This is a genomic window from Herbaspirillum sp. SJZ099 (genome assembly GCF_007828355.1).
Taxonomy (GTDB): Bacteria; Pseudomonadota; Gammaproteobacteria; order Burkholderiales; family Burkholderiaceae_D; genus Herbaspirillum.
The window spans coordinates 346,030-403,428 of sequence record NZ_VIUO01000004.1 but is presented as its reverse complement, the minus strand read 5'-3'; the positions used below and the strand labels follow the sequence as shown (position 1 = coordinate 403,428).

Sequence of the window (57,399 nt, the reverse complement as noted above, 5' to 3'; positions counted from 1 at the left end):
AGTCTCCTGCCTCGCTATGAAACGCCGCCGTTCGTTGCGAATCTTGTCATCGGCGCTTCGGGAACAAATGAAACCGGGTACGGCGCGCCTCAGGGAGGCGCGGCCTGCTTGAAACGCATCGTTGCTGAAAGCCCGGAAAGGACGGGAAGAACGGGAAGAAAAGGCATGCCTGCCGCAAATGCCGGCAAAAGCCGCGCCATCGAGCCACTGCCGATGGCCTCGCGGATGGATACAGCCGGTCTCCGTTTATGCATGTTCTCCCTGCCTTTGCGGGTTGGTACAGAACACTGGGGATGTGGCGTTCGCATGCGCCTGGTAGGCACACGCCACTCCTGATTTTTCGATAGTCTCGCTGACACAACCCGCCTGCGGATCGCTGCCCCTTGCGGGTTGTGTCAGCGGCTTTCGCCGCTGCCGGCGTCGTTGCTGGCGCCGGGTACTTCTTGTTGCGTCAAGTCCCGGTCAACGGAACAGCACGGCCGACTTCTGCAGCGTCAACGTCACGCCCCAGATCAGCGGGATCCCCACTGCCAGCCATGCCAGCGCGATCACCACCGGATTGCCGCCGGTGCCGATCTTGGACATGTCGCCCGACGCAACGGTCGCGACCGCTTCGGCTGCCGACTTTTCGTGCGCCAGCTGCTTCTCGCGCGCCAGCTCTTCCGGCGTCATGAAGTGCTTGGCGGCGACCGGGCGGATCAGCAGGTTGCAGATCAGGCCCAGCACCAGCATGCCGGCCAGGATGTACATCGTGGTGTTGTAGACCGACTCGCGCGGCATGCCCAGCGACAGCTGGTATTCGCGCATGTAGTTCACCACCACCGGGCCCAGGATGCCGGCAGTCGCCCACGCGGTCAGCAGGCGGCCGTGGATCGCACCCACCATCTGGGTGCCGAACAGGTCGGCCAGGTAGGCCGGCACGGTCGAGAAGCCGCCGCCATACATCGACAGGATGATGCAGACCGCAGCCACGAACAGGGCGATGCTGCCCGCCCTGGCCGACCATGGCAGGCTCACGTACAGCACGAAGCCCAGCACGAAGAAGATCGCATAGGTCATCTTGCGGCCGAAGAAGTCGGAGCACGAGGCCCAGGCGAAACGGCCGCCGATGTTGAACAGGCTGATCAGGCCGGTAAAGCCCGCTGCCAGCGCGGCGATGGCGGTCTTCTGTTCGGGCGAGAGGTCGTTGAAGCCGACATTGACACCCAGCAGGTGGCCGCCGAAGACTTCCTGCAGCATCGGCGAAGCGATGCCGATCACGCCGATGCCGGCCGACACGTTCAGGCACAGCACCAGCCACACCAGCCAGAACTGCGGGATACCCCAGACCTTGGAAACGTGCACGTGGTTCTGGGTGATCATGGTGTTGTTGTTGGCAACCGGCGGCGTCCAGCCGGCCGGCTTCCAGCCCGAAGGCGGAACGCGGTAGCCGAAGGCGCCTGCCATCATGAACACGAAATAGATCGCGGCCATGGCGACGAAGGTTTCCCATACGCCGACCGAGGTCGGGGTGGCGAATTTCTTCATCAGCATGTCGGCCAGCGGGCTGCCGACCAGCGCGCCGCCGCCGAAGCCCATGATGGCCATGCCGGTGGCCATGCCGCGGCGATCCGGGAACCACTTGATCAGGGTCGACACCGGCGAGATGTAGCCCAGGCCAAGTCCGATGCCGCCGATCACCCCGGAGCCCAGCCACATCAGCCACAGCTGGTGGGTCTTGACGCCGACGGCCGAGATCAGCAGGCCGCCGCACCAGCACAGCGCTGCCACGACGCCGGCCTTGCGCGGGCCGGCGTGTTCCAGCCAGCCGCCCCAGATCGCCGCGGAAATGCCGAGCAGGACGAAGAACATGGTGTACATCCAGCCCAGCATGGAGATTTTCCAGTCGCAGGAGGATGAGAAGATTTGCGCGAAGAAGCCGACATCGGCGCCGCAAGCGATCGGCGCGGTCACGCCCAAGGCCTTGGACAGCGGCAGCCAGAACACGGAAAAGCCGTAGGCCATGCCGATACAAAGGTGGATTGCAAGTGCAGCCGGGGGCACCAACCAGCGGTTGAAGCCAGGCTTGGCAACCGTATGTTCCTTGTTCAGGAAATCGAAAGCCATTATTCCTCCGAATAATTATTGATGATGTGGATCGAGAGGGAGGCCATTGCAAAGCCGGTAGGAACGGCAAGCCGATCCATCTTTGCAATCAGGTTCCTCCCTGTTTATATATGTACAACACTACATATATTTTTTATGATTTATGTAGGCTGCAGCGAAATTATCACCTAAAAACAAGCGACTCAATATGCTATATTTTTCATAAATGTACAAAGTCCACATCAAGCCGCACTGGGAAATCGCCTACGACAACGAGGCCCCGCTCGATACGGCCAACCTGCTCACGCTGCTGACTGCCATCCAGCAAAGCGGCTCGATCGCGCAAGCCGCCCAGCAGATCCGCTATTCGTACCGGCATGCATGGGGCCTGCTGCGCGACGCCGAGCGCATCTTCGGCAACCGCCTGATCGACAGCGGCCGCGGCCGCGGCACCACCCTCACCCCCTTCGCCAACAAGTTGCTGTGGGCCGACCGCCTGGTGGCGGCGCGCCTGTCGCCCACGCTCGACAGCCTGGCGTCGGAACTGGAGATCGAACTGGGCAAGACGGTGGAAGGCAAGTCGGAAACGGTGCGCCTGAACGCCAGCCACGGTTTCGCGGTGGCCGCGTTGCTGGGCAAGATCAATGAGGCGCGGCTGCCGGTGGAAGTGCGCTACCGCCACAGCACCGATGCCGTGGCCGCGCTGTCGCGCCAGGAATGCGACCTGGCCGGCTTTCATGTGCCGCTGGGCGAATTCGAGCGGCCGGCGATCGCCACCTACGCCAAATGGCTCAACAAGCGCAGCGACTGCCTGATCCACCTGGCGGTGCGCAACCAGGGCCTGTTCGTGGCGCCGGGCAATCCCAAGAACGTGCAATCGCTGGCCGACCTCACGCGCGGCGACCTGCGCTTCGTCAATCGCGAAGCCGGCTCGGGCACGCGCATGCTGCTGGAACTGATGCTGTCCGGCGCCGGCATCGCCCGCAAGAAGATCAACGGCTTCGAGAACACCGAATTCACGCATTCGGCGGTGGCGGCTTTCATCGCCAGCGGCATGGCCGACGTCGGCTTCGGCGTGCAGACCGCGTCCCAGCGCTTCGGGCTGGAATTCATCCCGCTGGTGCGCGAGCGCTATTTCTTCGCGCTGCCGGCGGCGTCGCTGCACGACCCGCTGATCCGCGCGGTGATCGACATCCTGCAATCGGACGCCTTCCGCGCCGCGGTCAACAACCTGGCCGGTTACGACGCCACCGACACCGGCAAGATCCAGACGCTGAAAGAAGCCTTCGGCTGAACCGCCGACCCGGCTTACACGGTGATGGCCGGCGCGTTCACATCCAGCTTTTTCTGCAGGAAGCGCACGCATTCGCGCACCTTGGCCGAATTCTTCAACTGCAGCGGATAGACCGCGCACAGGTCGGCTTCCTGGTAATACTGCGGCAAGATGCGCACCAGGCGGCCGCGCTTCAGGCTCTCGGCCACGTCCCAGATCGAACGCAGGATGATGCCGTGGCCGTCCACCGCCCACTGGTGGATGATTTCGCCGTGGTTGGAGGCCAGGCCGCCCGACACCTTGACCGTCTCCGCCCCCTTGGGGCCCATCATGCGCCAGATGCCGAAGGACTGGTTGCGCTCGCGGATCACCAGGCACTGGTGCTGGCGCAATGCGGCCAGGTCGGCCGGCAAGCCGTGGCGCTTGAGGTAAGCCGGGCTGGCGCACAGCACGCGCTGGCTGGGCATGATGCGCTTGGAAAACAGATGCGGCTCATGCCCCGGCCCGACGCGGATGTCGAGGTCGAAGCCTTCGTTGACCAGGTCGATCTGGCGATCCACCAGCTCCAGCTGGATCTTCAGTTCCGGATGCAGCGCCGCGAATTCGGACAGCAGCGGCGAGACGTACTTGCGGCCCAGGCCGAAGCTGGTGCTGATCTTCAGCAGTCCGCGCGGCACGCGCTTGGCGCTGCTGACCGTCTCCATCATCTGCTCGACATCGTCGAGGATCTTGCGCGCCCAGTCGTGGACGTTGCCGCCCTCCTCCGTCATCACTACGCTGCGCGTGGTGCGATGGAACAGGCGTACGCCCAGCGCCTGTTCCAGCAGCGCGATGCGCTTGCTGATGTAGGCCGGCGAAGCGCCGACCTCCTTGGCCGATTCGGCAAAGCTGCTGCGGCGGGCCACCACGCAAAACAGGCGCAGGTCTTCAAGCAAGGGAGAATTGTTCACGGTTCGTAGCGGATCGGGTCAACGATACGTGGATTATAGCCACCCATGACCAGCCCGACGCAACGGCTCACCCGCCGTCTTGCAGGCGGCGCCGTATCACCTCGAACTCGGGCGTGGCACGGCGCTTGACCGGATCGGGCAAGCCCTTTTCCTGGGCATCCCAATAACTCCAGTGGACTTTGCCCTTGCCCAGTTCATAGTCCATGGCATCCCAATTGTCTTCGCGGAACGCATAAAAGGCCCAATGCACGCCGGAACGCTGCAGCACGCTCAACACGTCATCGAGATAACGTTCGCAACTGTCGAGCGTGCGGATGCAGCCGAACTCGCCGGCCACCATGCGCGACATCGGAATGCCGTGCGCGCGCGCCCAGGCCAGCGGCTGCTCAAGATAAGCGGCGACGCGCCTGGCATCCCAGTATTGCGCCACGCCGCCGAAACGAGTATCGCCGGGATAACGCAACGGCGGCTGCCGGCGCAGGTTCGGCCCGCTGGTCGTCTCATAAGGTTCGTACATATGAAAGCTGTACAGCGTGCGCGTATCGGCCAGCGGTTCGGGCCAATAGGCAAAAGCGTCGGCCGCCGCGTACCAGCCGGCATCGACCATGATCGGCGTGTCCGGATCGACTTCGCGGATGGCGCGGATCAGTTCGGCATAAAAAGCCGGCAGGTCGCGCCCGCTCCCCTTCTGCTCGGCATACCATTGCCGCATGCGTTCGGGCGCCGCATGTTCCGGCAAGCCGCCCATCTTCTCCGGCGCCGGCTCATTGATCAGGTTATACGCGGCGATGCCCGGCTGCCCGCGCAATGCCTGCGCCAGGTCGCGCCAGAAGCGCACGGCATCGCGCCAGCGCTGCCGATCCTGCCAAAGGCGGTCATCGAACTTGTCGCCATTGTTTTGCGACCAGCGCGCATAGGGCAGCGACAGCGGCGCGATCACCGCCTTCAACCCGGCCTTGTCTATTCTTGCCAACGTTTCCCTGAGCGTGGCCAGGTCGCGCTCGGCCAGGCCTTGATAACGGTCGGCATCCCCCAGCAGGAAATCCCTGCCTTGCGCACGCCACTTGTCATAGGAAAGGCGCACCCAATCGGCGCCATGCGCGCGCAACGCATCGAAATAGGCCTGGTCGGGCGGCAACCGGTTGAAACTGTTGCCCCCGTGCCGGGGGCTGTCCCAGAACTGCATGGAGTCGGCGGCAAGCGCAGGCGCCGCCGTCGTCACACCCGTGGCGACCAGGAGCCCCAGGATGGCAATCAGTTTCTTCATCGGCTTGCATAGGTTCGTCATGTCGGCAATTCCCGTTGTGCGAATGCCGTTGGACAACCCCGCACCGACATTGGTGCATGGCCGGAGGCGTATGACTTGAGAAATCGATCTTTAACGATGCGCCGCATGGCATGCCAGAACATGCACAAATGACAAGCCTGCAGCCACAAGAAAATGCCCCGGCCATTCCTCGCCGGGGCGAAATGTGGCAGGCTTGCACTATCGCAATTTTTTCGGAGTTTCCAGCATGATCACCACAGATGACGGGACTGTTCCGCAGGAAGTCCCGCATATCCAGCGCATCGAAGTCAACCAGCTCCAATGCCTGCGCATCCAGACCGCCCGGGCCGAGCTGCTGGTGGCCGAGCAAGGCGCGCAAGTGCTGCGCTACCAGGCGCATGGCCAGGAGCCGGTGGTCTGGATGAGCGAAGAGGCCGCCTTCGAAGCCGGCAATTCGGTGCGCGGCGGCATCCCCGTTTGCTGGCCGTGGTTTGGCGACCTGATGCGCAACCCGCCGCAGGTGCAGGCGCTGCATTCCGGCGGGCGGCTGCCGGCGCACGGCCTGGTGCGCGGCATCGACTGGCTGCTGCAGGAAAGCGCCATCGAGGGCGACAGCGTGCGATTGACGCTGGCCATCCCGCCCACCACCGATTCGCCCAGCCTGCGCCACCTGCCGGCCGGCCTGGAACTGCGCCTGGACATCCTGCTGGACGACCGCCTGCACCTGAACCTGACCACCCGCAACAACAGCGAACAGCACATCGCCCTGACCCAGGCGCTGCACACCTACTTCGCCGTGAGCAGCATCCATGACGTAGCGGTGGAAGGCCTGGAGGGACGGCGCTACATCGAAACGCTGGAAGGCTGGGCCGAACGCGAACAGAAGCGCGAACTGGCGGTCAGCGGCGAAACCGACCGCATCTACCTCGACCTGCCGCCCCAATTGGCGATCCGCGATGAAGGCTGGAAGCGCCGCATCCGCATCGAAGCCAGCGGCTCGACCTCGGCCGTGGTGTGGAACCCGTGGGCCAGCAAGGCGCGCCGCCTGTCCCAGTTCGCCGACGACGCCTGGCAGCGCATGCTGTGCATCGAAACCGCCAACGTGATGGAAGACCTGGTCGAACTGGCGCCCGGCGAAGCGCACAGCATGGGGGTAACGATGTGGGCCGAGCAACTCGGCGGCTGAACCGAATTTATCTCCTGTCCCTGTACAAGCCCGGCCGTACGCCGGGCTTTTTCTTGGGTGGACTGGATCCAGCAATTATTCACGGATCGTGTTTCATGGAATCACCGATCCGTGCATGATCGCCGCCCGAATGCGTTTATGATTTCCTCCCTGAGAGCTTGCCCACGGGCGCCACATCATCGAGGAGAACAGTATGGCAAGGAAACATAAGATAGCGGTCATCGCCGGCGACGGCATCGGGCAGGAAGTCATCCCGGAAGGCCTGCGCGCGGTCGAGGCCGCCAGCAAGAAGTTCGGCATCGAGATCGAATACACCCATTTCGACTGGGCCCACTGCGGCTACTATGAAAAGCACGGCAAGATGATGCCGGACGACTGGTTCGAGCAGTTGAAGGGCTTCGAAGCCATCTTCTTCGGCGCGGTCGGCTGGCCGGCCACGGTGCCCGACCACGTCTCGCTGTGGGGTTCGCTGCTGAAATTCCGCCGCGAGTTCGACCTGTACGTCAACCTGCGCCCGGTGCGCCTGATGCCGGGCGTGCCCTGCCCGCTGGCCAACCGCAAGCCCGGCGACATCGACTTTTATGTGGTGCGCGAAAACACCGAGGGCGAATACTCCTCCATCGGAGGCCGCATGTATGAAGGCACCGACCGCGAGACCGTGATCCAGGAATCGGTGTTCACCCGCAAGGGCACCGACCGCATCCTCAAGTTTGCCTTCGACCTGGCGCAAAGCCGTCCGAAAAAGCACCTGACCTCGGCCACCAAATCCAACGGCATCGCCATCACCATGCCCTACTGGGACGAGCGCGTGGAAGCCATGGGCAAGCAATACCCCGATGTGAGGCGCGACAAATACCACATCGACATCCTGACCGCCCACTTCGTGCTCAATCCGGACCGCTTCGACGTGGTGGTGGCCTCCAACCTGTTCGGCGACATCCTCTCCGACCTCGGCCCGGCCTGCGCCGGCACCATCGGCATCGCGCCCTCGGCCAACATCAACCCGTCGCGCGAACTGCCTTCGCTGTTCGAACCGGTGCACGGTTCGGCGCCGGACATCTTCGGCAAGAACATCGCCAATCCGATCGCCACCATCTGGTCGGGCGCGATGATGCTGGACTTCCTCGGCAACGGCGAGGCCAAGTACCGGCAGGCGCACGACGCCATCCTGGCCGCGGTCGAACATGTGCTCAAGGATGGCCCGAAGACTCCCGACCTGGGCGGCCAGGGCGACACCACCTCAGTCGGCAAAGCCATCGCGGCAGCGATCTAAATTCGATAATGCAGCATCCCGGCGGCTTCCCGGCCGCCGACCGGGCGGCAGGCAATCGGCCTGCCGGCCCCTCCCCCATGACCGTCCGCGCACGACATGTTAGGATGAGCGCAATTCAAATCATCCCGATCACCGAACCGGACATGTCATTGCGGCTGCAGCACAATTGGAACCGGCTCCTGGCCGAAACGCTCTTCTGGAGCGCGACCCTGGCGCTGCTGCTGGAAGATGATGTGGCAATGCTGGCAATCATGTTCAGTTGATCGCGACGCACTCCGCCCTATGGACGTACCGTTTTTTTCATCCTCCGTCTTGCGCGCGCCGGCAAGCCTGGCTATCGCAATGGCACTGGCCTGCACGGCACTGCCGGCCCATGCCGAATGGTCGCCGCTGGGCGATAACAACATCGGCAGCTTCTTCGTCGACAAGAACAGCATCGTCGCCACCCGCAGCATCCGCCAGGCGCAAATCCTGTTGAACTGGAACCGTCCCCAGCTGCTGATGGGCCAAGGCAGCAAGACTTACTACACGTCGGAAATCTCGACCGCCTACTTCGACTGCAACAACCGCCAGCTCGGCTTCGGCAGCCGCAAGATGTATGCGCAACCGGACGGCCAGGGGACCTTGCTGCTGGCGCCGCAACTGTCCTATGCGGACGTCAGGCTGCAAGACCCGATTCCGGGCTCCACCGGCGAACGCGCCATCGACGCGGTCTGCGGCAAATAAGTCCTCCCAGATAAGCCCGTTTCTTCCCGGCCCAGATCCCGGGGTACTCACACCTTCATGGGCAGGATCACCATCTGCAAGCCATCGAAATGCAGCCGCCGCTGCACTGCCAGCGCCGCCTGGTTGTGCAGCAGGCGGATGAACCAGTTGTCCTGCTCGAAGATCAGCTTGCTGGTGAAAAAGATGGCGTTGGGATACTCCTTGCTGATCTCATAGCAAAGCCGGGTCACTTCCTGCACGGCATCTGTGCCGAAACCGAGGCGGGATGCCGAAGCCAGGCCGTGGCTACGGCAGAAATCGACGAAGAACTGCAGCGTCGCATCGGCCTCGGCGCGCATTTGCTCGACCGCGCCTTCCCCGCCATAGGCATGCGAATCCACCGTGCGGGCGTTGACGAAGATGAAGTTCTTGAAATGCTCCGGGAACATGCGCTGCACCCACAGCAGCGCATGCAAGCCGCCGCCGCGCGAGGTGCCGACGATGAATACCGCGGTCTGCCGGGACGGATCCGGCAGGATCTCCCCCTGGTGCGGGCCGAAGGGCTGGTTGGCGAAGATCTGGTCGACGGTGCGGATGGCCTGCTTGGTGGCGCGGTAATGGTTGCGGATATAGATGCATAGCGCCGACATGGCGGCGATGATCACCGCCGTGGCCCAACCGCCGTCGAACAATTTTTCCACCACCAGCACGCACAGGATGGCGGCGCAGATCACAAAGCCGGCCAGGGACAGCAGGAAGCGCCGCTTCCAGTGGTCGAGCTGCCGGCGGCGGCGCCACCAGTAGCGGCACAGGCCGAACAGCGAAATGGCAAAGGTCAGGAACACCGAGATCGAATACAGCACGATCAGGAGCGTCACGCTGCCCTGCGTCCAGAACAGGATCACCAGCGCCGCCACGCCCATCACCAGGATGCCGTTCTGCGTCACCAGCCGCGTGGAGAGATAGCGGAATTTGTGCGGCACCCAGGAATCGGCCGCCATATTGGACAGCACCGCCGGCCCGCCCAGGAAACCGGTATTGGCCGCCACGAACAGCAACCCGGCCTCAAACGCCAGCACCACCATCAGCATGAGGTCGTTGACCCATTTGGCCTCGATGCCGAGGCTGCCGATGATGATGCGGAAGGTCGAGGCATTGAGGGTCTGGCCGTCCACATGGCGGGCATCCCACAGCAGGTAGAGCAGGAAGATGCCGCCGGCGGTGAAGGCCAGCGACAAGGCCATGTAGATCATGGTCACCTTGCCGGTGCGCACGCGCGGCTCGGCCAGCATATTGACGTTGTTGGAGACCGCCTCCAGCCCGGTATAGGTGCCGCCGCCCTGCGAATAGGCCAGCAGCAACATGGCCGCCACGCCCGACCAGCCGATGTGCTGGGCCAGCTCGCCGGTATCGGCCAGCGTGTCGGGAACCAGCGAAGGGAAATGCCCGGCATGCGCGAAGATGCCGTACAGGATCAGCAGCAGGTGCGTCGCCACGAAACCGAGGAAGATCGGCAGCAGCACCCGGATCGCCTCCTTCAGGCCGCGCAGGTTGAGCACGATCAGGATACCGATGCAGACGGCCTCCACCCACAGCTTGTAAGGCTGGAAACCCAGCGGCAGCATGGATGCCAGCGCATCGACGCCGGAAGCGATCGAAATGGCGATGGTCAACACATAATCTAGGATCAGCGCCACCCCCGACACAAGGCCGAGATAAGGCCCCACCAGCTTGGTGGCGACGCGATAGCCGCCGCCCCCGGTCGGGAACAGTTCGATCACCTGGTTATAGGCCAGCGCGATAATGAACACGGTCAGCGCGGTAGCGAGCGCCAGATAGAGGCCGAGATGGGTATGCTCGCCCAATGCCCGGAAACTCTCCTCGGGCCCGTAGGCGGAAGACGACAACCCGTCCGCCCCCAGCCCGACCCACGCCAGGAAAGCCACCAGCGCCAGCGAATGGCGGGTTTCGCTCTTGAGAGGGTCGAGCGCTTTCCCGATCACTATTTCACGAATCTTCAACGGCTTCATTACTTGAGGCTGGCGATGCGAAACCGCACCGCCTTGTATTTCTCCAACCCGCCATGATACCCGCTTCCGGTTTTGGGGACTTGCCGGCCAATTCAAAATCCGTCATAATCTCGCGCTTGCGTTGCCGGGATGGCGGAATAGGTAGACGCACGGGACTCAAAATCCCGCGCCGCAAGGCGTGCCGGTTCGATTCCGGCTCCCGGCACCAACTAATTATTCAACGAAGTCCAAAGATGTTTCAAAGCCCGCGTGTCTCCTGACACAGCGGGCTTTTTGTTGTCCGCGTTCGTCCAAGGACGTAGCATTACATCCACGATGAATACCGTCATTTTTGACGGTATCTCCCTACCCTCCAATTCCAGATACCGTCAAACACGCTATGTCCCTGACTGATACCTTTGTGAAGCAAGTAAAGCCCATCAAACCAAATGGCGACAAATACGCCGATGGCGGCGGCATGTATCTTCTCGTGAAGGCTACGGGGAAATACTGGCGCATGGACTATCGATACTTAAATAAACGCAAGACCTTGGCTTTGGGTGTCTATCCTGAAGTTCCTCTTGCCAAAGCCAGAAAGCGCCGAGATGAAGCCCGTGAACTACTGGCGGACGGCATCGATCCCGCTCAAAGCAAGCGAGACATGAAGCAGGCGCAAATCATCGCAGCAGGCAATAAGGCAATACCTTTGAGATTGTCGCTCGCCAATGGCTTTCCAAGACGGCGGCAAATCGCGCGGCCACTACCCAAGAGAAAATCACGAACTGGCTGGAAAGCAACGTATTTCCGGTCATCGGCAAACAAGCCATTTCGACCATTGGGCCACGTGACGTGCTCGCCGCCGTCCGCCGAATGGAGGCCCGAGGCGCTATCGACTCCGCTCACCGGGTGAAGCAGATATGCGGCCAGGTTTTCAGATTCGCAGTGGCGGAAGGCGCAGCCGAACGCGACGTAACCACAGACCTGCGCGGCGCATTGGCCGCTGTCCCCAAGGGCCACTTTGCAGCCATCACGGAACCCAAGCAAGTAGCAGAACTGTTGCGGGCAATCTATGGATATACCGGACATCCGTATACCGTGGGGGCGCTCAAGCTCTCCCCAATGGTTTTCGTCCGACCGGGTGAGCTACGCGCCGCTGAGTGGGTAGAGTTCGACCTTGATGCTGCCGAATGGCGCATTCCTGCATCCAAGATGAAAATGGGGACGGAGCATCTAGTCCCATTGTCTACTCAAGCGGTTGAAGTGTTACGTGCCCTCCATGTCATCAGCGGGCATGGGCACTATGTTTTCCCAAGCATCCGAACTGGTGAGCGCTGCATGAGCGAAAATACTGTCAATGCCGCTTTGCGCAGCATGGGATATAGCAAAGAGGTGATGACGGCTCATGGCTTCCGAGCGATGGCCCGCACCATTCTTGATGAGGTTCTCGGCGAGCGCCCTGATCTCATTGAGCACCAATTGGCCCACGCAGTACGGGATCCAAACGGGCGCGCCTATAACCGCACATCTCATTTACCAGAGCGAAAGCGCATGATGCAGGCATGGGCGGATTATCTGGATCGGCTGCGAGAAGGTGCCGATGTAATCCAATTAAAAAAGGCTTAAGCAGAATATCTCTGACTCTCAAAGGGCGAACAGAAGGAAATCGCCCTCAATGAACACCAACAATAAGACTAAGACAACCAAGACCAAACGCTACGATACTCAGAATACAAAATATCGTGGCGAGCAGGAAGTAAGGAACATGCGCGTTGGATTTCGCTTGTCCAATGCTCTCATTAAAAATTGCATTCTGCGTGAAGTAGGAACCAAAAAAAGCTACGCAATTGAGTATCAATCCTAGTGCAAAACACGCAATCGCGACTTTCAAAGCGCACATGCTTACGGATTGCTTGAGGGCATTTAACCCCGACATTAGTCCAGCCGCTGCACCACCGTTCAAAAGCGCCAAGTATTTGAATCCCTCGACCGAGATGCTAATCATCGACTTGTACGTCTCTAGCCGATGGTCAAGCCAGAACTTTTTCTCTTGTTCGGTCATCGTCCCCCCCTATTTTTTGCAAGGATCCTAGCACGAAAAGCGCCGGGGTTCGTTGTACAACTAGTGGGCCTAGCTCACGAAGATAGGCTGTCGTGCTCGGACAAGAATATTTCGTTGAGTTACCATCGGGTAGTAATTCTCAGTATGTGCGACGGGATGCATTCCCTGCCGGTAATGACATCCTCCTGATAAAAACTAGCTGAATTAAAAAGCCAAATGTCCTGGAGAATTTTTCCGGCTGAAAAGCCCCGTCAATTCAGTGACGATGTCAAAGCGTATGCAAAAGAACTTGCACTAGCTGAAGCCTTGAAACAGGCTACAGATCTACAGGAGGTAGCTCCCAGTTTTATTGAAGCTCTAGGACCTAAATGGGGGCGTTATTGCATAGGAATACAACGCCGACTTTTAGGCAGACACGGTACGGCCGAATATCTCGATGACATGCTGAGTCTAGCGTGGCGTGCAAATCGCTTTGTTCATCACTACGAAGCGGCACTTCTCGCGAAGACATTGGAGCTATGCAACATAGAAACCACTGCATCGGAACGAGAGTTAGCTACGCCTCAGGGATGCGAAAAACACTATGACTGCGGAATATTAGTTGCTCAACACTATTCGATACTGATCGACAGTCACGAGATTCTAAACGGAACAAAGCTCTCACGATTTCCTGGCACAGGTGAGGTACTAGAGGCATTAGCTCTCGATTGCGTCATGCATGCCGCATTGGAGCTGCCACGCAGCGTAGAAAGGGCTTTGGAGTTACTAGCAGACTCAGTAGCTGCGAACGATCTGGCACTCCAAGGGACACTTCATCAAGATAATTTCTTTAAACAAAAAACCGAACGGACAGAAAACGGTCGGGCAGGCGCTCAAAAAAGGCATGCAAAAACGGCAGAACTGAAAGCCTGGACTTTAGAAAAATATAAAGAAGGATCTTGGAAATCTGCAAACCAGGCTGCGTCAGAATTAGTATCTGACGTATTGGTACAAAGCCAGAAGATCGGTGCCCATTTAACAAAATCAAATGCACAACGCACTATAGCCGAGTGGATAAGAAAATCTTCCTAGCTGCTAGACCGACACGTCAGGTAGCCAGAAAGCTACGGTTAGCCACTTGGCAGCCTAGATTCGCTATCACATCTTTGCGAAGATACTTGGCATGGCGTAGCTCAACGGAAAGAGCACTCTGTTATCGACGATCAGTAATTGATTCATGATTCGGGCAGAGAGGTTGTGAGTTCAAATCTCACCGCCATAACCGATTAAATGTTTTAAACAAGCTATGTGAAAATAGTATAAAGCTACTGACCCCAGATAGGACGGCACTTTGACAAACAATCTAGTGGAAAGCGATTCTCGTGTAATCGTCGAAGAAATGGCTGCTCTCCTAGCTGTGCATAAGCTCGTGCCTTTTTTCGGAGCAGGCATCTCGCGCCAGCATCTCGGACTCGCAGCCGCCGAGCTCGCCCGTGAAATGGCGAAAGAAATCAACGCCGCCCCAGAAACACTTCTAGCAGATCTAGCGGATATTTACAGCGAAAAACAAGGTGAAGCTGCATTTGTCGAATTCTTGTCACGCAAACTCGTTGTGACGAATTTGGATGAACGTAAGACTCCGTCTCATCGGTTACTCGTAAGCCTGATGCAAAACGTTCTCTACACCACAAATCAGGACAATCTTTTCGAACTTGTCGCGGGTAAGTATGGCCGCCACTATCGCCCCATCATTACAGTAGACGATCTAAGCGAATCCACTCCAGGCGAACCTCTTCTCATCAAGTTCCATGGCGATATATCCGTTCCCGAATCATTGGTCTTTGGCAGAAAATCCTATCAAAGACGTATAGACGAACAAGATCATCCGCTAGACATCCGGCTCAAATCAGATCTTCTTGGAAAGCGCCTTATGTTCTTGGGCTACAGCCTGAATGATGAAAACGTAGCCAAAATTTTCGCAACGGTAGCAAGGATTTATAAAGGCACCCTACCACCATCGTATCTGGTTGCTTTCGATGATGACCCAAGACTTATGGAAGCGGCACAAAAATATCAAGTCAAGGTCGTTGTTCCATCGCTGCTTTTCCCAGATGCCGAAAATAACGCCGCTGCATTTGAGCGATTTATGCAGCTACTATGCGATGAGACACGCCGCCGGCAAATCCAAAACGGATCGAAAGATATTTTTTCGCTAGGAACATTCAATCCTCACATTGTCACCGACTACGAAGTTCGCTCAATCGAGAGCATCATTCATAACGAGCCATTTAGCGTGGCAATCGATGCGTTTAGGAGCACGTTTGACTTGGCCCGTGCGCCAGAATATCTCGAGCAGGAGATTACCGAGCTTTTTGTAAAACTAGTGAGCCTTGCAGATCCCCAAATGCCTGATCAAATGGCATCAATCACCGCGGCATTATTCAACTTCCGCATTTCGTCCATAGCCGCCGTTAGTGCCACCGCCGCTGTCATGGCAGCCTGCAATAGGCGGCCTCTGGTACGAGGATTCGATAACCTTATGCTGATTTCTCCTGAGCTACCGAAAGGGTTTATGCCAGTAGCTGCTGCAGCGGCGGTTGCGCTACTAAACAAGCGAGACGAAACTATTACAGACAGTTTTAGGCGATCGGCGGACTTATGGTTCCGCCAATATGAACAGGTACCTGAGGAATTTAAGATACAAGTCCTCGCTGCAATTCAAGCTACATGGCATGGAGTTCATGCCAGCCGCTCGCCAATACATCGCTCATTCCCAACTCTCAGCGCAAACGTGGATTTCCACGATATTTTGGGCGATATACAAGCGAAACTCCCAAGACGGTTATTACCTCCAACTGACTAGTCAGTTGTATTAACGCGAACAAGATCCTCTAGGACTGACCGGCCTCCATCCTGGTGCTGCCGCCGCTGAACAGCTCGCCTGAGGTGGCTGCCAGCTACGGCATGATGTCCCAGGTCACCTACCCATTGGCTGAGTCCGGCTACTATGTGATCCCGGTGTCGCTGGCGGCAGAAACATTCAAGCAAAACGGTTTGAGCAATCCCGCCGACATACATGACCTGCCCCCGCCCAAGCTGCGCCAGATCTTTGGCGCGGACTCCGCCCTGTACATCAATGTCAAGGACTATGGCACCTCTTACAAAGTAGTCAGCAGCGCAACCGTGGTGTCGGCCGATGCCAAGTTGCTCGACCTGCGTTCCGGCAAGGTGTTGTGGGAAGGGTCGGCCTCCGCATCCTCTGCCGAAAGCCAGCAAAATCAAAATGGCCTGATCGGCATACTGGTCTCGGCGGTGGTCAACCAGATCATCGGAACAATGAGCGATGCCAGCTTCAACATGGCAGGCATCGCCAGCCAGCGCCTGCTGATGGCCGGCCATAAAAACGGCATGCTTTACGGCCCTCGTTCACCTCAATATGAAAAAGACTGAGGCAAACGATTTGCGGGCATGCAGTGCCATATGACGCAATTTCTCCCCAAAAAAAACGCCGCGAAATCATCCGCGGCGTTTTTTTCGTCAACCTACTCCTGTTTTTGACGGCACGATTACTGCACTCACGCCTCTCCCAGGTTGTACTTCTTGATCTTGTCGTAAAGCGTCTTCTTCGGAATACCCAGGTGCTGCGCCGCCAGCGCCACGCTGCCGCCGGTTTCCCTGAGCGCGAAGGCGATCATCCCGGCTTCGAAATTCTCGACCTGCTGCGGCAATGAAATGCCTTCCGGCGGCGCTTCCCGCACCGGCCCCGCTTCGCTCACCCCCAACACCCAGCGATCGGAGAAATTGCGCAGCTCGCGCACATTGCCCGGCCACTCGCGCTGCTGCCATTGCTGCATCTGCGCCGCGCTCCAGGGCGGCACGTCGCGCCGGTAGCGCACGGCTGCGGCCTGGCAGAAGTGCGCCAGCAGCAAGGGGATGTCGCTGCCGCGCTGGTTCAGCGTGGGCAGGTCGATGGCGACCACGCCGATGCGGTAGTACAGGTCTTCGCGGAACTCGCCGCGCGCGCTCATTTGCAGCAGGTCGGCCTTGCTGGCGGCCACCACGCGGCAGTCGATCGTCACCGATTCGTTCCCGCCCAGGCGTTCCAGCCGGCGCTCCTGCAGCACGCGCAGCAGCTTGACCTGCATGGCCAGCGGCATGCTTTCGATTTCGTCCAGGAACAGCGTGCCGCCGTTGGCGTATTCGAGCTTGCCGATGCGGCGTTTCTGCGCGCCGGTGAAGGCGCCGGCCTCGTGGCCGAAGATCTCGCTTTCGAAGACGCTCTCCGGCAGCGCGCCGCAGTTGAGCGCCACAAACGGCCCCTTGCGGCCGCTGGCCGCGTGCAGTTGGCGCGCCACCACTTCCTTGCCGGTGCCGGTCTGGCCGTTGATCAGCACATCGACATCGGCCGGCCCGAGGCTGCCGATCAGCGTGCGCACGCGTTCGATGGCCGGCGATTGCCCCACCAGCGGCGGCAGTTCGGGATGGCGGGCCCAGGCTTCGCGCAGCTTGCGGTTTTCCAATACCAAGCGGCGCTTTTCCTGCGCGCGCGCCGCCACTTCCAGCAGGCGGTCGGAGGCAAACGGTTTTTCGATGAAGTCGTAGGCGCCGGCGCGCATCGCATCCACCGCCGTGCCGATGTCTCCATGGCCGGTGACGACGATCACCGGAATGTCGGCATCGACGCCCACCGCATGCTCCAGCAGCGCCAGCCCGGATATCCCCGGCAAGCGCACATCGGTCACCAGGATGCCGTTGAAGTCGCGCGTGAGCAGCGGCAGGGCTTCTTCCGCACTGGCCCAGGCGCTGACCGAAAAGCCGCCCAATTCCAGCGTCTGCGCGGTGGCGCGGCGCACCGCCTGTTCATCCTCGACCAGGATGGCGGCGCCGTTGCTGATGTCGTCGGTGTTGTCGGCGTTGTTGGTATCGTCGGTGTTTGGATGCATGGTGTCAGCCGTTGTTTTGCAGCGGCAGGCGCACGATGAATTCGGCCCCGCCCTGCTCATGATTATGCGCGGCGAGCTGGCCGTTCATCGCCTGCACGATGGAGGAGGAAATCGCCAGTCCCAGGCCCAGCCCCTTGCTGGACGATTTGGTGGTAAAGAAAGGCTCGAACAGGTGCGGCGCCACCTCATCGGGAATGCCCGCGCCCGAGTCGCGGATGCGCACCACGGCCTGCCCGTCCTCCACATCCAGGCTCACGCAAACCTGCTTGCGCGGCGCGTCTTCGACCGCATCCAGCGCATTGCGCAGCAGGTTGATCAGGACCTGCTCGGTGCGCACCCCGTCGCCGGTGATGCTGGCCGGCTGGCGGATGTCGATGGCAATGTCCGCGCCGTGGTGCTGGAACTCGCTGCCCAGCAACAGCACCGCTGCCTCGATCGCGCGGCGCAAGTCCACCGTTGCCACCAGATCGCCGCTCTTGCGGGCGAAGCCCTTCAGTTGGGCGATGATCTTGCCCATGTGGGCGCTGGCGCTGCTGATGTGTTCCAGGTTTTCCGCCGCCTGCGCGGTCTGGCCGCGCGCCAGGAACTTCACCGAATTGTCGGCGAAGGCGCGGATGGCCGCCAGCGGCTGGTTCAGCTCATGCGTCACGCCGGCGGCCATCTGGCCCAGCATGGCCAGCTTGCCGGCCTGCACCAGCTCATTCTGGGTGGTGCGCAAAAGCGTTTCGGTCTGTTGCAGTTTGTCGTACTTGGCGGCGATGGCCTGGTTGGCGGCGGTCAATTCACGGGTGCGCTGGGCGATGCGCAAATCCAGTTCCGCCGCCGCGCGCCGCAGGGCATCGCGCGACTCCAGCCGTTCCTGCACACGGCGCCGGTGCTGGTACCAGGCCAGCAGCGAAATCGCCAGCGCCGCCATGAACAAGGCCGCGGCCAGCGTCGCCAGCGTGGCCGAGCGCACCACGCGCGCCCGCGACGGGTACAGCATCAGTTCCCATCCGAGCTTGGAAACGGGCCGCGCCACATGTTCGCCGAAACCGCGCTGCAAGGCCTTGGGCAAGGCGGTCACCGGCGCGATGGGCAGGTCGGCGTACTGGTGCGTGCCTTCCAGCTCACGCTGCATGGGCGCGCTCAGCGGCCTGAGGCTGTGGTATTTCCACTCCGCACGGTTGCTGAGGAAGACCACGCCGCTGGCGTCGGTCAGGGCGATCGGGTCGTCGCTGCTGCTCCAGGTGTGTTCGAATTCGGCCAGGTCGACCTTGACCACCATCACGCCGATCGGCGCATCGCCCGAGACCTGGTCCTGGCTGCGGTAGATCGGTTGCGCAATGAAGTAGCCCGGTTCGCTGGAGATGTTGCCGATGCCGTAGAAACGCCCCGCCCTGCCTTGCACGGCCTCGCGGAAATAGGGACGGAAGCCGAAGTCGCGGTCGACGAAACTGAATTCCTCGTCCCAGTTGCTGGAGGCCAGCGTCATGCCGGCGGCATTGAGCATGAAGATATGCACGGCGCGAGACTGGCGCTGGATGATCTTGAAGGCGCGGTTGAGCCGGTCGACTGCGGCGGCGTCCTCGGGGTGCTGCAGCACCCGGCGCACGTCGGCCTGGAAACCGAGCGCGAATGGCAGGGTTTCGTATTTCTGCAGGATGGATTCCAGGTCCATGGCCACGATCTGCAACTGCGCCGAGCCCAGGCTGTTTTGGTCGGCAGTGGCCTTGCGCAGGCTGAGCTGGTAGGTGACGCCGCATACGGCCAGTGTTGCCGCGATGAAAGCGAGGAACAGCAGCAGGTTTCTTCTGGCTCTCATGCGCTCGTGTGGTGGGAAGATGATACGGCCGGATGTCCGCCGGTGTATGGGCTCCGGATACGACGCGGCGCCTGAAAAGGCGCCGCGTCCAGCCATGGTTTTCCGTAATGATAACGCGGATGAAGCCGGCCTTGCCGCATCCGCGCTGCCCCGGGGATCAGGCCGGCGTATGCGCCTTGGCGCCGCCGGCAACCGCGCCGGTATCGCCGGCGCCGTCATCGACGTGTACGTCATCATGCAAATGGCCGTCGCGTTGCGGATCAGGCATGCGCAGGGACACGATCAGCGCCACCAGGCACATGGCGGACACGTACCAGTAGAACGCCGACTCCATGCCGGCAGACTTCAGCGACAGCGCCACGAATTCAGCCGAGCCGCCGAAGATGGCATTGCCCACCGCATACGACAGGCCCACGCCCAGCGCGCGCACCTCGGCCGGGAACATCTCGGCCTTGATCAGGCCGCCGATCGATGTGTAAAAGCTGACGATGGTCAGGGCCAGGATGGCCAAGCCGAACGCTGCGTACGGACTGGATACGTCTTTCAGGAAATGCAGGATGGGGAAGGTGCACACCATGCCCAGGAAGGCGAAGCACAGCATCGAATTGCGGCGGCCGATCTTGTCCGAGATGGCGCCGAAAATCGGCTGCAGGATCATGTAGACGAACAATGCGCCGGTCATCACGCCATTGACCACCTTGGGGTCCATGCCGGCGGTGTTGACCAGGTATTTCTGCATGTAGGTGGTGAAGGTATAGAACATCAGCGAGCCGCCGGCGGTGAAGCCGACCACGTTGATAAAGGCGCGCTTGTGCTGCAGCAAGCCCTTGAGGGTGCCGGCATCCTTTTTCTTGCGCACATCTGCCGAGGCAGTCTCGGCCAGCGAGCTGCGCAGGTACATCGCCACCAGCGCCCCCAGGGCGCCCAGCACGAACGGCACGCGCCAGCCCCAGGCCATCAGCTCTTCCTTGCTCAGCCACTGCTGCATGCCGAACAACACCAGCACCGCCAGCAGTTGTCCGCCGATCAGCGTCACATACTGGAAAGAAGCGAAGAAACCGCGGCGGCCGTTGGGCGCCACTTCACTCATGTAGGTGGCCGAGGTACCGTACTCGCCGCCGACCGAAAGCCCCTGGAACAGGCGCGCCACCAACAGCAGCGCCGGCGCCCAGGCGCCGATGGCGGCGTAGGTCGGCATCAGCGCCACGGCCAGCGAGCCGCCGCACATCATCAGCACCGAAATCAGCATGGACGTCTTGCGGCCATGCTTGTCGGCGATGCGGCCGAACAGCCAGCCGCCGATCGGGCGCATCAGGAAGCCGGCGGCGAACACGCCGGCAGTATTCAACAATTGCGAAGTCGGATCGCCCTTGGGGAAGAAGGCCGGCGCGAAATAGATCGCGCAGAAGGAATAGACGTAGAAGTCGAACCATTCGACCAGGTTGCCTGATGACGCGCCGAGGATGGCGAAGATGCGCTTGCGGTATTCCGCCGGGCTCAATTGCTGTTTGCCGCTCATGGAGATCTCCTGTTGTCGCCGCCCCTTCCTGTCTGGTGCGACGCGTTGTGTATGCCCTCGCCCCATCCGGCGCCGGATGGCCGGAGCGGATGCGTTGTCGAGGGCGGTGAAATGGGAGATAGACGCGACGCCAATGCGCGTGCGAAAGAATGGCCTGCATCGTGTCTGCCTCCGCCTGCTTTGTCGATGTATTGCAGGCTTCGTGCCAGAGGGAGGCCGGCTTGGGCGGCTTGTTAAGCCTCTGTTTTCAAAGGATTTTCCCGAAAAGAAATCTCACCGCGGCGCAACAATCGTGCGGATGTCCGGAATGCCGCAATGCGGCATTTGCGGGATTCCATCCAGCTGCATTGCAGAGACTGCGGACTCGGAACGAGGACAGCAGCCATCGGAGCAAAAAAAGAAAAACGGCGCATGTCTTTCGACATGCGCCGTTTTTCCGGTACCGCTGTTTGCCTGTGCGGCTACCGGTCAACGCTCCGACAACGCGTCCATCACGCACAGCGCCGTCATGTTGATGATGCGGCGAACCGTTGCCGACGGCGTCAGGATATGGACCGGCTTGGCGCAACCCAGCAGGATGGGGCCGATCGCCACGCCGTTGCCCGATGCGGTCTTCAACAAGTTGTAGGCGATGTTGGCCGCGTCGATATTGGGCATGACCAGCAGGTTGGCGTCGCCCTTCAACGGCGAGTCGGGGATCACGGCGTTGAGCAGCTTGCTGTCGAGCGCGGTGTCGCCATGCATTTCGCCGTCCACTTCCAGGTCCGGCGCCATTTCACGGAGGATCGCCAGCGCCTCGCGCATCTTGCGGGCCGATTCGCTGTTGCTGGAACCGAAGTTCGAATGCGACAGCAGCGCAGCGCGCGGATGCAGGCCGAAGCGGCGCATTTCCTCGGCGGCCAGGATGGTGATCTCGGCCAGCTCGTGCGCGTTCGGGTTCTCGTTGACGTGGGTGTCGACCAGCACCAGCTGGCGGTTCGGCAGGATCACGGCGTTCATCGCCGCGTACACGTTCACGCCTTCGCGCTTGCCCAGCACCTGGTCGATGTAGTGCAGGTGCAGCTGGGTGGTGCCGTAGGTGCCGCAGATCATGCCGTCGGCGTCGCCCTTGTGGATCGCCATGGAACCGATCAGGGTGTGGCGGCGGCGCATTTCCAGCTTGGCGTACTGCTCGGTGACGCCCTTGCGGCGCGACATTTCCAGGAAAGTCTGCCAGTAGTCGCGATAGCGGTTGTCAAAGTTAGGGTTGATGACTTCGAAGTCAGCGCCCGGACGCAGGCGCAGGCCGAATTTCTTGATGCGCTGTTCCAGCACTTCCGGGCGGCCCACCAGGATCGGCTTGGCCAGGTTTTCGTCGACGATCACCTGCACCGCGCGCAGCACGCGCTCTTCTTCGCCTTCGGCGTAGACAATGCGCTTCTTGGCTTCGGCGGCCTTCTTGGCGACCTGGAAGATCGGGCGCATGAAAGTGCCGCTGTGGTAGACGAACTGCTCCAGCTTCTCGACGTAGGCATTCATGTCCTGGATCGGACGGGCGGCCACGCCGGAAGTCTCGGCCGCGCGCGCGACGGCCGGCGCGATCTTGATCATCAGGCGCGGGTCGAACGGCTTGGGAATGATGTATTCCGGGCCGAAGGACAGGTTGGTCACGCCGTAGGTGGCGGCCACGATGTCGGACTGCTCGGCCTGCGCCAGCTCGGCGATGGCGTGCACGGTGGCGATTTCCATCTCGCGGGTGATGGTGGTCGCGCCCGAATCCAGCGCGCCGCGGAAGATGTACGGGAAGCACAGCACGTTGTTGACCTGGTTCGGATAGTCCGAACGGCCGGTGGCGATGATGGCGTCGTCGCGCACGGCCTTGACGTCTTCCGGCAGGATTTCCGGGGTCGGGTTGGCCAGCGCCAGCACCAGCGGACGCGGCGCCATCTGCTTGACCATGTCCTGCTTCAACACGCCGGCGGCGGACAGGCCCAGGAAAATGTCGGCATTGGGGATGACTTCGGCCAGGGTGCGGGCGTCGGTTTCGCGGGCGAAACGCTCCTTGTCCGGATCCATCAGTTCGGTGCGGCCCTTGTAGACCACGCCGGCCAGGTCGGTGACGTAGATGTTCTCGATCGGGAAGCCGAGGTCGACGATCAGGTCCAGGCAGGCCAGCGCGGCCGCGCCGGCGCCGGAGACCACCAGCTTGACTTCCTTGATGTTCTTGCCGACCACCTTCAGGCCGTTGAGGATGGCCGCGCCGACGATGATGGCGGTGCCGTGCTGGTCATCGTGGAAGACCGGGATCTTCATCCGCTCGCGCAGCTTGCGCTCGATGTAGAAGCACTCCGGCGCCTTGATGTCTTCCAGGTTGATGCCGCCGAAGGTAGGCTCCAGGGCGGCGATCACGTCGATCAGCTTGTCCGGGTCATTTTCATTGACTTCGATGTCGAACACATCGATGCCGGCGAACTTCTTGAACAGCACGCCCTTGCCTTCCATCACCGGCTTGGAAGCCAGCGGGCCGATGTTGCCCAGGCCCAGCACGGCGGTGCCGTTGCTGATGACGGCCACCAGGTTGCCGCGGGCGGTGTATTTGAATGCGTTGGCCGGGTCGGCCACGATTTCTTCGCAAGCCGCGGCCACGCCGGGAGAATACGCCAGGGAGAGATCACGCTGGTTGGTCAGCAGCTTGGTGGGAGTGACGCTGATCTTGCCCGGTGTCGGAAACTCGTGGTACTCCAGCGCTGCCTGACGAAGTTGCTGACGCACTTCTTCTTTCTTACTGATCATCGAATCCATAACTCTGTATTCTCTATGTTGACTTGCGAAGACCGTCGATTCTAGCAGAGGTCGGCCTCCAATCATAGGCCGCCGATTTCATGCTGCCCCGCGCAAAGCCAGTCCGGAACAGGCTTTGCGGCGTTTCATCGGCGGCGCGTGATGTCCGCGAACATGCCCCTTCGCGGTGCAGTTGACGTCTGTTAGTGACGCGATAGGCACACGTTGGGCGCAGCTTGGCAATGGCGAATCAATGGCGAATCTTTACTCGCCTGCGCCGGCCGGGAACGTCCTTGTGGAAAGTCCTTAGCGGCTGGCGGCGCTGGCCGGCAAGGCTTTTGGCCCCACCGCAGCGGTGCGTAGGAATGGAGGCGATGCGCTGGCGCCCTGCCTCCTGCCCTGCCCGCCCTCTTCCCGGCGTCGCTTTGCGTCGCCGCCGCCAAATGCCGGGGCGTATGGACAACGCGCCCTTTCAGTGCATTCGCTGCAGCGCAACATCCGATTCCCCGTTCTATCGGGCGTATTCATGGTCATAGCGGCGAACGCCGATATTGTCCTCCAGAAGCGATGACAGATTAGTTACAATCGCCTCATGCTCTCCGAATTCGAACTTATTGCGCGCTATTTCAGCCGCCCGCTTGCTCCCGACAGCCGCACGGCGCTCGGGGTCGGCGACGATTGCGCGCTGATGACGCCGGCGCCGGGCATGCAACTGGCCATCTCCAGCGACATGCTGGTGGCCGGCCGCCATTTCTTCCCCGATGCCGATCCGCTGGCGCTGGGCCACAAATGCCTGGCGGTGAACCTGTCCGACCTGGCCGCGATGGGCGCCAAGCCGATCGCCTTCACCCTGGCGTTGGCCCTGCCCGCAGCCGATCCCGAATGGCTGGAACCGTTCGCCAACGGCATGCTGGCGCTGGCCGACCGCCACGGCTGCGAACTGATCGGCGGCGACACCACCAAGGGGCCACTGACCATCAGCATCACCGTGTTCGGCGAAGTGCCGCCGCAACAGGCGCTGCGGCGCGATGCTGCCCGCGCCGGCGACGACATCTGGGTTTCCGGCTCGCTGGGCGACGCGCGCCTGGCGCTGGCCGGCTACCGCAACGAACTCGCGCTGTCCGACCAAGAACTGCTGCAGGCGGCGCCGCGCATGCATGAGCCCATGCCGCGCGTGGAACTGGGCATCGCGCTGCGCGGCATCGCGCACGCCGCCATCGACGTCTCCGATGGCCTGGCCGGCGACCTCGGCCACATCCTGCAACGCTCCAACCTCGGCGCCACGCTGGACGTAGACGCCCTGCCGCCCGGCAATGTGCTGCAGCAGCGCGAGCTTGAACTGCGGCGCCGCTTCACGCTCAGCGGCGGCGACGACTACGAACTCTGCTTCACCGCCCCGGTGCGCCTGCGCCAGGCCGTGCAAAAGGCCGCACATGCGGCCGGCGTCGAAATCGCCCGCGTGGGCACGATGGAGCATGCCCCCGGCCTGCGCCTCGTCGATGCCGGCGGCGAACCGCTACAGCTGGAGCTCGGCTCCTTCGATCATTTCCGCTCATGAACCCAGACCTTTCCTCCCCGTCCGCCCCGCCCGCCGCTGCGCCGGCCAACAAGAAACGCCGCGCCAACGCCCAATTCATGCTGGCCCATCCGGCGCACTGGATCGCGCAGGGCTTCGGCAGCGGCCTCTCGCCCATCATGCCGGGCACCGCCGGCACGCTGCTGGCCTGGCTCTCCTATAACGTGCTTTCCGCACGCTGGCCGCATGTGTTTACCGCCGCCAACTGGCTGGCCATCATCGTGGCCGGCTTCGTGATCGGCATCTGGGCCTGCCATCGCACCGGACGCGCGCTCAACTCGCCCGATGACGGCAGCATGGTGTGGGACGAGATCATCGCCTTCTGGCTGGTGCTGGTGCTGGTGACGCCGGCCGGCTTCAAGGTGCAGCTGGCGGCGTTTGTCGTGTTCCGCTTCTTCGACATGGTCAAGCCGCCGCCGATCGCCTGGTTCGACCGCCGCTTCAAGGGCGGCTTCGGCGTGATGTGGGACGACATCGTGGCGGCCTTCTATACGCTGCTGGTATTCGCCTTCTGGCGCGTCTACGCCTGAGCTGCCCAACGCCGTCGAGATTCCGGTTCAAGAATCGCGAAGACGGGAGTATCCTGTTGCTGCATGCACATGATCAACCGACCGCGGCCGTTGGAAGCGGCCGACGGTACAGCCAAGGATGACACTCATGGACACCACGATTGACTTAGCCGCCCGCGTAGGCCAGGCCTTGAAGGCCAAGAACCTGCTGTTAGCCACCGCCGAATCGTGTACCGGAGGCGGCATCGCGCACGCCATCACGGAAATCGCCGGCTCCTCCGAATGGTTCGACTGCGGCTTCGTGACCTATTCCAACGCTTCCAAGAACGAGCTGCTGGACATTCCCGAAGCCATGATCGCGCTGCATGGCGCGGTCAGCGAAGAGATCGCCGGCGCCATGGCTGAAAGCGCGGTCGCCAACAGCAACTCCGATGTGGCCGTCTCCACCACCGGCATCGCCGGCCCTGGCGGCGCGGTGCCGGGCAAGCCGGTGGGCACCGTCTGCTTCGGCTGGCGGGTGGGCGACAAGACCTATACAGAGCGCCTGGTGTTTGCGGGAGACCGGCAAGCCGTGCGCGAACAGACCGTCATCCATTCGCTCAAGGGCTTGCTCAAGCTGCTGGCCGACTGAACCGCTTCTCCCAAAACAAACAGGCCGCGCTTGCATTGGCAGCGCGGCCTGTTTGTTTTTGTTGGTTTTTGTTGCTTCCTGTCTTAGCGGTACTTGTTGATCGCGTCGCGCGTCTCCAGCGCCACGCGGCGCGCCGCCGCGGTGAAGTCCTCTCCCGCTTCCTGCTTGGCGTACAGGATCGCGCGCGAGGAATTGATCATCATGCCGGCGCCGGCCGCCGTCCTGCCGGCCTTGACCGTGGCCTCGACGTCGCCGCCCTGGGCGCCCACGCCCGGCACCAACAGCGGCATGTCGCCGATGATGGCGCGCACCTGCGCCAGCTCCTGCGGGAAGGTGGCGCCCACCACCAGGCCGCACTGGCCGTTGGTGTTCCATTTCTCGGCCACCAGGCGGGCCACGTGCTGGTACAGCGGCTTGCCGTCCACTTCCAGGAACTGCAGGTCGGAGCCGCCCGCGTTGGACGTGCGGCACAGCACGATCACGCCGCGATCCTTCCACTCCAGGTAAGGCGCCACCGAATCCCAGCCCATGTAGGGGCTGACGGTGACCACGTCGGCGTTGTAGCGCTCGAAGGCTTCGCGCGCGTACTGTTCGGCGGTGGCGCCGATGTCGCCGCGCTTGGCGTCCAGCACCAGCGGGATGTCGGGGTAATGGCGGCGGATGTAGGAGCAGATCCGCTCCAGCTGGTCTTCCGCGCCCAGCGCGGCAAAATAGGCGATCTGCGGCTTGAAGGCGCAGGCGGCGTCGGCGGTGGCGTCGACAATGGCGCGGCAGAATTCGAAAATCGCATCCGACTTGCCGCGCAATTCTTCGGGAATCTTCTTGACGTCGGGGTCCAGCCCGACGCACAGCAGGGAATTACGCGATTTCCACGCGCCGTTTAACTTGTCGATGAATGTCACGGTGGTGCCTTAATATGCAAAGATGCGCTATTGTACCGCTGGCACCGGAAAAACCTCGCTTTCTCCCGCTTTTTCAAGGCTTTTCGGGCCGGGAAAAGAGGAAAAAAGAAGGTTCCGCATGTGGCGTTTCGGTTGCGCGTTTTATTTTTCTTACGAGGAACACAACATGAAAAAATGGTTTGCATGGCTGGCCACCGCTTTCCTGGCCCTGGCGCTGTCGGGTTGCGGCTATAACGACTTCCAGGCCAAGGACGAAGCCACCAAGGCCGCCTGGGGCGAAGTGGTCAACCAGTACCAGCGCCGCGCCGACCTGATTCCCAACCTCGTCAACACCGTCAAGGGCTATGCCGCGCACGAGAAAGACACGCTGGAAGCCGTGACCCAGGCGCGCGCCGCCGCCACCAGCTTCCAGATCACGCCCGAAGTGCTGAACAATCCGGAAGCCTTCGCCAAGTTCCAGCAGGTGCAGGGCCAACTGTCGTCGGCACTGTCGCGCCTGATGGCGGTGTCGGAGAACTATCCGCAACTGAAGGCCGACACCAGCTTCCGCGACCTGCAGTCGCAACTGGAAGGCACCGAGAACCGCATCACCGTAGCCCGCCAGCGCTACATCGCCGCGGTCCAGGAATACAACATCCTGGCGCGCAGCTTCCCCAGCAACATCACCGCCAAGATCTTCGGCTATCCGGTCAAGCCGTCCTTCACGGTGGAAAACGAGAAGGCCATCTCGACCGCACCCACCGTCAACTTCGGCAAATAAACCTGAATCCGGGCATCGCCGATGCGTCAATTCCTCCTGCGACTCCAACTGCTGCTGGTCCTGCTGCCCGTCCTGGGCGGTGCGGCCGCGGCCGAGGATTTCGTCCCCGTTCCGCACCTATCCGGCCACGTAGTCGACCAGGTGCACATGCTGGACGACCAGCAGCGCGCCGCGCTGGACAGCGTGCTGGCCGAGTACGAAACCCGCACCGGCAGCCAGATCGCGGTGCTGCTGATGGCCTCCACCGCGCCGGAAGCCATCGAGCAATACAGCATCCGCGTGGCCGAAGCCTGGAAGCTCGGTCGCAAGGGCGTCGACGACGGCGTGATCCTGGTGGTGGCCAAGGACAATCCCAAGGCGCTGCGCCGCCTGCGCATCGAGGCCGGGCGCGGCGTACAAGGCAGCCTGACCGATGCGCAATCCAAACGCATCCTGGAAGACGTGATTGCCCCGCACTTCCGCCAGGACGATTTCTACGGCGGGCTGGCGGCGGGCGTGTCGGCCATCTCCAGCCTGCTCGACCAGGAAAAGCTGCCGGCCGCGCAGCGCCATGCCCCACCGGCGCAAACCGATGACGGCGGCGGCTGGGTGACGCTGATGGCGGTACTGTTTTTCCTGTGCATTTTCTTCACCATGCTGCTCAGGTCGCGCCGCAATGCGCGCAACAACCTCAACAGCAACGACTGGGGCAACGGCGCCAGCACCGGGGCTGGCGTGATCATCGGCAGCATCCTCGATCAGGTCGCGCGCAACGCGGCTTCAGGCCGCTCTGGCCGCTCCGGCGGTTTTTCGGGAGGCTCCTCGGGCGGCTTCTCTTCCGGCGGCGGTTCGTTCTCGGGCGGCGGCGGCACATTCGACGGCGGCGGCGCTTCGGGGGACTGGTGAGATGAGCAAGGATAAAAAACAGGCGTCCGTGGCCGGCCGCATGCTGCGCCACCTGGCCTTCACCCACGCGGCGGCGCGCCGCGCCTTTCCCTCCGCCACGCTCAAGGCTATCCAGGCCAGCATCGCTGCAGGCGAACGGCAACACCGCGCCCAGGTGCGGGTGATCGTCGAGGCATCGCTGTCATTGGGCGCGGTATGGCGGCACGAAACTTCGCGCCAGCGCGCGCACGAATTGTTCGCGCGTTACCGCATCTGGGATACCGAAGAAAACTGTGGCGTGCTGGCCTATATCAACCTGGCCGACCACAAGGTGGAGATCGTCGCCGACCGCGGCGTCAGCCGCCTGGTGACGCGCCAGCAATGGCAGCAGGTATGCGCCGCGATGACCGCCGGCTATGCCCGCGGCGATTACCATGACAGCACCCTGCAGGCGCTGGCGATGCTGCACGATGTGCTGGCGCACGCCATGCCGCACAGCGATGGCGAGGCCAAGGGCGGCAACGAATTATCCGACAAGCCGCTGCTGCTCTGAACCCTGCGCAAGCCATGAAAAACGCCGCCGACAACCATGCCGCGGCGGCGTTTTCATATCGGCACAACGGATGCCGGATCAGCCGTTTTCGTACACCCACTGCAACAGCGCATCCTGCGCCTTCTGTCCGGCCGGCGCATTCTGGTGGTTGATCAGGAACACCACCACGTAGCTCTTGCCTGACGCGGCCTGCACATAGCCGGCGATGGAACGCACGTCGTTGAGCGTGCCGGTCTTGATATGCGCCTGTCCGGCCACGCTTTGCGTCTTCAGGCGGCGGCGCATGGTGCCGTCGTAACCGACCAGCGGCAGCGAGGAAACGAATTCCGGCATCAGCGGCGAACGGTAGGCCTGCGCCAGCATGTTGCCCAGCAACGCTGGCGTCACCCGCTCGAGGCGCGACAGGCCGGCGCCGTTTTCGATCGCCAGCCCGCTGGTGTCGATGCCCTTGTCGTTGAGCCAGGCGCGCACCACCCGTGCGCCATTGACGATGTCGCCCGGCGGCCCGGCCATTTCGGCGGCCAGCGTCAACAGCACCTGGCGCGCCATCACGTTGTTGCTGTATTTGTTGATATCGCGGATCACCTCGGGCAAAGCCGGCGATTGCGCCTCGGCCATCAGGCGCGCCGACGGCGTGAGCGCCCCGTCCGCCACGCGTCCGGCGAAACTGCCGCCCAGGTCCGCCCACATCTTCTGGAACATCGCGCCCACGTACTGCACATTGCCCATGCGGTAAGGATGCACATACCAGACCTTGGCGCCGCAATCGGCCGCGTAGCTGCCCATGAAGGCCACCGGGCCGGCATCGGCCGACAGCATCAGCTTGCCCTGCCAGTCGCCGCAAGGTTCCTGCGACAGGCGCGGCGGCGTGATGGCCAGGCCTGCCATGGGCGGATCCACGGTGACGTTGACCGTGCCGCCGGCCGGATCCGGTTCGAAACGCAAAGCCAGGGTCTTGTAGTTCACCAGCAGCGCGTCGGGCCCGACGTTATAAGGCTTTTGCGGATCGCCGTCGAACTGCGACGGATCGTAGGTGCTCTCGGCGAAGAAGCTGCGGTCCAGCACCAGGTTGCCGCGGATGTCGCGTATGCCGCGCGCGCGCAGCTGGCGCAGGAACAGCCAGAAATTCTCCATCACCAGCTTGGGATCGCCGCCGCCCTTGATGATCAGGTCGCCATTGAGCACGCCCTGCTCCAGCGCGCCATCAATGTAGGCCTGGGTCTTCCAGGAATAAGTCGGGCCCAGCAACTCCAGCGCGGCGTCGGTCGTCACCAGCTTCATCACCGAGGCGGGATTGAACGGCTGGCTGGGGTTGACCGAGACCAGCGCGCGCTTGCCGCTGTCGGCGTCCTGCACCAGCACGCCAACGTTCTGCTGGGGGATATGCGCCACGCGCAAGGCCCCCACCACGGCCGGCGGCAAGCCTTGGGCGGCCGCCGGGATGGCGGCTCCGGATAACAAGGAAACGGCGATCAGCAATGCATGAAATGGCAACCGGCGGGTGTGGCGCTGCGGAAAACGGGACATGGTTCAATTGAAAAAGGGGATGGCGCATTATAGGGGAAGTCGCAACGCGCGCTCCCCGCGCCCGCGCCGCAGCCTGCCAAGCAAGGCGGATTCGCAGCGGAGATGGGAGGAAGCGGATCGCCCGGCGATCCGGAGCGCAAGCCGGCGGCCCGTGCGGCCAAGGCCAACGCGCAGGAGGAAGAGGTGTCGATGATGCGGCCGCAGGCGCTCAGGCGCCAGGGAAGCGCCCCGGATTCCAGATAATGGGCGCAAAAAAGGCCGATGCTTTCGGGGCCGCCACGAGACCACTGTGAAAACATCGACCTAGGGAAATCAAGGGAGGAGCAATCGGCGTACAGTGAAAGACCTGAACTCTCCAAGAAAAGCGGTCTCCGCCGATGCTCCTGCCACTGCCGCAACGAGCGGCAAAGCGGGCGCAATGCCCGCTAAATTAGCACTGGCAGAGCCTCCAGCACTAAAAGCGCCAGCAACGCGCCGAACACCGCGCCGATTGCCCTGCAACCGTTGCGGATCACCCTGGAGGCGACCGGCACCTCGCCGCATAGCAATAGCCCGGCCAAGGTCATCGGAATGAAAAACACCAGATTGTTCATGATGATGTTCGGCATGATGCGTCTCCTCATTCAGCCTTCACATTCAGATCCGCTTTCGGATTATTCGTATCGGGCGGCATGGCATCGCTGCCAGCCTTGCCCGGCGGGACTTTGTGATTTGAGTATAGGCCGCATGTCACATAAAACAAGCAGGGCCGCCGACAATTCGTTGCTGCACAGCAGCGACAAGGGGCGGCCGCGGCATTGTTGCGAACGCACAAATTTTCGGCAGGCGGCCGGATTTGCCTTGACCCTCGTTTAAGCGCGAGCGTAGAATTCGCCCGTTCTCATTTTTTTGGAGTCCCTCTCATGGGCACTTGTTCGGGTGACAGTTGTTGCCGGTTAATCCCCGGTTAAGCCTCGGCAAGATCGAACAGGACATCCTCCTGCCGTCATCTTGCAATCAGGCAGATGGCGGTATCTCAATGCATACGGAATGACACTTGGCGGCCACAGGCTGCCAGTGGCCGGAAGAAGTCCAGGCGCGGTCCCCGCGTTTTCTTCCCAATATTTCGCCGCATCGTTTTTCCCTCACGACAACATATCGACGACCGACCGCCGCAGGCATGGCTGCCGATGCGGCGAGCCACAGTCTGGCCGCATGACGCTGGTTGCACCGCAACCGGCAGCGCAGGCTTTTTGCCGCCGCTTCGTTGCGGCCGGCATCTGGCCTGCCTGCGCGCACAGGCGCCTGTGAAAGGGGCTCCGCTCAACCGAAGCGGAGGCTGCAATGCGACAGAAAAAAACATGAAGACCCGATGTTTGTCATCGATCCGTCAAGCGCGCCCGTTAGAGTCCTGACTCGGGCCGCCTGACGACGCCACCTGAATGCGCATCCAGCCCGCCCGGCCTTGCGCATCGGACCGCAAGCCACTTCGCCCCCACCCCGCCCTGGCGGCGAAAACAACATGAAAAGAAGTACGCCATGAACCTGAACCTGCTGAAAGAGACCTTCGCCGGCTTCATCCGCGCCCGCGGAATGGACCGCCACTTCCGCCGCCTTGGAATGGACATGTTCCGCAGCGCGCCGGTGACCAAGGAGATCCCGCAAACCCTGGCCCAGCAACTCAACGAAGCGGCCCGCTGCGATGCAAGCGAACTGCTGCAGCGCCTGAAATCGCGCCATGACGGCCTGACCGAAGCCGAAGCCGACGCCATCCGCGCCGAAGTCGGCCCCAATGAAGTCGAACATGAAAAGCCGCTGAGCTGGCCGGTGCACCTGTGGCACTGCTACAAGAACCCGTTCAACCTGCTGCTCACGCTCCTGGCCGCAGTCTCGTTCTATACCGAAGACATGAAGGCCGCCATCGTGATCGGCACCATGGTGGTGATATCGACGCTGCTGCGCTTCGTGCAGGAGGCGCGCTCCAATACCGCCGCCGACAAGCTCAAGGCGATGGTCAGCAACACCGCCACCGTGATGCGCCACGACCTGGCCGAAGAACTGGCCGCCGAGGCGCAGCGCTACTTCGACATCAAGCTGCATCCCAAGGGCGCCAAGCGCATCGAGCTACCGATCAAGAAGCTGGTACCCGGCGACATCGTGCTGCTCTCCGCCGGCGACATGATCCCGGCCGACCTGCGCCTGCTCTCGGCCAAGGACCTGTTCGTCAGCCAGGCCGCGATGACCGGCGAATCGCTGCCGGTGGAAAAGTTCGTCACGCCCACCCAGACCGACGCCGGCAGCCCGCTGGAGCTGGAAAACCTGTGCTTCATGGGTACCAACGTGGTCAGCGGCTCGGCCACCGGCGTGGTCCTGACCACCGGCAAGCGCACCTATTTCGGCGCCCTGGCCGAACGCGTGACGGCCACCGACCGCACGCCCACCGCCTTCCAGGCCGGCGTCAACAAGGTCAGCTGGCTGCTGATCCGCTTCATGCTGGTGATGACGCCGGTGGTGTTCTTCCTCAACGGCTTCACCAAGGGCGACTGGGTCGAGGCGTTCCTGTTCGGCCTGTCGGTGGCCGTCGGCCTGACGCCGGAAATGCTGCCGATGATCGTCACCTCGACGCTGGCCAAGGGCGCCGTCGCCCTGTCGCGCAAGAAGGTGATCGTCAAGCGGCTGGACGCGATCCAGAACTTCGGCGCGATGGACGTGCTGTGCACCGACAAGACCGGCACCCTGACCCAGGACAAGATTTTCCTGGAGCGCCATACCGACATCCGCGGCGAGCCCGACGACGAGGTGCTGCAGTACGCCTACCTGAACAGCTATTACCAGACCGGCCTGAAGAACCTGCTGGACGTGGCCGTGCTGGAGCACGCCGAACTGCAGCGCGAAATGTCGATCGCCTCGGCCTACCGCAAGGTCGACGAGATCCCCTTCGATTTCCAGCGCCGCCGCATGTCGGTGGTGGTGTCCGAACGTGAAGACCACCACGAACTGATCTGCAAGGGCGCGGTGGAAGAGATCGTCTCGGTCTGCACCCGTGCGCGCCACGACGGCCGGATCGTTCCGCTCACGCCCGAACTGCTGGCGGAAATCCGCGAGACCACCGCCGGCCTGAACGCCGAAGGCCTGCGCGTGGTGGGGGTGGCCGCCAAGGACCTGCCGCCGACCAAGGAAACCTACAGCCAGGCCGATGAGTCGGACCTGGTGCTGGTCGGCTACATCGCCTTCCTCGACCCGCCCAAGGAATCGACCGCGCCGGCCCTGGCCGCGCTGCGCGAGCATGGCGTGGCGGTGAAGATCCTGACCGGCGACAACGAACTGGTGACCGCCAAGATCTGCCGCGAAGTCGGCCTGGAAGTGGACGGCATGCTGCTCGGTTCGTCCGTGGAAAAGATGAGCGACGAAGAATTGTCCGTCGCCGTCGAGAAAGTGACGGTATTCGCCAAGCTCTCCCCGACCCACAAGGAACGCATCGTGCGCGTGCTGCACGACAAGGGCCACGTGGTCGGTTTCATGGGCGACGGCATCAACGACGCCCCGGCCTTGCGCGCGGCCGATATCGGCATCTCGGTCGATACCGCGGTGGACATTGCCAAGGAAGCGGCCGACCTGATCCTGCTGGAAAAGAGCCTGATGGTGCTGGAAGAAGGCGTGCTCGAAGGCCGCAAGACCTTCGCCAACATGCTCAAGTACATCAAGATGACGGCCAGCTCGAACTTCGGCAACGTGTTCTCGGTACTGATCGCCAGCGCCTTCCTGCCGTTCCTGCCGATGCTGCCGTTGCATCTGCTGGTGCAGAACCTGCTGTACGACGTGTCGCAGATCTCCATCCCGTTCGATAACGTCGACAAGGAATTCCTGGAAAAGCCGCAGCGCTGGGACGCCGCCGACATCGGCCGCTTCATGGTGTTCTTCGGCCCCATCAGCTCGATCTTCGACGTCACCACCTTCGCGCTGATGTGGTACATCTTCGGCGCCAATTCGCCGGACCACCAGACGCTGTTCCAGTCCGGCTGGTTCATCGAAGGCCTGCTGTCGCAGACGCTGATCGTGCACATGATCCGCACCAGGCGCATCCCCTTCCTGCAGAGCCGCGCCTCGTGGCCGCTGCTGGGCATGACGCTGGTCATCATGGCCATCGGCATCTTCATCCCGATGTCGATGCTGGCGCACTACTTCAAGCTGGAAGCGCTGCCGCTGTCCTACTTCCCGTGGCTGGCGGCGATCCTGCTGGCGTACGCGGTGCTGATCCAGCTCATGAAGAACTGGTATGCCAAGCGCTACGGCTGGCAATAAGCCGATCCGCGCGGTTGGCTGAAATGAAAAAGGGTTGCCTGCGAAGGCAACCCTTTTTCTTTGGCCCCTCGCCTGGATTCAGTTCCCGGCCAGGCCGGCGGCGATATTGATGCACAGGCCGATGATGGCGGCATTGAAGACGAAACAGATCAGCGAATGCGCCAGCACCGCCTGGCGCATGGAGCGCGTGGCCACGCCCACATCGGAAGTCTGGACGGCGACGCTGATGGTGAAGGAGAAATACAGGAAATCCCAATAATCGGGGGCGGCCTCGCCATCGACAAAGCGCAGCGGCAAGGCTTGCGGATCGTCGTCCTGGGCGTAGAACAAGCGCGCGTAGTGCAATGTGAAGATCGTGCCGATCAGGAACCAGGAGCCGAACACGGTGGCCGCGGTGAACGCGTAGCGCAGCAAACGCCCTTCATGCCCATGGTTGCTGCCGGCCAGTTCCAGCAGGATCGCCACCAGGCTGGCAATGGCGGCGATGCAGACGATGCACAGCACCAGTTGCGCGCTTTCGTCCTCGACCTCGGCCAGACGCTTGGCGTCCTGGGCATCGGCCAAATACATCATCAGCCAGATCGTGACGAGGTAGGTCCAGACGCCGGCGTTCCAGCCGATCAGGCAATGCGTGACCAGCGAACCGGCGGGAATCAGCAAGCCGCAGACAATGCCGACCAGGATGGCGATCAGCAGGCGCGGGTGGACCTGGACTATATTGCGGGCAACGGACATGGCATCGATGGGCTAGAGGAATGGGGGGACATCGGCAGACGCAACAAGTGCAAAAACGCCGTCCAAAAAAAACATGGCTGAAACATAGCATGCTTCAGCCATTTTCCCTTCTCGTCCGACTCGTTGCCGCTACGTTGCGCTTACCTGGAAGAAGAAATCAGATGCGCCACGCGGGCGGCCTCGTCAAAGCTCCCGAAGCCGGTCAGCGCCATGGCGTTGACGGTCAGCGGCCCCTGCACCGCGGTCACGTTGGTCACGCGCCCCTCGACCACCGCCGCCAGTTGCCGGCCCACCAGCTGGCGCGAACCGGCGGTCAGGCGCGCCGTCCCGCTGGGCGAAAACTGCAGCAGCAAAATGGCGCGCCCGGCCGCATCCTTTTGCGCGGTGGCGCGCTGGACGTCGGTCGCATCCAGCAATGCCGTGGGCGCAAGATAGATCACGCTACCGGCAACATCGCTGTTCCCGGCCTTGCTCCATCCTGGCGTCGGCACGCTGGTGGCGCCGCGCAACTCGAATGGGGTCGCTGGCGAGATGGCGCCGGTGCTGCCGCAGCCGGCCAGCGCAACCAGCGCCGCGCCCGCGGCGGCCAGGCCCGGCAAGCGACGGCGCCAGGAAGCGGCCGATGAAAACCGGATGAGCTGCCTCAAAATTCATGCTCCTTCAGCGCCCGCCTGGCGCGTTCGCGGGCGCCGGCCAAGGCTTCCTCCTCGGTGGGATAAAAACCGGCCGGAATATAGGTTTCGGCGATCTCGGGTTCGCGCGCCAGGCGCACGAACACTTGCGCCTCGTAGGCGTGGTCGGGTTTTTCGATCGCATCGTAGCGGGCGATGTGGGTGCCGTTCCGTATCACTTTGTCTGTCATGCCGCCTCCATTCTCGGTCGCGTTGGAGGCCGTTAGACACAGGGGCGTGCGCCAGGTTCTGAATGTGATTGCGAGGAAATTTCCGGGCGGGAACAATCGCAGCCTCATCCGTACATCGGCGCCCGGCAGGAAAAGATCAGGCCACCGACGGAAAGCGCACCGTGAAGACCGTGCCTTGCCTGGTCTCGCCACAATCGAGGGTGATCACAGCGCCGTGTTCGCGGGCGATCTCGCGCACGATCGCCAGCCCCAGGCCGCTGCCGGCCACCTTGTCGTTGGCGCGGTAGAAGCGGTCGAAGATCAGCTCGCGATGTTCGGGAGCGATGCCGGGGCCGGAATCTTCCACCGTCAGCAAGGTCTCCCCGTCCTGCTCCTGGCAACGCACGGTGACGCTGCTGTGCGGCGGCGAATAACGCACCGCGTTGTCGATCAGGTTGTCGATCAGGTCGGACAACAGGAAACGGTCGCCGCGCATGCGGCCGGGCCGCAGGTCGAAACCGAGGTCGATCTGTTTCTTGTCGGCCTCTTCGATGAAATGCTGGATGGACGCCTCCACCAGCTTGTCCAGCGACAGGTTTTCGAGGTTGCGCTGCTCGAACTGGCCGTGCTCGGAACGCGCCAGTGCCAGCAATTGGCGGCTTTGGCGGATCATGCGCTCGACCGAGGAATTCATCATCTCCAGCGAACGGGTCGTGTCGGGCTCATCGCGGTGCTTGGCATGCAGCAGCTCCAGTTGCAGCTTGAGGCCGGTCAACGGCGTGCGCAACTGATGGGCGACGTCGGCCAGGAAATTCTGCTGCGCCTGCTCGCCCTTGCTGATGCGCTCCATCAGCTGGTTCATGGCGCCGATCAGCGGCAGCAGCTCGACCGGGGAACCGGCGCTGTCGATGGCGCCCAGCTTGCCGTGGCCGCGCTGCTCCAGGTTGCCCTGCAGCGCCTGCAGCGGCTTGAGCCCGCGCCGCACCGCCACCAGCACGGCGGTGAGCGAGATGAAGGTGAGCACGCCGTCCAGCGCCAGGAAAGACAGCAGGATCGTGTAATGGGCGCGGTTGCGCTTGCGCACCGTCTCGGCCACCGCCACCGAAATCACGCCATTCTTGACCCGTACCTGCAGCGCGGCGATGCGGACCGGCTCGCCGCGCATCTCGGCGTCGTAATTGATGGGCCGCTCGAACACGTCGCTGTCGGGCAGAGAGGGAAAGCCCTTGTCGCCCAGGATGATCTCGCCCTTGATATTGCGTACGGCGAAAAAGGTGGTGTCGGAATGGTTGCTGCGCAGGATCTGTTCGGCCTGCTTGGTGAGTTCGGCGGAGGTCTTTTCCTGGCGGTGCCGCACCTGGGCATACAAGCCCCAGGTCGAATCCATCAGGTTCTGGTCGAAGGCATGCTGGGCCGGCAGCCAGGCCAGCCAGTAGGTGAACCCGGCGCCCACCAGGTTGATGAGCAGCAGCGGCGCAATCAGCCACTTGAGCAGGTCGCGCCGGATGCTGGGCTGCAGGACCGGCATGCGTTCAAGCCAGCGCAACGATCAGCTCTCGCTCTTTTCGAGCATGTAGCCGAAGCCGCGGATGGTACGGATGGCCACGCCCGAGTCGGCGATCTTGAGGCGGATGCGCGAGACATAGACTTCCACCGCGTTGATGGTGAAGTCTTCGCCCCAGGGCAGCACGGCGTCGATGATCTGCTGCTTGGAGACCACGCGCGACGCATGCTGCATCAGGTATTCCAGCACCGTCCATTCGCGCAGCGACAGTTCGATCTTGCGGCCATCGATGTCGGCGCGCTTGGTGGCGTTGTCCAGCGACAGCCCGCCCACCGACAGTTGCGCCGGCTGCGGCGCGCTGCGGCGAACCAGGGCCTTGATGCGCGCCACCAGTTCGGGCGTGGCGAAAGGCTTGACCAGGTAGTCGTCGGCGCCCAGCTCCAGGCCATGCACGCGGTCGGGAATGGTGTCGCGCGCGGTCAGGAGCAGCACCGGCGTGTTGTTGCCGGAAGCGCGCATGCGCCGCAGCACTTCGAAGCCGTCGATGCCGGGCAGGCCGATGTCGAGCACCAGCACCGACGCATTGAAACGCTGCGACAGCGCATCGGTACCGTTATTGACGGTATGGACGGTGAATCCATGGGAGTTGAGCACACGCGACAGGCCGTCGGTGAGCACCGGGTCGTCTTCGACCAGCAAAACGTTCATAGGGACTTCACGAGAAGAAAAACGGCGCAAAACATCTGCGAATCGAAGCATCGTATTGCAGCCTCGCCAATGCTGCAAACACGCGATCGTAAAGCGCCTGCCGCGCCGCTTGTATTTTGTTTCATTTCCGTCACAGTCAGTCCGTTGTCAGCCATTCGACAGCATCCAGTCAGGCCCCGGCAGTTGGCGCGCGCCAATGGGATCTACCCGGGGTCTACCTGAAGTAGCGCGGATCCATCTTGCGAAACACCCAGGCCGAGGCCAAGGTGATCACGCCGACGATCACGAAGGTGATCTGGAAACTGAAGCTGGTGGCCGCGCCCGAACCGTCCTTGAACAGGTTCACCAGCGTGCCGCCGATGGTCACCCCCAGGCCGATGGCCAGCATCTGCACCATCGAGAACAGGCTGTTGCCGCTGCCGGCATCGTTCTTGTCCAGGCCCTTCAGGGTCACGCTGTTCATGGCCGCGAACTGCATCGAGTTGGAAGCGCCGAACACGGCCAACTGGACGATGCCTGCGGCCAGCGGCCAATCCGGCGTAATCAGCGCGAACGACACGATGGCGCCGCCCACCAGCAAGGTATTGACCAACAGGAAATTGTCATAGCCGTAACGCCTGACCAGCGGCGCGATCCACGGTTTGGCGATGGTGCCGGCGATGGCCGCCGGTAGCAGCACCAGGCCGGACTGCAGCGGCGAATAGCCCAGCCGCACCTGCAGCAGCAGCGGCAACAGGAACGGCACCGCCGAGGAACCGATGCGGCACACCAGGTTGCCGGCCAGGCCGATGCTGAAGTTGGGTTCCCTGAACAATCCCAGGCGAAACAGCGGCCGCTCATGACGGCGCGCATGCAGCCAATAAAACCAGACCGTGAGCGCCGCCAGCACGAACAGGGTCGCGCTCCAGATGCCGCGGTGGGCCTCGAAAGGCACGTCCAGCGCCAGCGAAAAGGCCACCATGCAGCCCGACAGCAGGCCGCAGCCCAGCACGTCGAACCTTGGCGCGGCCGGCAGCACGTCGTTGGGCAGGTAGCGCAGCACGGCCAGCATGCCGATGGTGCCGATGGGCACGTTGATCAGGAAGATCCAGTGCCACGACAGGCTCTGCACCAGCCAGCCGCCCAGCACCGGCCCCACCACCGGCCCCAATTGGCCGGCGATCGAGATCGACGCCAGCGCCGCGATATATTGCGCGCCCGGTACGCTGCGCAGCACCGCCAGCCGTCCCACCGGCAGCAGCATCGAGCCGCCGATGCCCTGCACCACGCGCGCGGCCAGCAGTTGCGGCAGCGTATGCGCGGTGGCGCACAGGATGGAACCGATCACGAACACCAGGATCGCCGCGAAATACATCTTGCGCGTGCCGAACCGGTCCGCCAGCCAGCCCGAGGCGGGGGTCAGCGACGCCATCGTCAGCGTGTAGGCCACCACCACCGGATGCATCGCCAGCACCGGTTCGCCCAGGCTGCGCGCCATGGCCGGCAAGGCGGTGTTGACGATGGTGGTATCCAGCGTCTGCATGAAAAAGCCGGAGGCGACGATCCACAGCAGCGCGCGCTGTGAAATATCGGAAGACCTGGCGGAAGGATCGGACAACTGGTCTGGACGTTGGGCGGACATGGATTGAGAAAGATTGGGCGCGGAAAAAGCGGCGGGGACACAAAAGCCTGTCGCTTAGGTGTCCCCGCTGGTTGGATGTTGCTTTCTTCGAAGCAGTGCCGCTATTTTAAAACGTTTGGCGCATCCCGATCAGAAGGCCTGCGGACGCCACTTCAGCAGGCGGCGCTCCAGCGCATGCAACAGCCAGTCCGCCGCCAGCGCCACCACCGCCAGCACGATCATCGCCGCGAACACGCCGCTGGCGTTGAAGGCGCCCTGGGCGGTCGAGATCAGCAGGCCGATGCCCTGCTTGGAACCCAGGAACTCGCCCACCACCGCGCCCACCAGCGCGAAACCGAAGCTCACGTGCAGGCTGGCCAGGATCCACGACAGCGCCGACGGGATCACCACCGCAGTCGTCACCTGGCGGCGCGACGCGCCCAGGATCTGGGCGTTGGCGATCATGTAGCGGTCGGCTTCGCGCACGCCCTGGAAGGCATTGGCGAACACCACGAAGAACACCATCACCACCGCCAGCGCCACCTTGGAGGCCATGCCCAGGCCGAAGGCGATCACGAAGATCGAGCCCAGCACCACGCGCGGGATCGAGTTGGCGATCTGGATATAGAGGCTGAAGACGTCCGACAGCAGCTTGTTGCGGCCCAGCACGATGCCGGCGATCACGCCGGCCACCGAGCCGATCAGAAAGCCCAGCACGGTTTCTTCCAGCGTCACCAGCACCTGGGTCCACAGCGGGCCTTGCGACGTGCCTTCGACCATCCATTCGTAGATCTGGGCCACGATCAGCGTCGGCTGCGAAAAGAAGAAAGGATCGATCCAGCCGATGCGGGCGAACAGCTCCCAGCCACCCAGCACCACCACCAGGATGGCGATGCGCAGGCCGACGACCAGGTTGCGGCGCGCGCGGATCTTGCGCTGCGCCTCGGCTTCGACCGCGGCGATATCCTGCATCGCCGCGTTGTGTGTGGTTTGTGCTTGTGTCATGTTGCTCACCTGTGATGTTCAGAATTCAGAGTTGCCTGCTATGCGTTCCCTTCGATACGCGGCCTTGCCGCTACTCAGGGCGCTCAGGGCGAACGGGTGCCGGGAATGGGAGGCGCCGGAGAAAGCCGTTCTGGCTGAGTAGCCGCACAGCGGCGTATCGAAGCCCATCTCCGGCGACAGCGCATCAGGCGATATGCACTTCTTCGCGCAGGTCGCTCCAGATCTTGCGCGAAATGTCGATGAAGCGCTGCTCGTAGCGCACCTCTTCCATGACGCGCGGGCGCGGCAGGTCGATCGGGTAGACGCTCTTCAGGGTCGCCGGGCGCGCGGTCAGCACGTAGACCTTGTCGGCCAGCGCGATCGCCTCTTCCAGGTCGTGGGTGACGAACACCACCGAGCCGGAATGGGCTGTCCACAGTTGCAGCAGCTCGTCTTGCATCAGTGTGCGGGTCTGCATGTCGAGCGCGGAGAACGGCTCGTCCATCAGCAGGATCTCGGGGCTGTTGATGAAAGTCTGCGCCAGCGCCACGCGCTTGCGCATGCCGCCGGACAACTGGTGCGGGTAGTGGTCGCCGAACTTGTCCAGGCCGACGCGGCGGATCCATTCGTCGGCCAGCTGGTGCGCCTGCTCCCTGGACTTGCCGCGGAACATCGGGCCGGCAGCGACGTTGTCGCGCACGCTGCGCCACGGGAACACGGCGTCGTTCTGGAACACGAAGCCGATGCGCGGGTCGATGCCGTTGACCGGCTGGCCCATCACGCGCACTTCGCCCATGGTCGGCTGCAACAGGCCGGTGATCAGCGACAGCGTGGTGGACTTGCCGCAGCCGGTGGGGCCGACCACGGCGACGAACTCGCCGCGCGCCACGCTCATGGAGAAGTCGCGCAGCGCCACGGTGGCCTTGCCATCCGCGGTAATGAAACGGCAAGTCACATTGCGCAGCTCGATGGCCGGCGTTTCCTGGCTGCCGGCGGCTGGCTTGGCGAAAGCGTTTGGGTTGATCGCATTCATCTTGATGCTCTTTCCTGGGCTGAGTGATCCCCTGACGCGTACAAACGCATCATGGTCGTTGGCAAAAAATCGGAGAAAACAGGGACCGGTGCTGCTGCCGCAAGAGAAGCGGTCCCGCTCCCCTCTTCCGGCCCCGTCAGGTTCGCAGGCTTACTTCACCTGGCTCACGAACTCGTCGGTGTAGGTCCTGGACAGGTCCACGTGCTTGCCCTTGACGTTCGGATTGAAGCCCGCCAGCACGGCCAGCACGGTTTCCGGGCCGCCCTTGGGCATCCTGCCGTCCGGCGAATACATCGGCAGCGAATTGTTCAGGGCCTGCACATAGAGCGCCTTGTTGTTGCCGTAATAATCCTTGGGCATCTTGTCGGCGATCTGTTCGGCGCTGTGGGTATGGATGAACCTGAGCGTCTTGACGAAGGCGCGCGCCAGCTTTTGCGCCTCATCCTTGTGGCCGTTGAGCCAGCTGCGCTGGACATACAGGCTGGAAGCCGGATACAACCCGCCCAGCGCCTTGACGGTGCCTTCCACGGTGCGCATGTCGACCAGCACCTGGGCATCGCCGGTCTTGAGCATCAGCGAAGCGGTCGGTTCGGTGGTCATGCCGGCATCGATGCGGCCCTGCTTCATGGCGGCGATGAAAGTATTGTCGGCGCCCACCGGCAGCACCGAGAACTCCTTGGAGCTGATGCCGTGGCGCGAAGCCAGGTACTGGGTCAGGAAGTTGGTCGACGAGCCCAGGCCGGTCACGCCCAGCGTCTTGCCGCGGGCGTCGGCCATGCTTTTGAAGTTGGGCGCGGCCTTGGTGGAAACCAGCTCCACTTCGCCCGGCACCTGGCCGAAGATGGTGATGGCGGTGATTTCCTTGCCCTTGGTCTGCAGGTCGATCGAATGGTCATAGAAACCCACCACCGCCTGCACCGCGCCGGCCAGCAGTTCGTTCTCGGCGTCCACCCCGGCCGGCTGCGATTGCAGCTCGACGTCCAGCCCTTCTTCCTTGAAATAGCCCAGTTGCTCGGCCAGCTTGGCCGGCAGGTAAACCATCTTGGTGATGCCGCCCACCATGATAGTGATCTTGCCGGCGGCCAAGGCCTGGCCCGGCAGCGCGGCCAGGGCGGCGCTCGCCACGGCCAGCGACAAAAGGGTGCGGCGGATATTCTTGTTCATGTCAGTCTCCTGTTGGATGATGCCCGGGCGCAGGCCAGACCTGCGCAAACCTGCGAATTCTAAGCCTTGTGCGTTTTTACCTGACCTGGTCGACGAACTCGTTGGTATAAGTCTTCGACAGGTCGATGTTCTTGCCCTTGATGTTGGGGTTGAAGCCGGCCATTACCTTGAGCACCTGCTCCGGGCCGCCGGCCGGCATCTTGCCGTCGGGCGAATACATCGGCATGGAGGCCTTGAGCGCCTGTACGTAAATCTTCTTGTCGCCGCCGTAGTAGTCCTTGGGCATCTTGTCGGCGATCTCTTCCGGCGTATGGGTCTGGATGTACTTCAGGGTCTTGACGAAGGCGCGCGCCAGCTTTTGCGACTCGGCCTTGTGGCTGTTCATCCAGGCGCGGTTGACGTACACGCTGGAAGCCGGATACAGGCCGCCCAATGCATTGCGCGTGCCTTCCACGCTGCTCATGTCGACCAGTACCTTGGCGTCGCCCGAGGCCAGCAGGATGGAGGTGGTCGGTTCGGTAGTCCAGGCCACGTCGATGCGCTTTTGCTTCATGGCGGCGATCAGGGTATTGCCCGCGCCCACCGGCAGCATCGAATAGTCGGAAGTCTTCAGCCCGGCGCGGCTGGCCAGGTATTGCGCGATGAAACTGGAAGAAGAGCCCAGGCCGGTCACGCCCAGCGTCTTGCCCTTCAGGTCGCCCATGCTCTTGACGCTGCCGGCCAGGTCGGCGCGCACCATCTCCATGCCGCCCGGCACCAGCAGCAACTGGGTGATCGAGGTGACTTCCTTGCCCTTGCTCTGCAAGTCGATGGAGTGGTCGTAGTAGCCCACCACCGCCTGCACGGCGCCGGCCAGCAACTCGTTCTCGGCGTCCACGCCGGCCGGCTGCGACTGCAGTTCGACGTCCAGGCCCTCTTCCTTGAAGTAGCCCAGGTTCTCGGCCAGCTTGGGCGGCAGGTAAATCAGCTTGTTGATGCCGCCGACCATGATGATGATCTTGTCGGCCGCATGGGCCTGCGGGGCCGACAGCGCCAGCGCGGCCGCCGCCACGGCGGTGGCGCCCAGCGCCAGCAGGGAGCGGCGAATGACGGAAGCCTGGAACACACGGGCGTCTTGACGCATTATGATTGTCTCCTGATGTTGGTGGTGGATGGTCTGGCGCCATCTTTACTGATTTGTCCGCGTATTCTAAGAAGCCGAAACCTTCATCCAGCTTTCCAAAAAACCGCTTTTTTATTTGCACCGCAACAAAACCAACGAGACATTTGCATGAAATTGCTCCTGATCGAAGACAACCCGCAGCTCGCCCATTGGCTTGAACAAATCCTGAAAGAACACAAGTTCAGCGTGGATATCGCGGCTGACGGCGAGATCGCCGACCAGGTTCTGCGGGATGAAAACTACGACGTGGTGCTGCTCGACCTGATGCTGCCCAAGCTGGGCGGAAAGCACGTCCTGCGGCGCCTGCGCGAGCGCCACAACGGCGTTCCGGTGATGATCCTGACCGCCAGCGGCTCGATCGACGAAAAGGTGGAATGCCTGGGCGCCGGCGCCGACGACTACCTGGTCAAGCCCTTCGAGATACGCGAGCTGGTGGCGCGCATCAAGGTGCTGATCCGCCGCCAGACGCCCGACAAGGCGGCCGAAATCCATTGCGGCGACCTGGTCTACGACAGCAACACGCGCCAGTTCGCGGTGTCCGGCAACACGCTGGCGCTGCCGGCGCGCGAGCACGACGTGCTGGAAATCCTGATGCTCAAGCAGGGCAAGACGGTATCCAAGACCGCCCTGATGAAAGGCATCTTCAGCCTGTCGGAGGAACCCAGCGCGGACGCCATCGAAATCTACATCTCGCGCCTGCGCAAGAAGCTGGATGCCTCCAGCGCCGCCATCATGACCCTGCGCGGACTGGGCTACCTGCTCAAGCAAAAAGATGATTGACAGCCTGCGCCTGCGGCTGTTGCTGTGGCTGCTGATCCCGATGACGGTATACGTCGGCCTGTCGGCCAGCGACGCCTATGACAACGCCGTCTCCAGCGCCACGCTGATCCAGGACCGCGCCCTGCTGGCCTCGGCCCGCATGATCGCCGGCCAGGTCACCTGGCAGGATGGCGCGCCGGTGGTGTCGGTGCCGCCCGCGGCCCTGGAAATGTTCGCCTCGCCGGCGCAGGATGCGGTGTACTACCAGGTGCTGATGGACGACACCACGCTGCTGGCCGGCCGCCCCGACTTCCCGGTCGACCCGGACTTCGCCGCCATCCATCCGGTCTATACCACCACCGTGTTCGAGGGCCGCGCACTGCGCGTGGCCAGCTACATCCGCGCGCTGTATGACGAAGGCACGCTGCGCATGGTGGCGGTGTCGGTGGGCCAGACCATGCAAGGCCGCCAGCAAATGCTGGAAGACCTGTGGCAACCGTCGCTGCGGCGCCAGATCGTGCTGTTGCTGCTGGCGGTGGCGCTGGTGGTGCTGGGCCTGACGATAGAGTTGCGCCCCATCCTGGCGGTGAAAGACCAGTTGGCCGCACGCGACCCCAATTCGCTCACGCCGCTGCGTACCGGACAATTGCAGTTGGAGTTGCGCCCCATCGTGGAAGCGATCAACCAGTACATCCAGCGGCTCAACGCCCAGGTGATCGTGCAAAAACGCTTCGTTGCCGATGCCGCGCACCAGTTGCGCACGCCGCTGACCGTGATCGACTCGCAAATCCAGTTCGCGCGCCAGCTGGACGATCCGGCGCGCCTGCCGCAGGTGCTGGCCGCGCTGCACGACAGCAGCCGCAACATGACCGACCTGACCAACAAGCTGCTGCAACTGTCGCAGGCCGAAGCTTCCAACAGCAGCGCCTTCCCGCGCGGGCCGGTGGACCTCATGGCGGTTGCCGCCACTGTGCTGGAAGAGCTGGCCGGGCTGGCGCTGAAAAAGCATATCGACCTCGGCCTGGAAACCGAACTGGAGCGCGCCCCGGTCAACGGCAATGAAGCGCAACTGGCCGGCATGCTGATGAACCTGATCGACAACGCCCTGCGCTACACGCCCGACGGCGGCAAGGTGACGGTGGGCATCGCGCGCGAAGGCGGCGATGGCCAGGCGGGCGGCAACGGGCAATTTGTCGTCACCGTTAGCGACAACGGCCCCGGCATTCCGGCCGAAGTACGCGAGCGCGTGTTCGAGCGCTTCTATCGCAACGCCGCGCCAGACCAGCCCGGCTCCGGCCTGGGCCTGGCCATCGTGCGCGAGATCGTGCAGGCCTCGCAAGGCAGCGTGGTACTGGATGCCCCCGCAGAAGGCAGCGGCCTGGTCGCGACGGTCAAGCTGCCTGCGCTGCCGGGTTAAACGTACCCGCGCCGCAATGGCGACCTGACTATCGGTCTTGCAAATTGATCAAAGAAGCTTTGCAGGCGACATCGTGAAGATGAGGCTGGATGATGGGCGGCCACGATCAAGGAAGGCCCTTCGATGGATCTTCCGGAGCAGGGTTTCGGCAACAGCGAGGCCAACGCCCGGAAACGAAAAAAGCCAGCGCGAAGCTGGCTTTTTTCATGGATCCTGGTGGAAAGTGCAAGTTTCGAACTTGCGACCCCTGCAGTGTGAATGCAGTGCTCTACCCCTGAGCTAACCTTCCATTTGAACAACGCCGCATTGCTGCCGTGCTGTTCGAGAGGCGAGATTATGACATAAGTTTTCCGGCTTGGGCAAGGGGCTTGTAAATAATTCGCGCACTTCCGTTGCCTGATGCGACAACCTTGCCGCATCAGGCCGGCGGCGCGTCGGCCGCTTCCGGCGGGGGCGGTTCGAAACGCCACACGCAGGTGCCCCGGACTTCCTTGTCGAGCTGGTTGAGCACGTCTTCATGCAGGCGCTGGTCTTCTTCGCCAGCAGCGACCACGATCACCTCGGCCAGCGGCGCCAGCTCCAGTGCGGCGCCGTCGGCGCCCTGCTCGTCGCCGCTGCCCAGGTCCATGGTCAGCGAATTCTGGCCGCGCGTCATGGCCAGGTAGACCTCGGCCAGCAGCGCCGCATCCAGCAAGCCGCCGTGCAGGGTACGGTGGGCGTTGGCGATGCCGTAGCGGTCGCACAGCGCGTCCAGCGAATTGCGTCGGCCGGGGTGCAGCTCCTTGGCCATCTGCAAGGTGTCGATCACTTCGGCCACATGCTCGGAAAACGGCGGCAAGTCCAGCAGCGCCAGTTCGGCGTCGAGGAAGCCGACGTCGAAGGGCGCGTTGTGGATGATGATCTGCGCGCCGCGCACGTAGTCGAGGAATTCAGCCGCGATCTGCCTGAAGGTCGGTTTGTCGCGCAGGAATTCGGTGGTCAGCCCGTGCACCGCCAGCGCGCCCTCTTCGGAGTCGCGCTCGGGGTTGATGTAGTGGTGCAGGTTGTTGCCGCTCAGTTGGCGGTTGAGCACTTCGACGCAGCCGATTTCAAGGATGCGGTTGCCGGCGCGCGGCGACAGGCCGGTGGTTTCGGTATCGAGGATGATCTGACGCATGGTGGCTCCTGCTCTTTGTCTCTGTATCTCTGTATCGACTTACTTGATGCTGTCGACGCCGCGGTTGGCCAGTTGGTCGGCGCGCTCATTGCCGGCGTGGCCGTTGTGGCCGCGCACCCAGCGCCATTCGACCTTGTGCTGCGCCTGGGCGGCGTCCAGCGCCTGCCACAGGTCGGCGTTCTTGACCGGCTCCTTGCTGGCGGTCTTCCAGCCGCGCGCCTTCCAGCCGTGGATCCATTCGCTGATGCCCTTCTGCACGTACTGGCTGTCGGTGTGGACCACCACGTCGCAGGGGCGCTTGAGCGCGTTCAGGGCCTGGATCACGGCCATCAGCTCCATGCGGTTGTTGGTGGTGTTGCGTTCGCCGCCGAAGATTTCCTTTTCCTGGCCGCCGGCCACCAGCAATGCGCCCCAGCCGCCCAGCCCGGGGTTGCCCTTGCAGGCGCCATCCGAATAAATCTCTACTTTGTCCATGCTTGTCTGTTCTGGCGCTGCGCGCCCATTGGTTGCCGCCGGGGCCGCGATCATACCCGATCCGGCCGGCGGCGGTTCATTCCGATTTGTGGATACGGTTGGTGGCCGGCATGCCCCTGGGCGCCTTGACCTTCTGCCGGCTCAGGGCCGGGCCGACCAGGCGCATACCGGGCACGCGCTTGATCGCCTGCACGATATAGACCGCGCCGAAATACGGCCACCAGCGGTCGCCGGCCTTTTCCATGAAGCCGAAGCGGTTGAGCCACTTGTCGGTTTCGCAGGGCGGGGCGTAGCAGCCGAAATGGCCGCGGTTGACTTCCATGTTGAGCAGCTTCAACCAGTCCTTGAGACGCGGCAGGCGGATGAATTCGCCGTCGCGCGGCAGGAAGTGGGCGCCGGTCAGGCGGCCCGCTGCCTGGCGCATGCCCCACAGGCTGCTGGGATTGAAGCCGCAGATGATCACCTGCCCTTCCGGGATCAGCACTCGCTCGACCTCGCGCAATACCTGGTGCGGTTCGGCGGCGAACTCCAGCACGTGCGGCAGCACCACCAGGTCCAGGCTCTGGGTGGCGAACGGCAGTTCGCAGAAATCGTGCGCCAGCACTTGCGGGATTTCCAGCGCGGACTGGTTCTCGCCCGGCATGGCATTGTCGGTCAGCCAGCGGTAAGGCATGCGGTTGGCGGCCAGCGCGTGGATCTGCGGCGAACCGATCTGCACGGCGTTGAAACCGAAGATGTCGGCCGTGAGCGTATTGAGGTGGCGTTGCTCCCAGGCGCGCAGATAAGCGCCGGTCGGCGTCTGCAACCAGGCTGCGAGGTCTATAATTTCCGGATTGTCACTCATTTATACGATCGCGCCTTATGACCGAGCAGCCAGCCACGCCAGCCAAACCGGATCGGGAAACTTCATTGGATGTCCTGGCCGTGCCGGCCTTCAGCGACAACTACCTGTGGTTGATTCATAACGGGCGCTATGCCGCCGCGGTAGACCCGGGCGACGCCGGGCCGATCCTGGCCGCGCTCAAGGAAAACGGCCTGACGCTGGCCGCTATTCTACTGACTCATCACCATGCTGACCACGTCGGCGGTGTGGTCGAATTGGCCGAACGCGCCAGGAGCGCCGAATTCCCTGCCATTGCGGTGTACGGCCCGGCGCGCGAACGCGCGAAAATCGCCGGCATGACGCAGCCGCTGGCCGAAGGCGACCGGGTCAGCCTGCCGCACCTGCCGCTGGAGCTGGCCGTCATCGAGGTGCCGGGGCATACGCTGGGCCATATCGCCTACCACGCGGCTGGCGCGGGCCTGCTGTTTTGCGGCGACACGCTGTTCGCCGGCGGCTGCGGCCGCGTGTTCGAAGGCACGCCGGCGCAGATGGTGGATTCGCTTGCCAGGCTGGCCAACTTGCCGGGAGACACGCGCGTCTATTGCGCCCATGAGTACACCATGTCGAACCTGAAATTCGCGGCCGCGGTGGAGCCCGACAATGGCCGGCTCGCGGACCGGATCAAAGAAGAGCAGGCCAAGCGCGACCGCGGCCAGCCTACCGTGCCTTCGACCATCTGGCTGGAGCGCAAAACCAACCCGTTCCTGAGGGCGACCCAGCCCACCATCGTAAAATCACTGCAGGATGCCGGACGTTTGCAGACGTTTGGCGAAGTTGAGAGCTTCGCTGCGCTACGCGAATGGAAAAATACCTACAAATAAACCGACGATCCCGGCGACTTGGCGCCAAAACCCAAGCAAATCAAGGATTTGGCTTTGTAACAGCGGCCAATTTTTACTTGACTGCGGAAAAGGGTCTTCCGTACACTCCCCCCATTCCCCATTTTGGCGCGCTGGTTTTTACACATTTTTACTGAGAAAAACCGCGCCAGGTGCGAATCGTGCTTGGGGGAAATCCGAAGCTTCCTGCCTTGCATTGCCGCCATGACTGCCGAACGATCATGAAATCGTTTTCCGGCAGAAGGCGTTGAGCTTACCGACTGCGGAGCTCTGCAAGGGAAGCGCCGAATGCAAACTTTAGCCCTCTGGCACAGGATAACGCCCCCATGCAGCGAACACTGAAGAAACTCGCTTTAGCCGCTCTGTTTTGCGCAAGCACCCCGCTGCTCTCCCACGCCAACGACATCTCGATCTACCCCGCCCCCTTCAATGCGATCAATCCCGAGCTCGGCGCCAATGCGCTGCCGGGAATGAACGACATCGATATCTGGACGCGCATCCGCAAGGGTTTCGGCATCCCCGACCTGGACAACAGCCTGGTCGAGAGCCAGACGCAGTGGTACAGCTCGCGCCCCGACTACATCCAGCGCACCACCGTACGCGCCTCGCGCTACCTGTTCCACGTGGTGCAGGAACTGGAAAAGCGCGGCATGCCGACCGAACTGGCGCTGTTGCCCTTCATCGAATCGGCGTTCAACCCGGAAGCGCTGTCGACCGCCAAGGCGGCCGGCATGTGGCAGTTCATCCCGTCCACCGGGCGTGACTACAACCTCAAGCAGAACATGTTCACCGACGAGCGGCGCGACGTACTGGCCTCGACCGACGCCGCGCTGACCTACCTGCAAAAGCTGTACGGCATGTTCGGCGACTGGCAACTGGCGCTGGCGGCCTACAACTGGGGCGAAGGCTCGGTGCAGCGCGCCGTCAACCGCAACCTGGCGGCCGGCCTGCCGATCGACTTCAACACGCTGTCGGCGCAGATGCCCAATGAGACGCGCAACTACGTGCCCAAGCTGCAGGCGGTGAAGAACATCATCGCCAACCCCGGCGCTTTCGACATCGCCCTGCCCAAGGTCGACAACCAGCCCTACTTCGTCACCATCGGCAAGACCCGCAACATCGACGTCAAGGTCGCGGCGCAACTGGCCGAGCTGTCGCTGGACGAATTCAAGGCGCTCAACCCGCAGTTCAACCGCCCGGTGATCATCGGCAGCGAAGACACCAAGATCCTGCTGCCGGAAAACAATGCCGAGAAATTCAAGGCCAACATGTCCAAGTGGACCCAGGCCTTCACCAGCTGGACGGCGCACACCGTCTCCAGCGCCCGCGAGCGCATCGAAACCATCGCCAGCAGGTTCGGCACGACGCCCGAAGTGATCCGCAGCGTCAACCAGATCCCGCCGCGCATGGTGCTCAAGGCCGGCTCCACCATCCTGGTGCCCAAGACCGAGCAAACCACCTCGCTCGATACCGAGCTGACCCCGGAAATCGCCGACAACGCCCGCCTGGCCATCGCCCCGGACGTACCGGAAACCCGCCGTATCTATGTCAAGGCCGGCAAGCGCGACACCCTGGCCGGCATCGCCGGCCGCTATCGCGTGAGCGTGGCGCAGATCAAGGAATGGAATGGCTTGAAGCGCGACGTGCTGGCCGCCGGCCAGAGCCTGCAATTGCACGTGCCCAACACCGCGCATGCCGCGCCGACACGCACGGCAGCCGCGCGCCGCACAGCGCCGGCACGCCGGCAAGTCGCCGCCGCCCGTGCGCCGGTGCGCAAGGCAGCGCCGGCCCCGGCGCGCAAGGTGGCGGCGGGCAAGCCGCTCACGCTGGCATCGGGCAATAGCGCGCGCAAGCAATAAGCCGCCATCGGAGGCATGCCCGCCGATGCAAAAAATCCGGAGGATGCCGGAGGAGACGAGCGCAGTTCGACTGCCATCACAACAAGAAACCAGAAAGCCCCGCGCAAGCGGTAATGCCGTTCAGTTAAGCGCTGAACGGCATTTTTTCTTGGGAAGTTCCAGCTCCGTTCGCCCTGAGTAGCTGCGCAGCAGCGTATCGAAGGGCAGGCAAGACCGGGAAAGGCCGACACGCTGGCTTCGATACGGCCCTGGTGGGCCTACTCAGCCCGAATGGATGCCGATGACTGAGCGAGAGTCAGCCCAACTGAACGGCACTGCCGCAAGCGGGACTTATTGTTTGCACCGCAACGGCTACATCGCATCACGCCGCGTAAGACGCCGCCAGCAAACGCTGCGTATAGGCATGCTGCGGGCGCTGCATGATGTCTTGCGTGTCGCCCCGCTCCACCACCTTGCCGTCCTTCATCACCAATACCTGGTGCGCCATGGCGCGCACCACCGCCAGGTCATGCGTGATGAACAGATACGCCAGGCCGTGGCGGCGCTGCAGTTCCGACAGCAGTTGCAGCACCTGCTGCTGGACGGTGACATCCAGCGCCGAGGTCGGCTCGTCCAGCAGCAGCAATTCGGGCTGCAGCACCAGCGCGCGGGCGATGGCGATGCGCTGGCGCTGGCCGCCGGAGAATTCGTGCGGATAACGCTCCAGCACCGAATCCGGCAAGCCGACTTCGGCCAGGGCGTCGGCAATCTTGCGGCGCTGCTGTTCAAGGCTCAATCCGGGATGATGCAGCGCCAGGCCTTCGCCGACGATCTGCTCCACCGTGCGGCGCGGCGATAGCGAGGCATACGGATCCTGGAACACCACCTGCATGCGCGAGCGCATGGGGCGCAGCACGCGGCTGGGCGCATCGGCGATGGACTGCCCGTCGAAGCGGATCGCCCCCGCCACCTGGGCGCCGGACAAGCGCAGCAGCGCCATGCCCAGGGTCGACTTGCCGGAGCCGGACTCGCCGACGATGCCCAGCGTTTCGCCGCGGCGCAGTTGCAGGTCCACGCCATCGACCGCCTGGAACAGGCGCTTGGAGAACCAGCCCTGCTTGATCTTGTAGGTGCAGCGCAGTTGTTCGGCCTGCAGCACCACGCCGGCATCCGGCGCGACATCGGCAACGCTGCGCTGCGGACGGCTTTGCAGCAGCTTCCTGGTATAAGGCTGCTGCGGGTTGGCGAAGAGTTCCTCGGTGGAGGCGGTTTCAACCAGCTTGCCCTTTTCCATCACGCCCACGCGGTCGGCGAAATGGCGCACCAGGTTGAGGTCGTGGGAGATGATCAGCACCGCCATGTTTTCATCGCGCTGCAACTGGTTGAGCAGTTCCAGGATCTGCACCTGGATGGTCACGTCCAGCGCCGTGGTCGGCTCGTCGGCGATCAACAGCTTCGGCTTGCAGGCCAGCGCCATGGCGATCATGGCGCGCTGGCGCTGGCCGCCGGAGAGCTCATGCGGATACGCCAGCGCGCGCCGCGCCGGTTCCGGGATGCCGGTTTTCTCCAGCAGTTCCACCGTACGCTGCGCGGCCTGTTTGGCGTTGATGCCTTCGTGCCGCATCAGCACCTCGGCAATCTGGTTGCCGATGGTAAACAGCGGATTGAGCGCGGTCATCGGCTCCTGGAAAATCATCGCCACATCCTTGCCGCGCACCTGCTGCATCTGGCGTTCGCTTTTTTGCAGGATGTCTGCGCCATCGAAGAGGATTTCGCCGCCGTATTGCGCATCCTGGTTGAGCCTGAGCACGGCCAGCGAACTGACCGACTTGCCGGAGCCGGACTCGCCCACCAGCGCGAACTTCTGCCCCGGCGCGATCGAAAAGCTGACATCGTCCACCACGGTGGAGCCACCGAAGCGGATCACCAGGTTGCGGACTTCCAGCAAAGGGGCGCCCACGTTCGCGCTCATGCTTTCCTCCGGACATCGAGGGCGTTGCGCAAGGCATCGCCGATATTGGTCAACAGCAGCAGCATCACGGTCAGCACGAGGAAAGTCGACAGCGCGATCCACCAGGCGTCGAGATTGTTCTTGCCTTGCGCCAGCAGCTCGCCCAGGCTGGGCGTGGACGGCGGCACTCCGAGCCCGAGGAAATCCAGGCTGGTCAGCGCCAGGATCGCCGCGCTCATGCGAAACGGCAGGAAGGTCACCACCGTGGTCAGGCTGTTGGGCAGGATGTGGCGCCAGATGATCTGGCGGTTCGACAAGCCCATGGCGCGCGCGGCCTGCACATATTCCAGGTTGCGGTTGCGCAGGAAATCGGCGCGCACGTAGTCCGACAGTCCCATCCAGCCGAACAGCGACAGCAGGATCAGCAACAAACCCAGGCTGGGCTGGAAGATCGAGGAAAAGATGATCAGCAGGTAAAGCTCGGGCATCGAGCCCCAGATCTCCAGGATGCGCTGCATGAACAGATCGGTGCGCCCGGCGAAGTAGCCCTGCAAGGCGCCGGCGGCGATGCCCAGCACCACGCCGATGGCAGTCAGCGCGATGCCGAACAGGACCGAGATGCGGAAACCGTAGAGCAGCCGCGCGAACACGTCGCGCCCGCGGTCGTCGGTGCCCAGCCAGTTGTCGGCAGAAGGCGCGGCCGGGTTGGGCGCTTTGGAGAAGTAGTTCAGCGTGTCGTAGCTGTAGCGGTTGAGCGGATAGACGGCCCAGTTGCCGTCTTTCCTGAACTGCTCCTGGATGAACGGATCGAGGTAGTCGGCCGGCGAATCGAAGTCGCCGCCGAAGCTTTTGTCGGAATAGTCGCGCAGCATGGGAAACATCAGTTGCCCGTTGTAGTGCGCCACCAGCGGTTTGTCGTTGGAAAACAGTTCGGCGCCGAGACTGACGACGAACAGCGCGGTGAAGATCACCAGGCTCCAATAGCCGCGGCGGCTGGCGCGAAAGCGCAGCCAGATGCGGCGGCTGGGCGAGACCGGGGGCGCGGCGGCGACAGCGGTTGCGGGTGTTTGCATTGCGCTCATTTGGCCAGGCTTTCGAATTGCAAGCGCGGATCGGCCCAGACGTAGCAGAGGTCGCCCAGCAGCTTGACCACCAGGCCGATCAGCGTGAACAGATACAACGTGCCCATCACCACCGGATAGTCGCGCCTAATCACCGACTCGTAGGACAGCAGCCCCAGTCCGTCGAGCGAGAACAGCGTCTCGATCAGCAGGCTGCCGGCGAAGAAGGCGCCGATAAAGGCGGCCGGGAAGCCGGTCACCAGCGGGATCAGCGCATTGCGGAAAACGTGCTTGTAGAGCACCTTGTTTTCAGAGAGCCCCTTGGCGCGCGCGGTGAGCACGTATTGCTTGCGAATCTCTTCGAGGAAGGTGTTCTTGGTCAGGATCGTGGTGACGGCGAAAGAGCCGGCCACCGAAGCCGTCACCGGCAGCGTGATGTGCCACAGGTAATCGGCCACCTTGCCTGCCAGTGACAGGTTTTGCCAGTTGTCCGAGGTCAGTCCGCGCAACGGGAACCATTGCAAGAAACTGCCGCCGCCGAACACCACCAACAGGAACACGCCAAGCACGAAGCCGGGAATCGAGTACCCCACCAGTACCAGCGCACTGGTGGCGGAATCGAAGGCGCTGCCTTCGCGCACAGCCTTGGCAATGCCCAGCGGAACCGAAATCAGATAGGTCAGGAAGAAGGTCCACAGGCCAATAGTGACCGACACCGGCAGCTTGGACTTGACCAGCGTCCAGACATCGCCGTGATGGTAAAAGCTCTTGCCCAGGTCGAAACTCAGGAAACCCTTGAGCATCTGGCCAAAGCGCTCGATGGGCGGCTTGTCGAAGCCATAGAGCCGCTTGATCTCGGCGATGCGCTGCTCGTCAATGCCCTGCCGGCCCCGGTAGCCCGCGGCACCAGTGGCGGCGCCGCCGCCCGAAGCCTCGCCGCCGCCGCTGCGTCCTTTCATCTCCAGCATGGCCTGCTCTACCGGGCCGCCGGGAACAAACTGGATCACTGCGAAGGTGATGGCGATCACGCCGAACAGCGTGGGCACCATCAACAGCACCCGCTTCAATATGTAGGACCAGATATTCATGCGTGCAACCATCCTTGTTCAAGTGCATGGCGGGCCATTGCGATGCTCATCGCGCCTTCTCCTCCCACCAGCTGCCGATCACGTAAGGGTCGGCCTGGTAATACAGCGGCGCCGTCCGGGGAATGCCGAACCGGTTCCGGTAAGCGATGCGGTGAGTCGACGAATACCAATGCGGCACCACCAGGTACTTGTGCAGCAACACCCGGTCCAGCGCGCGCGCAGCCGCAGTCAGTTGCGCGCGCGTTTGCGCGGCCACCAGCGCCTGAACCAGCTGGTCGACCACCGGGTCCTTCAGGCCCCATACATTGTTGGAGCCTTTCTGGTCGGCAGCCTTGGAGCCGAACATGTCGAACATCTCGTTGCCCGGACTGCTGATGTCGGAAAAGCGGATGCTGGTCATGTCGAAATCAAAATCTTCCATGCGCTTGGCCACCAGTGCATAGTCGGCGCTGCGCTGGGTGACGTTGATGCCGAGCGTACGCAGGTTGCGCGCGAACACGCTGATGACGCGCGACATCGAACTCTGGTCGTCCAGAATCTCGAAGGACAACGGCACGCCCTGCGCATTGCGCACCGCGCCGTCGCGGTAGACCCAGCCGGCTTCGGCCAGCAAGGCGCGCGCCCGGCGCAGGTTTTCGCGCAACGAACCAGGGGGATTGGTGCTGGGCGGCACCGGCGCCGGGCCGAACACGGCCGGATCGAGCTTGCCGCCCCTGGCTTGTATCGACTTCAGCAAAGCCAGTTCATCGCCCTCGGGGATGCCGGTGGCCGCCAACGGACTGTTGTT

The 57,399-nt window shown here is 62.7% G+C and carries 47 protein-coding genes, 3 tRNA genes and 2 pseudogenes (1 of these 52 only partly in view); 22 read left to right on the top strand and 30 right to left on the bottom strand.

Annotation, left to right across the window (positions count from 1 at the left end; genetic code table 11):
• Window positions 1-462 precede the first annotated feature (462 nt).
• Window positions 463-2,106 carry an OFA family MFS transporter gene (locus FB597_RS11990; protein WP_144769644.1) on the bottom strand — a complete coding sequence of 548 codons (1,644 nt, stop codon included), beginning with the start codon at window positions 2,104-2,106 and terminating at the stop codon, window positions 463-465.
• 205 nt (window positions 2,107-2,311) lie between these two features.
• Here FB597_RS11990 and FB597_RS11985 point away from each other — a divergent pair, with 205 nt between their 5' ends.
• The gene (locus FB597_RS11985) at window positions 2,312-3,379 is read left to right on the top strand and encodes a substrate-binding domain-containing protein (protein ID WP_144769643.1); all 1,068 of its coding nucleotides are present in this window, start codon (window positions 2,312-2,314) and stop codon (window positions 3,377-3,379) included.
• Window positions 3,380-3,393: 14 nt separating this feature from the next.
• On the opposite strand, the gene FB597_RS11980 is transcribed toward FB597_RS11985, so the two are convergent.
• Together FB597_RS11980 and FB597_RS11975 are read right to left on the bottom strand one after the other, a co-directional pair.
• On the bottom strand, window positions 3,394-4,308 hold the full coding sequence (locus FB597_RS11980) for a LysR family transcriptional regulator (protein WP_141912518.1): 915 nt from the start codon (window positions 4,306-4,308) through the stop codon (window positions 3,394-3,396).
• Window positions 4,309-4,375: 67 nt separating this feature from the next.
• Window positions 4,376-5,596: a glycoside hydrolase family 5 protein gene (locus tag FB597_RS11975; protein ID WP_222428643.1), complete on the bottom strand. Its 1,221-nt coding sequence runs from the start codon at window positions 5,594-5,596 to the stop codon at window positions 4,376-4,378.
• A gap of 226 nt (window positions 5,597-5,822) precedes the next feature.
• Between FB597_RS11975 and FB597_RS11970 the strand changes: the two genes are divergently transcribed.
• The 4 genes from FB597_RS11970 to FB597_RS11955 all read left to right on the top strand — a co-directional run bounded on the left by FB597_RS11970 (window position 5,823) and on the right by FB597_RS11955 (window position 8,760).
• Window positions 5,823-6,761, top strand: a complete 939-nt coding sequence (locus tag FB597_RS11970; protein WP_144769642.1) for a D-hexose-6-phosphate mutarotase — start codon at window positions 5,823-5,825, stop codon at window positions 6,759-6,761.
• Between the two features lie 193 nt (window positions 6,762-6,954).
• A complete protein-coding gene (locus tag FB597_RS11965) occupies window positions 6,955-8,034 on the top strand; it encodes a tartrate dehydrogenase (RefSeq protein ID WP_144769641.1) in 1,080 nt (359 codons plus the stop codon).
• A 104-nt stretch (window positions 8,035-8,138) separates the two neighbouring features.
• The gene (locus FB597_RS11960; protein WP_186442779.1) at window positions 8,139-8,297 is read left to right on the top strand and encodes a hypothetical protein; all 159 of its coding nucleotides are present in this window, start codon (window positions 8,139-8,141) and stop codon (window positions 8,295-8,297) included.
• Between the two features lie 79 nt (window positions 8,298-8,376).
• Window positions 8,377-8,760, top strand: a complete 384-nt coding sequence (locus FB597_RS11955) for a surface-adhesin E family protein (protein ID WP_255517156.1) — start codon at window positions 8,377-8,379, stop codon at window positions 8,758-8,760.
• 47 nt (window positions 8,761-8,807) lie between these two features.
• Here FB597_RS11955 and FB597_RS11950 read toward each other — a convergent pair whose 3' ends face one another.
• Window positions 8,808-10,769 carry an APC family permease gene (locus FB597_RS11950; protein WP_144769638.1) on the bottom strand — a complete coding sequence of 654 codons (1,962 nt, stop codon included), beginning with the start codon at window positions 10,767-10,769 and terminating at the stop codon, window positions 8,808-8,810.
• 123 nt (window positions 10,770-10,892) lie between these two features.
• On the opposite strand from FB597_RS11950, the gene FB597_RS11945 reads away from it, so the two are divergent.
• Both FB597_RS11945 and FB597_RS11940 read left to right on the top strand, forming a co-directional pair.
• A tRNA-Leu gene (locus FB597_RS11945) sits at window positions 10,893-10,977 on the top strand.
• A gap of 171 nt (window positions 10,978-11,148) precedes the next feature.
• Window positions 11,149-12,371 (top strand): annotated as a pseudogene (locus tag FB597_RS11940) (tyrosine-type recombinase/integrase).
• Between the two features lie 46 nt (window positions 12,372-12,417).
• Here the strand turns inward: FB597_RS11940 and FB597_RS11935 are convergent.
• Window positions 12,418-12,807 (bottom strand): hypothetical protein, encoded by a 390-nt coding sequence (locus tag FB597_RS11935; RefSeq protein WP_144769637.1) that lies wholly within the window; start codon window positions 12,805-12,807, stop codon window positions 12,418-12,420.
• A 216-nt stretch (window positions 12,808-13,023) separates the two neighbouring features.
• Here FB597_RS11935 and FB597_RS11930 point away from each other — a divergent pair, with 216 nt between their 5' ends.
• From FB597_RS11930 to FB597_RS11920, 4 genes and pseudogenes are all read left to right on the top strand, one after another.
• Window positions 13,024-13,878 carry a hypothetical protein gene (locus tag FB597_RS11930; protein WP_144769636.1) on the top strand — a complete coding sequence of 285 codons (855 nt, stop codon included), beginning with the start codon at window positions 13,024-13,026 and terminating at the stop codon, window positions 13,876-13,878.
• A gap of 90 nt (window positions 13,879-13,968) precedes the next feature.
• Window positions 13,969-14,068: transfer RNA gene (locus FB597_RS20270), tRNA-OTHER, on the top strand.
• Between the two features lie 69 nt (window positions 14,069-14,137).
• Window positions 14,138-15,649: an SIR2 family protein gene (locus tag FB597_RS11925; RefSeq protein WP_144769635.1), complete on the top strand. Its 1,512-nt coding sequence runs from the start codon at window positions 14,138-14,140 to the stop codon at window positions 15,647-15,649.
• 38 nt (window positions 15,650-15,687) lie between these two features.
• Window positions 15,688-16,236, top strand: a pseudogene (locus tag FB597_RS11920) (DUF799 domain-containing protein); the annotation flags it as partial.
• Window positions 16,237-16,361: 125 nt separating this feature from the next.
• Here FB597_RS11920 and FB597_RS11915 read toward each other — a convergent pair.
• The 4 genes from FB597_RS11915 to FB597_RS11900 all read right to left on the bottom strand — a co-directional run bounded on the left by FB597_RS11915 (window position 16,362) and on the right by FB597_RS11900 (window position 23,833).
• On the bottom strand, window positions 16,362-17,729 hold the full coding sequence (locus FB597_RS11915) for a sigma-54 dependent transcriptional regulator (protein ID WP_144769633.1): 1,368 nt from the start codon (window positions 17,727-17,729) through the stop codon (window positions 16,362-16,364).
• Between the two features lie 4 nt (window positions 17,730-17,733).
• Window positions 17,734-19,533: an ATP-binding protein gene (locus FB597_RS11910; RefSeq protein ID WP_144769632.1), complete on the bottom strand. Its 1,800-nt coding sequence runs from the start codon at window positions 19,531-19,533 to the stop codon at window positions 17,734-17,736.
• 157 nt (window positions 19,534-19,690) lie between these two features.
• Window positions 19,691-21,052 (bottom strand): MFS family transporter, encoded by a 1,362-nt coding sequence (locus tag FB597_RS11905; protein ID WP_144769631.1) that lies wholly within the window; start codon window positions 21,050-21,052, stop codon window positions 19,691-19,693.
• Between the two features lie 468 nt (window positions 21,053-21,520).
• Complete coding sequence (locus tag FB597_RS11900; protein ID WP_141912494.1) at window positions 21,521-23,833, bottom strand: NADP-dependent malic enzyme; 2,313 nt, start codon at window positions 23,831-23,833, stop codon at window positions 21,521-21,523.
• Between the two features lie 571 nt (window positions 23,834-24,404).
• On the opposite strand from FB597_RS11900, the gene thiL reads away from it, so the two are divergent.
• From thiL to FB597_RS11885, 3 genes are all read left to right on the top strand, one after another.
• Window positions 24,405-25,370 carry a thiamine-phosphate kinase gene (thiL, locus tag FB597_RS11895; RefSeq protein WP_144769630.1) on the top strand — a complete coding sequence of 322 codons (966 nt, stop codon included), beginning with the start codon at window positions 24,405-24,407 and terminating at the stop codon, window positions 25,368-25,370.
• Window positions 25,367-25,918 carry a phosphatidylglycerophosphatase A gene (locus tag FB597_RS11890; RefSeq protein WP_141912490.1) on the top strand — a complete coding sequence of 184 codons (552 nt, stop codon included), beginning with the start codon at window positions 25,367-25,369 and terminating at the stop codon, window positions 25,916-25,918. Before thiL ends, FB597_RS11890 begins: the two co-directional genes overlap by 4 nt.
• A gap of 127 nt (window positions 25,919-26,045) precedes the next feature.
• The gene (locus tag FB597_RS11885; protein ID WP_141912488.1) at window positions 26,046-26,528 is read left to right on the top strand and encodes a CinA family protein; all 483 of its coding nucleotides are present in this window, start codon (window positions 26,046-26,048) and stop codon (window positions 26,526-26,528) included.
• An 83-nt stretch (window positions 26,529-26,611) separates the two neighbouring features.
• On the opposite strand, the gene pyrF is transcribed toward FB597_RS11885, so the two are convergent.
• Window positions 26,612-27,430: an orotidine-5'-phosphate decarboxylase gene (pyrF, locus tag FB597_RS11880; RefSeq protein ID WP_141912485.1), complete on the bottom strand. Its 819-nt coding sequence runs from the start codon at window positions 27,428-27,430 to the stop codon at window positions 26,612-26,614.
• Between the two features lie 166 nt (window positions 27,431-27,596).
• Between pyrF and FB597_RS11875 the strand changes: the two genes are divergently transcribed.
• The 3 genes from FB597_RS11875 to FB597_RS11865 are packed head-to-tail and all read left to right on the top strand — an operon-like array spanning window position 27,597 to window position 29,607.
• A complete protein-coding gene (locus tag FB597_RS11875; protein WP_141912483.1) occupies window positions 27,597-28,190 on the top strand; it encodes a LemA family protein in 594 nt (197 codons plus the stop codon).
• 21 nt (window positions 28,191-28,211) lie between these two features.
• On the top strand, window positions 28,212-29,075 hold the full coding sequence (locus tag FB597_RS11870) for a YgcG family protein (protein ID WP_144769629.1): 864 nt from the start codon (window positions 28,212-28,214) through the stop codon (window positions 29,073-29,075).
• A gap of 1 nt (window position 29,076) precedes the next feature.
• Window positions 29,077-29,607 (top strand): TPM domain-containing protein, encoded by a 531-nt coding sequence (locus FB597_RS11865; RefSeq protein ID WP_144769628.1) that lies wholly within the window; start codon window positions 29,077-29,079, stop codon window positions 29,605-29,607.
• Between the two features lie 78 nt (window positions 29,608-29,685).
• Here FB597_RS11865 and dacB read toward each other — a convergent pair whose 3' ends face one another.
• Both dacB and FB597_RS11855 read right to left on the bottom strand, forming a co-directional pair.
• Window positions 29,686-31,134: a D-alanyl-D-alanine carboxypeptidase/D-alanyl-D-alanine-endopeptidase gene (gene dacB, locus FB597_RS11860; protein WP_144769627.1), complete on the bottom strand. Its 1,449-nt coding sequence runs from the start codon at window positions 31,132-31,134 to the stop codon at window positions 29,686-29,688.
• Between the two features lie 425 nt (window positions 31,135-31,559).
• Complete coding sequence (locus tag FB597_RS11855) at window positions 31,560-31,742, bottom strand: hypothetical protein (protein ID WP_141912474.1); 183 nt, start codon at window positions 31,740-31,742, stop codon at window positions 31,560-31,562.
• 910 nt (window positions 31,743-32,652) lie between these two features.
• Here FB597_RS11855 and mgtA point away from each other — a divergent pair.
• Window positions 32,653-35,415, top strand: coding sequence for a magnesium-translocating P-type ATPase (gene mgtA, locus FB597_RS11850; protein WP_141912472.1), 2,763 nt, complete (start codon window positions 32,653-32,655; stop codon window positions 35,413-35,415).
• Window positions 35,416-35,493: 78 nt separating this feature from the next.
• Here mgtA and FB597_RS11845 read toward each other — a convergent pair whose 3' ends face one another.
• From FB597_RS11845 to FB597_RS11800, 10 genes are all read right to left on the bottom strand, one after another.
• The gene (locus FB597_RS11845; protein ID WP_144769626.1) at window positions 35,494-36,150 is read right to left on the bottom strand and encodes a DUF1345 domain-containing protein; all 657 of its coding nucleotides are present in this window, start codon (window positions 36,148-36,150) and stop codon (window positions 35,494-35,496) included.
• 140 nt (window positions 36,151-36,290) lie between these two features.
• Complete coding sequence (locus FB597_RS11840; RefSeq protein ID WP_255517155.1) at window positions 36,291-36,797, bottom strand: preprotein translocase subunit SecD; 507 nt, start codon at window positions 36,795-36,797, stop codon at window positions 36,291-36,293.
• Entirely contained in the window at window positions 36,794-37,012 is a 219-nt protein-coding gene (locus FB597_RS11835) for a hypothetical protein (RefSeq protein ID WP_141912468.1), read from the bottom strand. The genes FB597_RS11840 and FB597_RS11835 overlap by 4 nt, the downstream gene beginning before the upstream one ends.
• A 136-nt stretch (window positions 37,013-37,148) precedes the next feature.
• Complete coding sequence (locus FB597_RS11830; RefSeq protein WP_144769625.1) at window positions 37,149-38,519, bottom strand: sensor histidine kinase; 1,371 nt, start codon at window positions 38,517-38,519, stop codon at window positions 37,149-37,151.
• Window positions 38,520-38,540: 21 nt separating this feature from the next.
• Window positions 38,541-39,203, bottom strand: coding sequence for a response regulator transcription factor (locus FB597_RS11825; protein WP_141912464.1), 663 nt, complete (start codon window positions 39,201-39,203; stop codon window positions 38,541-38,543).
• Window positions 39,204-39,417: 214 nt separating this feature from the next.
• Entirely contained in the window at window positions 39,418-40,824 is a 1,407-nt protein-coding gene (locus tag FB597_RS11820; RefSeq protein WP_144769624.1) for a DHA2 family efflux MFS transporter permease subunit, read from the bottom strand.
• A 129-nt stretch (window positions 40,825-40,953) separates the two neighbouring features.
• On the bottom strand, window positions 40,954-41,808 hold the full coding sequence (locus FB597_RS11815; protein WP_144769623.1) for an ABC transporter permease: 855 nt from the start codon (window positions 41,806-41,808) through the stop codon (window positions 40,954-40,956).
• A gap of 184 nt (window positions 41,809-41,992) precedes the next feature.
• Complete coding sequence (locus FB597_RS11810; protein ID WP_141912457.1) at window positions 41,993-42,820, bottom strand: ABC transporter ATP-binding protein; 828 nt, start codon at window positions 42,818-42,820, stop codon at window positions 41,993-41,995.
• Window positions 42,821-42,970: 150 nt separating this feature from the next.
• Window positions 42,971-43,984, bottom strand: coding sequence for an ABC transporter substrate-binding protein (locus tag FB597_RS11805; protein WP_144769622.1), 1,014 nt, complete (start codon window positions 43,982-43,984; stop codon window positions 42,971-42,973).
• A 76-nt stretch (window positions 43,985-44,060) separates the two neighbouring features.
• The gene (locus FB597_RS11800; RefSeq protein WP_144769621.1) at window positions 44,061-45,107 is read right to left on the bottom strand and encodes an ABC transporter substrate-binding protein; all 1,047 of its coding nucleotides are present in this window, start codon (window positions 45,105-45,107) and stop codon (window positions 44,061-44,063) included.
• A gap of 147 nt (window positions 45,108-45,254) precedes the next feature.
• On the opposite strand from FB597_RS11800, the gene FB597_RS11795 reads away from it, so the two are divergent.
• Together FB597_RS11795 and FB597_RS11790 are read left to right on the top strand one after the other, a co-directional pair.
• Window positions 45,255-45,926, top strand: coding sequence for a response regulator (locus FB597_RS11795; RefSeq protein WP_141912450.1), 672 nt, complete (start codon window positions 45,255-45,257; stop codon window positions 45,924-45,926).
• On the top strand, window positions 45,919-47,322 hold the full coding sequence (locus tag FB597_RS11790; RefSeq protein WP_144769620.1) for a sensor histidine kinase: 1,404 nt from the start codon (window positions 45,919-45,921) through the stop codon (window positions 47,320-47,322). Before FB597_RS11795 ends, FB597_RS11790 begins: the two co-directional genes overlap by 8 nt.
• Before the next feature lie 214 nt (window positions 47,323-47,536).
• Here FB597_RS11790 and FB597_RS11785 read toward each other — a convergent pair.
• From FB597_RS11785 to FB597_RS11770, 4 genes are all read right to left on the bottom strand, one after another.
• Window positions 47,537-47,611: transfer RNA gene (locus FB597_RS11785), tRNA-Val, on the bottom strand.
• 129 nt (window positions 47,612-47,740) lie between these two features.
• A complete protein-coding gene (gene dnaQ / locus FB597_RS11780) occupies window positions 47,741-48,478 on the bottom strand; it encodes a DNA polymerase III subunit epsilon (RefSeq protein WP_144769619.1) in 738 nt (245 codons plus the stop codon).
• Window positions 48,479-48,517: 39 nt separating this feature from the next.
• Complete coding sequence (rnhA, locus tag FB597_RS11775; RefSeq protein ID WP_141912443.1) at window positions 48,518-48,952, bottom strand: ribonuclease HI; 435 nt, start codon at window positions 48,950-48,952, stop codon at window positions 48,518-48,520.
• Between the two features lie 76 nt (window positions 48,953-49,028).
• A complete protein-coding gene (locus FB597_RS11770; RefSeq protein WP_144769618.1) occupies window positions 49,029-49,796 on the bottom strand; it encodes a class I SAM-dependent methyltransferase in 768 nt (255 codons plus the stop codon).
• A 17-nt stretch (window positions 49,797-49,813) separates the two neighbouring features.
• Between FB597_RS11770 and gloB the strand changes: the two genes are divergently transcribed.
• On the top strand, window positions 49,814-50,656 hold the full coding sequence (gloB, locus tag FB597_RS11765) for a hydroxyacylglutathione hydrolase (protein ID WP_186442774.1): 843 nt from the start codon (window positions 49,814-49,816) through the stop codon (window positions 50,654-50,656).
• 344 nt (window positions 50,657-51,000) lie between these two features.
• The gene (locus FB597_RS11760; protein WP_141912439.1) at window positions 51,001-52,533 is read left to right on the top strand and encodes a transglycosylase SLT domain-containing protein; all 1,533 of its coding nucleotides are present in this window, start codon (window positions 51,001-51,003) and stop codon (window positions 52,531-52,533) included.
• A 361-nt stretch (window positions 52,534-52,894) separates the two neighbouring features.
• Here FB597_RS11760 and FB597_RS11755 read toward each other — a convergent pair whose 3' ends face one another.
• The 4 genes in view from FB597_RS11755 to FB597_RS11740 are tightly spaced (at most 46 nt apart) and all read right to left on the bottom strand, a layout consistent with a single transcriptional unit that may run on beyond the window.
• Window positions 52,895-54,484 (bottom strand): ABC transporter ATP-binding protein, encoded by a 1,590-nt coding sequence (locus FB597_RS11755; protein ID WP_255517154.1) that lies wholly within the window; start codon window positions 54,482-54,484, stop codon window positions 52,895-52,897.
• Window positions 54,481-55,545, bottom strand: coding sequence for an ABC transporter permease (locus FB597_RS11750; RefSeq protein WP_141912437.1), 1,065 nt, complete (start codon window positions 55,543-55,545; stop codon window positions 54,481-54,483). Before FB597_RS11750 ends, FB597_RS11755 begins: the two co-directional genes overlap by 4 nt.
• Window positions 55,542-56,612, bottom strand: coding sequence for a microcin C ABC transporter permease YejB (locus FB597_RS11745; protein ID WP_141912434.1), 1,071 nt, complete (start codon window positions 56,610-56,612; stop codon window positions 55,542-55,544). The genes FB597_RS11750 and FB597_RS11745 overlap by 4 nt, the downstream gene beginning before the upstream one ends.
• 46 nt (window positions 56,613-56,658) lie before the next feature.
• A protein-coding gene (locus tag FB597_RS11740; RefSeq protein WP_144769617.1) for an extracellular solute-binding protein crosses the window boundary here: on the bottom strand, window positions 56,659-57,399 show its end. Its footprint extends 1,068 nt past the window's final position; the window shows 741 of its 1,809 coding nt (coding positions 1,069-1,809); its start codon lies off the right edge, out of view; the stop codon is at window positions 56,659-56,661.

Excerpts from the sequence above, each read along its gene's own strand:
- FB597_RS11990 (WP_144769644.1), bottom strand. The coding sequence starts at position 2,106 with ATGGCTTTCGATTTCCTGAACAAGGAACATACGGTTGCCAAGCCTGGC.
- FB597_RS11985 (WP_144769643.1), top strand. The coding sequence starts at position 2,312 with ATGTACAAAGTCCACATCAAGCCGCACTGGGAAATCGCCTACGACAAC.
- FB597_RS11975 (WP_222428643.1), bottom strand. The coding sequence starts at position 5,596 with ATGACGAACCTATGCAAGCCGATGAAGAAACTGATTGCCATCCTGGGG.
- FB597_RS11970 (WP_144769642.1), top strand. The coding sequence starts at position 5,823 with ATGATCACCACAGATGACGGGACTGTTCCGCAGGAAGTCCCGCATATC.
- FB597_RS11965 (WP_144769641.1), top strand. The coding sequence starts at position 6,955 with ATGGCAAGGAAACATAAGATAGCGGTCATCGCCGGCGACGGCATCGGG.
- FB597_RS11960 (WP_186442779.1), top strand. The coding sequence starts at position 8,139 with ATGAGCGCAATTCAAATCATCCCGATCACCGAACCGGACATGTCATTG.
- FB597_RS11955 (WP_255517156.1), top strand. The coding sequence starts at position 8,377 with ATGGCACTGGCCTGCACGGCACTGCCGGCCCATGCCGAATGGTCGCCG.
- FB597_RS11950 (WP_144769638.1), bottom strand. The coding sequence starts at position 10,769 with ATGAAGCCGTTGAAGATTCGTGAAATAGTGATCGGGAAAGCGCTCGAC.
- FB597_RS11935 (WP_144769637.1), bottom strand. The coding sequence starts at position 12,807 with ATGACCGAACAAGAGAAAAAGTTCTGGCTTGACCATCGGCTAGAGACG.
- FB597_RS11930 (WP_144769636.1), top strand. The coding sequence starts at position 13,024 with ATGTCCTGGAGAATTTTTCCGGCTGAAAAGCCCCGTCAATTCAGTGAC.
- FB597_RS11915 (WP_144769633.1), bottom strand. The coding sequence starts at position 17,729 with ATGCATCCAAACACCGACGATACCAACAACGCCGACAACACCGACGAC.
- FB597_RS11910 (WP_144769632.1), bottom strand. The coding sequence starts at position 19,533 with ATGAGAGCCAGAAGAAACCTGCTGCTGTTCCTCGCTTTCATCGCGGCA.
- FB597_RS11905 (WP_144769631.1), bottom strand. The coding sequence starts at position 21,052 with ATGAGCGGCAAACAGCAATTGAGCCCGGCGGAATACCGCAAGCGCATC.
- FB597_RS11900 (WP_141912494.1), bottom strand. The coding sequence starts at position 23,833 with ATGGATTCGATGATCAGTAAGAAAGAAGAAGTGCGTCAGCAACTTCGT.
- thiL (WP_144769630.1), top strand. The coding sequence starts at position 24,405 with ATGCTCTCCGAATTCGAACTTATTGCGCGCTATTTCAGCCGCCCGCTT.
- FB597_RS11890 (WP_141912490.1), top strand. The coding sequence starts at position 25,367 with ATGAACCCAGACCTTTCCTCCCCGTCCGCCCCGCCCGCCGCTGCGCCG.
- FB597_RS11885 (WP_141912488.1), top strand. The coding sequence starts at position 26,046 with ATGGACACCACGATTGACTTAGCCGCCCGCGTAGGCCAGGCCTTGAAG.
- FB597_RS11875 (WP_141912483.1), top strand. The coding sequence starts at position 27,597 with ATGAAAAAATGGTTTGCATGGCTGGCCACCGCTTTCCTGGCCCTGGCG.
- FB597_RS11870 (WP_144769629.1), top strand. The coding sequence starts at position 28,212 with ATGCGTCAATTCCTCCTGCGACTCCAACTGCTGCTGGTCCTGCTGCCC.
- FB597_RS11865 (WP_144769628.1), top strand. The coding sequence starts at position 29,077 with ATGAGCAAGGATAAAAAACAGGCGTCCGTGGCCGGCCGCATGCTGCGC.
- dacB (WP_144769627.1), bottom strand. The coding sequence starts at position 31,134 with ATGTCCCGTTTTCCGCAGCGCCACACCCGCCGGTTGCCATTTCATGCA.
- FB597_RS11855 (WP_141912474.1), bottom strand. The coding sequence starts at position 31,742 with ATGCCGAACATCATCATGAACAATCTGGTGTTTTTCATTCCGATGACC.
- mgtA (WP_141912472.1), top strand. The coding sequence starts at position 32,653 with ATGAACCTGAACCTGCTGAAAGAGACCTTCGCCGGCTTCATCCGCGCC.
- FB597_RS11845 (WP_144769626.1), bottom strand. The coding sequence starts at position 36,150 with ATGTCCGTTGCCCGCAATATAGTCCAGGTCCACCCGCGCCTGCTGATC.
- FB597_RS11835 (WP_141912468.1), bottom strand. The coding sequence starts at position 37,012 with ATGACAGACAAAGTGATACGGAACGGCACCCACATCGCCCGCTACGAT.
- FB597_RS11830 (WP_144769625.1), bottom strand. The coding sequence starts at position 38,519 with ATGCCGGTCCTGCAGCCCAGCATCCGGCGCGACCTGCTCAAGTGGCTG.
- FB597_RS11825 (WP_141912464.1), bottom strand. The coding sequence starts at position 39,203 with ATGAACGTTTTGCTGGTCGAAGACGACCCGGTGCTCACCGACGGCCTG.
- FB597_RS11820 (WP_144769624.1), bottom strand. The coding sequence starts at position 40,824 with ATGTCCGCCCAACGTCCAGACCAGTTGTCCGATCCTTCCGCCAGGTCT.
- FB597_RS11815 (WP_144769623.1), bottom strand. The coding sequence starts at position 41,808 with ATGACACAAGCACAAACCACACACAACGCGGCGATGCAGGATATCGCC.
- FB597_RS11810 (WP_141912457.1), bottom strand. The coding sequence starts at position 42,820 with ATGAATGCGATCAACCCAAACGCTTTCGCCAAGCCAGCCGCCGGCAGC.
- FB597_RS11805 (WP_144769622.1), bottom strand. The coding sequence starts at position 43,984 with ATGAACAAGAATATCCGCCGCACCCTTTTGTCGCTGGCCGTGGCGAGC.
- FB597_RS11800 (WP_144769621.1), bottom strand. The coding sequence starts at position 45,107 with ATGCGTCAAGACGCCCGTGTGTTCCAGGCTTCCGTCATTCGCCGCTCC.
- FB597_RS11795 (WP_141912450.1), top strand. The coding sequence starts at position 45,255 with ATGAAATTGCTCCTGATCGAAGACAACCCGCAGCTCGCCCATTGGCTT.
- FB597_RS11790 (WP_144769620.1), top strand. The coding sequence starts at position 45,919 with ATGATTGACAGCCTGCGCCTGCGGCTGTTGCTGTGGCTGCTGATCCCG.
- dnaQ (WP_144769619.1), bottom strand. The coding sequence starts at position 48,478 with ATGCGTCAGATCATCCTCGATACCGAAACCACCGGCCTGTCGCCGCGC.
- rnhA (WP_141912443.1), bottom strand. The coding sequence starts at position 48,952 with ATGGACAAAGTAGAGATTTATTCGGATGGCGCCTGCAAGGGCAACCCC.
- FB597_RS11770 (WP_144769618.1), bottom strand. The coding sequence starts at position 49,796 with ATGAGTGACAATCCGGAAATTATAGACCTCGCAGCCTGGTTGCAGACG.
- gloB (WP_186442774.1), top strand. The coding sequence starts at position 49,814 with ATGACCGAGCAGCCAGCCACGCCAGCCAAACCGGATCGGGAAACTTCA.
- FB597_RS11760 (WP_141912439.1), top strand. The coding sequence starts at position 51,001 with ATGCAGCGAACACTGAAGAAACTCGCTTTAGCCGCTCTGTTTTGCGCA.
- FB597_RS11755 (WP_255517154.1), bottom strand. The coding sequence starts at position 54,484 with ATGAGCGCGAACGTGGGCGCCCCTTTGCTGGAAGTCCGCAACCTGGTG.
- FB597_RS11750 (WP_141912437.1), bottom strand. The coding sequence starts at position 55,545 with ATGAGCGCAATGCAAACACCCGCAACCGCTGTCGCCGCCGCGCCCCCG.
- FB597_RS11745 (WP_141912434.1), bottom strand. The coding sequence starts at position 56,612 with ATGAATATCTGGTCCTACATATTGAAGCGGGTGCTGTTGATGGTGCCC.